The organism is Streptomyces roseochromogenus subsp. oscitans DS 12.976, assembly GCF_000497445.1.
GTDB classification, from domain to species: Bacteria; Actinomycetota; Actinomycetes; order Streptomycetales; family Streptomycetaceae; genus Streptomyces; species Streptomyces oscitans.
The window spans coordinates 8,266,943-8,321,125 of the sequence record NZ_CM002285.1 but is presented as its reverse complement, the minus strand read 5'-3'; the positions used below and the strand labels follow the sequence as shown (position 1 = coordinate 8,321,125).

Annotated in this window: 60 protein-coding genes, 1 pseudogene and 1 riboswitch (1 of these 62 running past the window's edge); of the genes and pseudogenes, 37 read left to right on the top strand and 24 right to left on the bottom strand. The window is 70.7% G+C overall.

What is annotated here, in order from left to right; all coding sequences use genetic code 11:
• Nucleotides 1-833 carry the 5' portion of a hypothetical protein gene (locus M878_RS85705; RefSeq protein WP_023552632.1) on the bottom strand. The gene continues 226 nt to the left of window position 1, outside the view, so the window shows 833 of its 1,059 coding nt (coding positions 1-833); its start codon is at nt 831-833; its stop codon lies beyond the left edge, outside the window.
• A gap of 445 nt (nt 834-1,278) precedes the next feature.
• Between M878_RS85705 and budC the strand changes: the two genes are divergently transcribed.
• The 4 genes and pseudogenes from budC to M878_RS99085 all read left to right on the top strand — a co-directional run bounded on the left by budC (nt 1,279) and on the right by M878_RS99085 (nt 4,512).
• Nucleotides 1,279-2,052: a meso-2,3-butanediol dehydrogenase gene (gene budC, locus M878_RS85700; protein ID WP_023552631.1), complete on the top strand. Its 774-nt coding sequence runs from the start codon at nt 1,279-1,281 to the stop codon at nt 2,050-2,052.
• A gap of 504 nt (nt 2,053-2,556) precedes the next feature.
• Nucleotides 2,557-3,519: an alpha/beta fold hydrolase gene (locus M878_RS85695; RefSeq protein WP_031226804.1), complete on the top strand. Its 963-nt coding sequence runs from the start codon at nt 2,557-2,559 to the stop codon at nt 3,517-3,519.
• 67 nt (nt 3,520-3,586) lie between these two features.
• Nucleotides 3,587-4,051, top strand: a pseudogene (locus M878_RS000000100495) (MarR family winged helix-turn-helix transcriptional regulator); the annotation flags it as partial.
• A 311-nt stretch (nt 4,052-4,362) separates the two neighbouring features.
• Nucleotides 4,363-4,512, top strand: a complete 150-nt coding sequence (locus M878_RS99085; protein ID WP_023552628.1) for a hypothetical protein — start codon at nt 4,363-4,365, stop codon at nt 4,510-4,512.
• Nucleotides 4,513-4,533: 21 nt separating this feature from the next.
• On the opposite strand, the gene M878_RS99080 is transcribed toward M878_RS99085, so the two are convergent.
• Nucleotides 4,534-5,016, bottom strand: coding sequence for a hypothetical protein (locus tag M878_RS99080; protein ID WP_023552627.1), 483 nt, complete (start codon nt 5,014-5,016; stop codon nt 4,534-4,536).
• 93 nt (nt 5,017-5,109) lie between these two features.
• Here M878_RS99080 and M878_RS95290 point away from each other — a divergent pair, with 93 nt between their 5' ends.
• The 3 genes from M878_RS95290 to M878_RS85670 all read left to right on the top strand — a co-directional run bounded on the left by M878_RS95290 (nt 5,110) and on the right by M878_RS85670 (nt 7,118).
• Nucleotides 5,110-5,622 carry an isochorismatase family protein gene (locus tag M878_RS95290; protein WP_342452759.1) on the top strand — a complete coding sequence of 171 codons (513 nt, stop codon included), beginning with the start codon at nt 5,110-5,112 and terminating at the stop codon, nt 5,620-5,622.
• 67 nt (nt 5,623-5,689) lie between these two features.
• A complete protein-coding gene (locus tag M878_RS85675) occupies nt 5,690-6,316 on the top strand; it encodes a DedA family protein (protein WP_023552625.1) in 627 nt (208 codons plus the stop codon).
• Between the two features lie 115 nt (nt 6,317-6,431).
• Complete coding sequence (locus M878_RS85670) at nt 6,432-7,118, top strand: cytosine permease (RefSeq protein ID WP_023552624.1); 687 nt, start codon at nt 6,432-6,434, stop codon at nt 7,116-7,118.
• A 35-nt stretch (nt 7,119-7,153) separates the two neighbouring features.
• On the opposite strand, the gene M878_RS85665 is transcribed toward M878_RS85670, so the two are convergent.
• On the bottom strand, nt 7,154-7,648 hold the full coding sequence (locus M878_RS85665; RefSeq protein ID WP_023552623.1) for a hypothetical protein: 495 nt from the start codon (nt 7,646-7,648) through the stop codon (nt 7,154-7,156).
• A 76-nt stretch (nt 7,649-7,724) separates the two neighbouring features.
• On the opposite strand from M878_RS85665, the gene M878_RS85660 reads away from it, so the two are divergent.
• From M878_RS85660 to M878_RS85650, 3 genes are all read left to right on the top strand, one after another.
• Nucleotides 7,725-8,072, top strand: a complete 348-nt coding sequence (locus tag M878_RS85660) for a VOC family protein (protein WP_023552622.1) — start codon at nt 7,725-7,727, stop codon at nt 8,070-8,072.
• Between the two features lie 106 nt (nt 8,073-8,178).
• Complete coding sequence (locus M878_RS85655; RefSeq protein ID WP_023552621.1) at nt 8,179-8,538, top strand: DUF779 domain-containing protein; 360 nt, start codon at nt 8,179-8,181, stop codon at nt 8,536-8,538.
• 150 nt (nt 8,539-8,688) lie between these two features.
• Nucleotides 8,689-9,861, top strand: a complete 1,173-nt coding sequence (locus M878_RS85650) for a phosphodiester glycosidase family protein (protein ID WP_023552620.1) — start codon at nt 8,689-8,691, stop codon at nt 9,859-9,861.
• A 2-nt stretch (nt 9,862-9,863) separates the two neighbouring features.
• On the opposite strand, the gene M878_RS85645 is transcribed toward M878_RS85650, so the two are convergent.
• The 6 genes from M878_RS85645 to M878_RS85620 all read right to left on the bottom strand — a co-directional run bounded on the left by M878_RS85645 (nt 9,864) and on the right by M878_RS85620 (nt 15,082).
• Nucleotides 9,864-10,058 (bottom strand): hypothetical protein, encoded by a 195-nt coding sequence (locus tag M878_RS85645; RefSeq protein ID WP_023552619.1) that lies wholly within the window; start codon nt 10,056-10,058, stop codon nt 9,864-9,866.
• 102 nt (nt 10,059-10,160) lie between these two features.
• Nucleotides 10,161-11,024, bottom strand: coding sequence for a phosphatidylinositol-specific phospholipase C/glycerophosphodiester phosphodiesterase family protein (locus M878_RS85640; RefSeq protein WP_023552618.1), 864 nt, complete (start codon nt 11,022-11,024; stop codon nt 10,161-10,163).
• Nucleotides 11,025-11,186: 162 nt separating this feature from the next.
• Nucleotides 11,187-12,260: an acyl-CoA dehydrogenase family protein gene (locus M878_RS85635; RefSeq protein ID WP_023552617.1), complete on the bottom strand. Its 1,074-nt coding sequence runs from the start codon at nt 12,258-12,260 to the stop codon at nt 11,187-11,189.
• Nucleotides 12,257-13,438 carry an acyl-CoA dehydrogenase family protein gene (locus M878_RS85630; protein ID WP_023552616.1) on the bottom strand — a complete coding sequence of 394 codons (1,182 nt, stop codon included), beginning with the start codon at nt 13,436-13,438 and terminating at the stop codon, nt 12,257-12,259. Before M878_RS85630 ends, M878_RS85635 begins: the two co-directional genes overlap by 4 nt.
• Entirely contained in the window at nt 13,435-14,400 is a 966-nt protein-coding gene (locus tag M878_RS85625) for an NADPH:quinone oxidoreductase family protein (RefSeq protein WP_023552615.1), read from the bottom strand. The genes M878_RS85630 and M878_RS85625 overlap by 4 nt, the downstream gene beginning before the upstream one ends.
• A gap of 106 nt (nt 14,401-14,506) precedes the next feature.
• Complete coding sequence (locus tag M878_RS85620; protein ID WP_023552614.1) at nt 14,507-15,082, bottom strand: helix-turn-helix domain-containing protein; 576 nt, start codon at nt 15,080-15,082, stop codon at nt 14,507-14,509.
• Nucleotides 15,083-15,147: 65 nt separating this feature from the next.
• Here M878_RS85620 and M878_RS85615 point away from each other — a divergent pair, with 65 nt between their 5' ends.
• The 5 genes from M878_RS85615 (at nt 15,148) to M878_RS85595 (ending at nt 19,951) form a co-directional block, all read left to right on the top strand.
• Nucleotides 15,148-16,176, top strand: coding sequence for an NAD(P)/FAD-dependent oxidoreductase (locus tag M878_RS85615; RefSeq protein ID WP_023552613.1), 1,029 nt, complete (start codon nt 15,148-15,150; stop codon nt 16,174-16,176).
• A gap of 46 nt (nt 16,177-16,222) precedes the next feature.
• The gene (locus M878_RS85610) at nt 16,223-17,761 is read left to right on the top strand and encodes an ATP-dependent DNA ligase (protein WP_023552612.1); all 1,539 of its coding nucleotides are present in this window, start codon (nt 16,223-16,225) and stop codon (nt 17,759-17,761) included.
• Complete coding sequence (locus tag M878_RS85605; protein WP_031226795.1) at nt 17,758-18,231, top strand: NUDIX hydrolase; 474 nt, start codon at nt 17,758-17,760, stop codon at nt 18,229-18,231. The genes M878_RS85610 and M878_RS85605 overlap by 4 nt, the downstream gene beginning before the upstream one ends.
• 75 nt (nt 18,232-18,306) lie before the next feature.
• Nucleotides 18,307-19,692 (top strand): NADP-dependent succinic semialdehyde dehydrogenase, encoded by a 1,386-nt coding sequence (locus tag M878_RS85600; RefSeq protein WP_023552610.1) that lies wholly within the window; start codon nt 18,307-18,309, stop codon nt 19,690-19,692.
• Nucleotides 19,693-19,717: 25 nt separating this feature from the next.
• Nucleotides 19,718-19,951: a DUF6213 family protein gene (locus M878_RS85595; protein ID WP_023552609.1), complete on the top strand. Its 234-nt coding sequence runs from the start codon at nt 19,718-19,720 to the stop codon at nt 19,949-19,951.
• A 14-nt stretch (nt 19,952-19,965) separates the two neighbouring features.
• Here M878_RS85595 and M878_RS85590 read toward each other — a convergent pair whose 3' ends face one another.
• Nucleotides 19,966-20,613 carry a TenA family protein gene (locus M878_RS85590; RefSeq protein ID WP_023552608.1) on the bottom strand — a complete coding sequence of 216 codons (648 nt, stop codon included), beginning with the start codon at nt 20,611-20,613 and terminating at the stop codon, nt 19,966-19,968.
• 184 nt (nt 20,614-20,797) lie between these two features.
• On the opposite strand from M878_RS85590, the gene M878_RS85585 reads away from it, so the two are divergent.
• Genes M878_RS85585 through M878_RS85575 form a run of 3 tightly spaced genes read left to right on the top strand, consistent with a single transcriptional unit; the run spans nt 20,798 to nt 23,613 of the window.
• Complete coding sequence (locus M878_RS85585; RefSeq protein ID WP_031226794.1) at nt 20,798-21,862, top strand: type III polyketide synthase; 1,065 nt, start codon at nt 20,798-20,800, stop codon at nt 21,860-21,862.
• Nucleotides 21,863-21,869: 7 nt separating this feature from the next.
• Nucleotides 21,870-23,084 carry a cytochrome P450 gene (locus tag M878_RS85580; RefSeq protein WP_023552606.1) on the top strand — a complete coding sequence of 405 codons (1,215 nt, stop codon included), beginning with the start codon at nt 21,870-21,872 and terminating at the stop codon, nt 23,082-23,084.
• A gap of 7 nt (nt 23,085-23,091) precedes the next feature.
• Nucleotides 23,092-23,613, top strand: a complete 522-nt coding sequence (locus M878_RS85575; RefSeq protein ID WP_023552605.1) for a cupin domain-containing protein — start codon at nt 23,092-23,094, stop codon at nt 23,611-23,613.
• Between the two features lie 85 nt (nt 23,614-23,698).
• Here M878_RS85575 and M878_RS85570 read toward each other — a convergent pair whose 3' ends face one another.
• The gene (locus M878_RS85570) at nt 23,699-24,925 is read right to left on the bottom strand and encodes an acyl-CoA dehydrogenase family protein (protein ID WP_023552604.1); all 1,227 of its coding nucleotides are present in this window, start codon (nt 24,923-24,925) and stop codon (nt 23,699-23,701) included.
• A gap of 169 nt (nt 24,926-25,094) precedes the next feature.
• Between M878_RS85570 and M878_RS85565 the strand changes: the two genes are divergently transcribed.
• Complete coding sequence (locus M878_RS85565; protein ID WP_023552603.1) at nt 25,095-25,739, top strand: TetR/AcrR family transcriptional regulator; 645 nt, start codon at nt 25,095-25,097, stop codon at nt 25,737-25,739.
• 56 nt (nt 25,740-25,795) lie between these two features.
• On the opposite strand, the gene def is transcribed toward M878_RS85565, so the two are convergent.
• Complete coding sequence (def, locus tag M878_RS85560) at nt 25,796-26,350, bottom strand: peptide deformylase (RefSeq protein WP_023552602.1); 555 nt, start codon at nt 26,348-26,350, stop codon at nt 25,796-25,798.
• 152 nt (nt 26,351-26,502) lie between these two features.
• Between def and M878_RS85555 the strand changes: the two genes are divergently transcribed.
• The 10 genes from M878_RS85555 to M878_RS85510 all read left to right on the top strand — a co-directional run bounded on the left by M878_RS85555 (nt 26,503) and on the right by M878_RS85510 (nt 37,677).
• Nucleotides 26,503-27,741 carry a MurT ligase domain-containing protein gene (locus M878_RS85555; RefSeq protein WP_023552601.1) on the top strand — a complete coding sequence of 413 codons (1,239 nt, stop codon included), beginning with the start codon at nt 26,503-26,505 and terminating at the stop codon, nt 27,739-27,741.
• A gap of 29 nt (nt 27,742-27,770) precedes the next feature.
• Nucleotides 27,771-28,499 carry a type 1 glutamine amidotransferase gene (locus tag M878_RS85550; protein ID WP_023552600.1) on the top strand — a complete coding sequence of 243 codons (729 nt, stop codon included), beginning with the start codon at nt 27,771-27,773 and terminating at the stop codon, nt 28,497-28,499.
• A gap of 201 nt (nt 28,500-28,700) precedes the next feature.
• A complete protein-coding gene (locus M878_RS85545; protein ID WP_023552599.1) occupies nt 28,701-29,726 on the top strand; it encodes a 6-phosphofructokinase in 1,026 nt (341 codons plus the stop codon).
• Nucleotides 29,727-29,848: 122 nt separating this feature from the next.
• Nucleotides 29,849-30,799, top strand: a complete 951-nt coding sequence (locus M878_RS85540) for a cytochrome c oxidase assembly protein (protein WP_023552598.1) — start codon at nt 29,849-29,851, stop codon at nt 30,797-30,799.
• Nucleotides 30,800-30,915: 116 nt separating this feature from the next.
• Nucleotides 30,916-31,083 carry a hypothetical protein gene (locus M878_RS96895; protein WP_023552597.1) on the top strand — a complete coding sequence of 56 codons (168 nt, stop codon included), beginning with the start codon at nt 30,916-30,918 and terminating at the stop codon, nt 31,081-31,083.
• 37 nt (nt 31,084-31,120) lie between these two features.
• Complete coding sequence (locus tag M878_RS85530) at nt 31,121-31,606, top strand: Lrp/AsnC family transcriptional regulator (RefSeq protein ID WP_023552596.1); 486 nt, start codon at nt 31,121-31,123, stop codon at nt 31,604-31,606.
• 153 nt (nt 31,607-31,759) lie between these two features.
• The gene (ddaH, locus tag M878_RS85525; protein ID WP_023552595.1) at nt 31,760-32,569 is read left to right on the top strand and encodes a dimethylargininase; all 810 of its coding nucleotides are present in this window, start codon (nt 31,760-31,762) and stop codon (nt 32,567-32,569) included.
• Nucleotides 32,569-33,789, top strand: coding sequence for an ornithine--oxo-acid transaminase (gene rocD / locus M878_RS85520; RefSeq protein WP_023552594.1), 1,221 nt, complete (start codon nt 32,569-32,571; stop codon nt 33,787-33,789). The genes ddaH and rocD overlap by 1 nt, the downstream gene beginning before the upstream one ends.
• 120 nt (nt 33,790-33,909) lie before the next feature.
• Nucleotides 33,910-36,378 (top strand): SpoIIE family protein phosphatase, encoded by a 2,469-nt coding sequence (locus M878_RS85515; protein ID WP_023552593.1) that lies wholly within the window; start codon nt 33,910-33,912, stop codon nt 36,376-36,378.
• Between the two features lie 69 nt (nt 36,379-36,447).
• Nucleotides 36,448-37,677 carry a PP2C family protein-serine/threonine phosphatase gene (locus M878_RS85510; RefSeq protein WP_023552592.1) on the top strand — a complete coding sequence of 410 codons (1,230 nt, stop codon included), beginning with the start codon at nt 36,448-36,450 and terminating at the stop codon, nt 37,675-37,677.
• Between the two features lie 57 nt (nt 37,678-37,734).
• Here the strand turns inward: M878_RS85510 and M878_RS85505 are convergent, their stop codons facing one another.
• Nucleotides 37,735-38,412, bottom strand: coding sequence for a DUF305 domain-containing protein (locus M878_RS85505; protein WP_023552591.1), 678 nt, complete (start codon nt 38,410-38,412; stop codon nt 37,735-37,737).
• Nucleotides 38,413-38,508: 96 nt separating this feature from the next.
• Nucleotides 38,509-38,925 carry a DUF6153 family protein gene (locus tag M878_RS49715; protein WP_051430333.1) on the bottom strand — a complete coding sequence of 139 codons (417 nt, stop codon included), beginning with the start codon at nt 38,923-38,925 and terminating at the stop codon, nt 38,509-38,511.
• 252 nt (nt 38,926-39,177) lie between these two features.
• Here M878_RS49715 and M878_RS85500 point away from each other — a divergent pair, with 252 nt between their 5' ends.
• The 3 genes from M878_RS85500 (at nt 39,178) to M878_RS85490 (ending at nt 42,816) form a co-directional block, all read left to right on the top strand.
• Nucleotides 39,178-40,797: a B12-binding domain-containing radical SAM protein gene (locus M878_RS85500; protein ID WP_023552587.1), complete on the top strand. Its 1,620-nt coding sequence runs from the start codon at nt 39,178-39,180 to the stop codon at nt 40,795-40,797.
• A gap of 206 nt (nt 40,798-41,003) precedes the next feature.
• Nucleotides 41,004-41,729 (top strand): lysophospholipid acyltransferase family protein, encoded by a 726-nt coding sequence (locus M878_RS85495; RefSeq protein WP_023552585.1) that lies wholly within the window; start codon nt 41,004-41,006, stop codon nt 41,727-41,729.
• 61 nt (nt 41,730-41,790) lie between these two features.
• A complete protein-coding gene (locus M878_RS85490) occupies nt 41,791-42,816 on the top strand; it encodes an NAD-dependent epimerase/dehydratase family protein (protein WP_245238276.1) in 1,026 nt (341 codons plus the stop codon).
• A gap of 51 nt (nt 42,817-42,867) precedes the next feature.
• On the opposite strand, the gene M878_RS85485 is transcribed toward M878_RS85490, so the two are convergent.
• The 8 genes from M878_RS85485 to M878_RS85450 all read right to left on the bottom strand — a co-directional run bounded on the left by M878_RS85485 (nt 42,868) and on the right by M878_RS85450 (nt 49,768).
• Complete coding sequence (locus M878_RS85485) at nt 42,868-44,469, bottom strand: alpha/beta hydrolase (RefSeq protein WP_023552582.1); 1,602 nt, start codon at nt 44,467-44,469, stop codon at nt 42,868-42,870.
• A gap of 188 nt (nt 44,470-44,657) precedes the next feature.
• Nucleotides 44,658-45,425 (bottom strand): urease accessory protein UreD, encoded by a 768-nt coding sequence (locus tag M878_RS85480; protein WP_023552579.1) that lies wholly within the window; start codon nt 45,423-45,425, stop codon nt 44,658-44,660.
• Nucleotides 45,413-46,090: an urease accessory protein UreG gene (ureG, locus tag M878_RS85475; RefSeq protein ID WP_023552577.1), complete on the bottom strand. Its 678-nt coding sequence runs from the start codon at nt 46,088-46,090 to the stop codon at nt 45,413-45,415. Before ureG ends, M878_RS85480 begins: the two co-directional genes overlap by 13 nt.
• A gap of 92 nt (nt 46,091-46,182) precedes the next feature.
• Nucleotides 46,183-46,857: an urease accessory protein UreF gene (locus tag M878_RS85470; protein WP_023552575.1), complete on the bottom strand. Its 675-nt coding sequence runs from the start codon at nt 46,855-46,857 to the stop codon at nt 46,183-46,185.
• Nucleotides 46,858-46,869: 12 nt separating this feature from the next.
• Entirely contained in the window at nt 46,870-48,591 is a 1,722-nt protein-coding gene (locus M878_RS85465) for an urease subunit alpha (protein WP_023552574.1), read from the bottom strand.
• A complete protein-coding gene (locus M878_RS85460) occupies nt 48,584-48,895 on the bottom strand; it encodes an urease subunit beta (RefSeq protein ID WP_023552572.1) in 312 nt (103 codons plus the stop codon). Before M878_RS85460 ends, M878_RS85465 begins: the two co-directional genes overlap by 8 nt.
• 11 nt (nt 48,896-48,906) lie before the next feature.
• Entirely contained in the window at nt 48,907-49,209 is a 303-nt protein-coding gene (locus tag M878_RS85455) for an urease subunit gamma (protein WP_023552570.1), read from the bottom strand.
• Between the two features lie 226 nt (nt 49,210-49,435).
• Entirely contained in the window at nt 49,436-49,768 is a 333-nt protein-coding gene (locus M878_RS85450; protein ID WP_023552568.1) for a type II toxin-antitoxin system Phd/YefM family antitoxin, read from the bottom strand.
• Nucleotides 49,769-49,855: 87 nt separating this feature from the next.
• Here M878_RS85450 and M878_RS85445 point away from each other — a divergent pair, with 87 nt between their 5' ends.
• From M878_RS85445 to M878_RS85435, 3 genes are all read left to right on the top strand, one after another.
• Nucleotides 49,856-50,491 carry an ATP-dependent Clp protease proteolytic subunit gene (locus M878_RS85445; RefSeq protein ID WP_023552566.1) on the top strand — a complete coding sequence of 212 codons (636 nt, stop codon included), beginning with the start codon at nt 49,856-49,858 and terminating at the stop codon, nt 50,489-50,491.
• A gap of 7 nt (nt 50,492-50,498) precedes the next feature.
• Nucleotides 50,499-50,804 carry a hypothetical protein gene (locus M878_RS85440; protein ID WP_023552564.1) on the top strand — a complete coding sequence of 102 codons (306 nt, stop codon included), beginning with the start codon at nt 50,499-50,501 and terminating at the stop codon, nt 50,802-50,804.
• Nucleotides 50,805-51,239: 435 nt separating this feature from the next.
• A riboswitch (cyclic di-AMP (ydaO/yuaA leader) is annotated at nt 51,240-51,377 on the top strand.
• 3 nt (nt 51,378-51,380) lie between these two features.
• Entirely contained in the window at nt 51,381-51,854 is a 474-nt protein-coding gene (locus tag M878_RS85435; protein ID WP_031226790.1) for a C40 family peptidase, read from the top strand.
• A gap of 233 nt (nt 51,855-52,087) precedes the next feature.
• Here M878_RS85435 and M878_RS85430 read toward each other — a convergent pair whose 3' ends face one another.
• Nucleotides 52,088-52,525 (bottom strand): ATP-binding protein, encoded by a 438-nt coding sequence (locus tag M878_RS85430; protein ID WP_023552561.1) that lies wholly within the window; start codon nt 52,523-52,525, stop codon nt 52,088-52,090.
• A 213-nt stretch (nt 52,526-52,738) separates the two neighbouring features.
• Here M878_RS85430 and M878_RS85425 point away from each other — a divergent pair, with 213 nt between their 5' ends.
• Nucleotides 52,739-53,599 carry a helix-turn-helix domain-containing protein gene (locus M878_RS85425; protein ID WP_023552559.1) on the top strand — a complete coding sequence of 287 codons (861 nt, stop codon included), beginning with the start codon at nt 52,739-52,741 and terminating at the stop codon, nt 53,597-53,599.
• Nucleotides 53,600-53,608: 9 nt separating this feature from the next.
• A complete protein-coding gene (locus M878_RS85420; protein ID WP_023552558.1) occupies nt 53,609-53,830 on the top strand; it encodes a DUF397 domain-containing protein in 222 nt (73 codons plus the stop codon).
• A gap of 84 nt (nt 53,831-53,914) precedes the next feature.
• Here M878_RS85420 and M878_RS49710 read toward each other — a convergent pair.
• Nucleotides 53,915-54,183 (bottom strand): aminotransferase class I/II-fold pyridoxal phosphate-dependent enzyme (locus M878_RS49710; RefSeq protein WP_245238274.1); only part of this gene is annotated, 269 nt, incomplete at its 5' end.

Below are 54,183 nucleotides of genomic sequence, written 5' to 3'. Positions count from 1 at the left end.
ACCGGTTCGGGGTAGTACAAGGCGACCCACCCACCGAAGGTGACAGGAAATTCGTAGCCGAACCTCCTGATCTGACGTCGCGTCGTGGCCAGCACGTCCACCCGACTGCTGACTTTCACACTGATCGCTGACGTGTGCTTCCAGGAAGTGGTCAGCGAACCGCTGACCGAAGCGGTGACCCCGAGCATCAGCTGTGCCGACAATTCACCAGTCCCCGTGGCCGAACCCGTGGCCGTCGTCGTACTTGTCGATTGCGACTGGGACTCGTTGTCGACGCCCTGATTGTCCTTGCTGTTCTTCAGGGTGGTCTTCTGGGACTGGTTCACCGCCATGCTCTTCTGCAGCTGCTGCTGTAACGACACGGACGATTTCGCCCCGAACGTGAGTTGCACCTGCCCCTGGAGCGACCAGCTGATCGTGTTCGAGATCGAGAACTCGACCGTGTCCGTCGCGGTGACTTCGACAGGGTCGGTTCCATTGATGTACGTCTGCTTGGAGAACATGTCGGGGGGAGGCTGCTCGATGTCGCTCTGCTCTTCGATGAGGGGCACGCCCAAGTTCATGTAGGCCCGCCACCCGCGCTGATGCGCCGTATCCTCCTCTTGCGGAAATCCCCCGTAACGCACCTGGTTCAAGGAAAAACCGACAGGGCTGATCGGCTTTCCCCCGCCCTCAGGGACCCTCTTCAGTGCGTTCGGCTGGCGACTCAGGATGGAATCAGCCTTGGCGGCGATGTCGAGCTCCTCCTGGTTTCGCGTCGTCAGTGGGTGGCGCATAAACACATCGCCAAGATAGGCCCGGCCTACAGGGTTCTTCACGCTGGTGCTGGACATGGATGTCAGGCCTCCTTGCGTCGTACGGACTCCCTCTCGCCCTTCGGTGAATGTCTTTCAGAAGAAGCGACACCGTAATCGCACGAGACATAGGTGCGAACAGAAACAGCCTGGATCGGCGGCGTGCAGAACGGCTGGAAGTCGGCCGAGTATGCGGGCGTCGTGCGGCGGCACTTACTCGACCCAGCCCGGTGGGACTCCCGGACCGGATCCGCGTTGATGTGCGGGGACAGTGGCCGAGAACTACCAGACCGGGGCGTTCGTCACCGAGGGGGACCTGGCCGGGAGTGCCGCACCGACTCCGCAACGCAACCCCGACGGCCCCGGCCGGACCAGGTCCTGTGTCTGTATGTTTCCGCTCGCAGGCGGCGCTCTTGCGCCGTCTCTCGCTGTCGGTTTACCTGACACCGGTGACTGACCGGTTGGCGTGCGATGAGGAGTGACTGTGGACGGGAAGCGGTTCACCGGCAAGGTCGTGATCGTCACCGGCGGCGGGTCCGGCATCGGCGCCGCCACCGCGTACCGTCTCGGGCGCGAAGGCGCCACGGTGATCGCCGTAGGGCGGACCGAGGACCGGCTCAAGGCGGCCGCCGCCGAGGCCCCGGCCGGTTCGACGATCGTCCCACGCGTCGCGGACGTCTCCGACGAGTCGGCGGTCACCGCAGTGATCGACGGAGTGGCGCAGGAATACGGCCGACTGGACGTGCTGGTCAACAACGCCGCCATCGCCGCGCCCGGAACCGTCGAGCACACCGACACCCCCACCTGGCGCCAGATCTTCGCGGTCGATGTCGACGGCGTCTTCTTCGCGTCCCGGGCCGCGCTGCCTCATCTGCGGCGCAACGGCGGCTGCATCGTCAACGTCGGCTCCGTGTCCGGGCTCGGCGGGGACTGGGGCCTCGCCGCCTACAACGCCGCCAAGGGAGCACTGGTCAACCTGACCAACGCCATGGCCCTCGATCACGGCCACGAAGGCGTGCGGGTCAACGCCGTACACCCGAGTCTCACCCGCACCGCGGTGGTCGCGCCCATCGTCGAGAACGAGGAGACGCTCGCCGCGTTCCGGCAGCGCATCCCCATGCGGCGCCCCGCCGAACCGGCTGAAGTCGCCGATGTCATCGCCTTCCTGGCCAGCTCCGACGCCCGTTTCGTCAACGGCGCCCACATCCCCGTCGACGGCGGTCTCGGCGCCTCCAACGGTCAGCCTCCTTTGTTCTGAACAACCAGTGTTCTGCGCGTCCAGCGTGGCGAACGTCCCGCGCGGCGTCAGCCGATGCTTCCGTCGCCAAGACGTCGTCTCCCCCTGGGACGCCGACGTGCCCTCGCCCGACCCTGACGGGGCCAGGACCGTGGCCGCCAAGTGCTCTGCCGCGACCCGGGGCTGCCACGGCGACGGCACCGGACCCCGGCACGGACCGCCCTCGCGGGTCGTACGCCGCGCCGCCGCGAGACGGGGACGAGTCGGGTCCCCATCGTCGAGTTCCGCTCCTGTCGGGGTACGGTCGAACTCGGCTAGGCGCCGCAGGGTGGCACCGACATCACCTGGTCCGGGACCGTCGAGCCGAAGTTGCGCTTCTCGGGCCCGTTCTGACGGCGGCACCTGAACCGCTGCCTGCGGCGGCTGGCGGACGACCTGACAGCGCACGCCGGTACGGCGACGGACGGCCGCGGAGCGGCAGTTCAAAGCGCCGCACCGAAGATCACTTCACGTACGCTCGGGTGCATGGTTGAGCATCGAATGATTGACGTGAACGGCATTCGGCTGCACATCGCCGAGCAGGGCGACGGCCCCCTGGTGGTGCTCCTGCACGGCTTCCCCGAGTCATGGCACTCCTGGCACCACCAGTTCGGCCCGCTGGCCGAGGCGGGCTTCCGCGTGGTCGCCCCCGACCAGCGTGGATACGGACGCAGCGACCGTCCCGAGGACGTCGGCGCGTACTCCATCCTCCACCTCGTCGGTGACGTCGTCGGGCTGGTGCAGGCCCTGGGCGAGGAGCAGGCGTACGTCGTCGGGCACGACTGGGGCGCACCGGTCGCCTGGCACACCGCGCTGCTGCGGCCCGACCTGGTGCGCGCGGTGGCCGGGCTCAGCGTGCCGCCGCCGTTCCGGGGGACACAGGCCCCGCTGGCCGCCATGGACAAGATGTTCGGCGGCCGCTTCTACTGGAACTACTTCAACCGGCCGGGTGTCGCCGACGCCGAGTTCGCAAAGGACACGCGCACCACTCTGCGGAAGTTCTTCTACTGGGGTTCCGGCGACGCACCGCACGCCGGCGACGGCCAACAGCCACTTGTCGACCCCGAGCGCGGCTGGCTCGCGGACATGCAGGACCCCGACGTACTGCCGGAGTGGTTCACCGAGGACGACCTCGACGCGCTCACCGAGAGTTTCTCCAAGGGCTTCACCGGCGCTCTCAACTGGTACCGCAACCTCGACCGCAACTGGGAACTGACCGCTCCGTGGCACGGCGCCCGCGTCACCCGGCCCGCCCTCTACATCTACGGCGACCGCGATGTCGTCCCCGCGTTCCCGGGTACGCCCGAGCTCATCGCGAAACTCCCCGGCCTCATGCCCAATCTGTGGCGCGAGCCCCTCGAACTGTCGGGCTGCGGACACTGGACCCAGCAGGAGCGCCCGGACGAGGTGAACACGGCGCTCATCGAATTCCTCAGGGCCCACGCCTGAGCCCCACCCCCGCCGAGCTCGCCAAGCAACTTGGCAGACCTGCTTGTCGAGTTCTTGGGCTGCGGTCATGAACACGAACCCCAGGCCGCAGCAGTCCACCGCGACCGCGCAGCGCCTCCACGACGCGATGAAACGGCTCCGCGCACGCCTGCGCGGAGTCGGGGCAGCATGCGACCGGTCTGACACCCACACAGCTCGGCTTGCCGGCGAGCGTGGTGCGGGAGGGCCCGGTCACCGCGGCGCGGCTCGCCACGTGGAGCACGCCGGCCCGCAGTCCATCGCGCAGAGCCTGGCGGTACTCAAGGCCGCCGGCCTGACCCACAGCGAGCCGGACCCGCAGGACGGCCGCCGGCAGCTGATGAGTCCCTCTCCGTCCGCGACCGAGCTGGTCCACAAGCTGTTCGCCGGCCGCGCCTCCTTCCTGGCGTGCGCCATCGACCAGGTCGTCGCGCCGGACGAGCTCAAGGTCCTGGAGAACGCCATCGAGCTGCTGGAGCGGCTCGCCGGGGCCGATCTGAGCGACAGCGCGATGTCCGGCGACGGCGACGGCGCCCCAGGACGACCGGCACCGGGCAGGCCGAGGCCCCGGCCGGCGATCTCGCCCGCGAGCCCTTCGCGTGGAGGTTCACCACCCCGCTCTACGTGGGCTCCAGCCTCAACTCCGTCAACAGCTCCTTCATCGGGACCGCCCTGGTGCCCATCGCCCCTGGTGCCCATCGCCACCGAGCTGCACGTCTCCGTGGGCGGCACCGCCGTACCGGTCTCCTCGCTCTATCCGGCCAGCGCCGTCCCACAGGAGAAGCTCCGCCAGGCGGGGCGCTCGGCGGAGTCGCGATCGCGGACATGGCCACCACCGCCGTCGGACCGCCGATCGGCGGGCTGCTGGCGGGCGCCGCGGGCTGGCGCTGGGCCGTCCTGATCAACATCCCGGTCACCGCGATCGCGATGGCGATGGCGATGGCTGCCCGAGGATCCGCCGCTCGACCGCCGTGACAGCCGCCGGCGCCAGGTCGCCTACCGGATCGACCTGCCCGGCACCCTCGGCTTCGCGGTGTCGATGAGCGCGCTGGTCATCTTCCTGATGCGGCTGCCGCAGCTCGCATGGGCCGCGCCAGCCGTCTTCGTCCTGGTGGCCGTGCCCAGGCACTCACCCTGGATGGAGGCCGCACACGGGATGTCCGCCGTGGCGGCCGGACTTCTGCTGCTGCCGATGGGCGCCGTCTCCGCGCTGCCCTCGCGGCCGCTCGCCAGCCGCAACCTGGTACGCGGACCGCTGATCGCCTCGGCGGTGACCATGCTGCTCGGCTCGGTCGGCATCATGCGGCTCACCTCGCGCAGCCCGGCGATCGCCATCGTGCCGGTCTCCCTGGTCTTCGGCGTCACCTCGGCCGCCGCCGCCACGGTCGGCAACCAGACCGCGTTCTGCCTGGACGTGCCACAGGACCAGATCAGCACCGCCTCCGGACTGTTCCGGACCTTCGGATACCTCGGAACCATCGCCTCCGCCGTGATCGGCGGCCTCGTCTTCCACGACGGCGCGAGCGACCCTCGACCGACGGCTGATGCGCCGCGAGCCCGGCCGACGGGCCGATACCCCGCACGGCCCGGGAAACCGGGAAAACCGGCAAACCCCCCACCAGGAGAACCCTTCGTGAGCCCCCCTCCCCGCACCACGAGGACCCGGTCACGCAGATCGACGAACGGATCGTGCCCGCGGGCGGCGACATCGCCGTACGCGAGATCCGCTACGGCTCGGCCTCCACGACCGACCTCCACCAGCAGCTGAGCGACCGCGGCATCGGCACCCTGGTGCTCGCCGGAATCAGCACCAGGGGCGTCGTCCTGTCCCCCTCATCGAGGCCGCCGATCGCGGCCACCGCGTCCTCGTCCTGTCCGACGGCGTCGCCGACCCCGGCCCTGAGACGCAGCCGGTGCTCGTCGGCAAGGTCTTCCCGTCCCGGGCCCATGCCATGGACACCACCGTGCTGCGCGAACTGCTCCGGTCCGCCTGACCCGACGCCCGGCGGGGCCCCGGTGACTCGCGACCCGTCGCCCGGCGCCGCTCGGTGTCGCGGCCGGTCTCCCGGAACGGTCCGGTCATGACGCGGGCGGTTTCGGGATGCGCGGGCGATGCTGGTGAGCGAGTACCCCTGCGAGGAGGCTCGGCCAGGTGACAGCCGTCAACCCGATGAACAGCGCCTCGGTGCTGGCCGCCTTCGGCGCGCTCGGCGTCCTGGTGGTGATCTTCGCCGAGTCCGGTCTGCTGGTGGTCGGCTTCTTCCTGCCCGGCGACACGCTGCTGTTCCCCGCCGGTGTCCTGTGCGCCGGCACCGCTCACCAGCCGCCCCGGCTCGCGCTGTGGCAGGTGCTGCTGTGCGCGGCCGTCGGGGCGGTGGCCGGCGGACAGGCCGGGTATCTGATCGGCCGGCACGGCGGCCGGGCCCTGCTGGCCCGCACCTCCAGCCGGCGGGTCAAGACGGCGGCCGCGCGGGCCGAGGAACTGCTCGCGCGGTACGGCTACGGGAAGGCGCTGGTCATCGGCCGGTTCGTGCCGTTCCTGCGGACGGTTCTGCATCCGGTGGCCGGCGCGCTCGGGGTGCCCGTGCGGACGCTCACGCTGTGGCAGAGCGTCGGCGGTGTGGTGTGGTCGCAGGCGCTCGTCCTCGCGGGGTACAGCCTGGGGGCGTCCGTTCCGCACCTCGACGACTATCTGCTGCCGCTGGTGGCCGTGGTGGTCGTCGTGTCGATGCTGCCGCTGCTGATCGAAGCGTGGCGGGGACGGCGCGAACGCCGTTGAGAGTGCCGCGCTGTGCCATCGGTGGTCTGCGGCGCCGTCCTGGCTGGTCGCGCCCACGCGGCGCATGTCGATACCGCCCCGCGCCCCTGGAGGGCGCTCGGACCCCTGTCTCTCGATGCGTGATCCGGCCACCGCGCCCGCCCGGGCAGCGGCCGGCTGGACGGTGTTCGGCGGCTTCCTGGCGGGCATCCTGGTCTGCGGCACCGGCGCGCTCGCCGCGACCGCCGTTGACATGAACGACCCGGAGTTCGCGCTGCAGCCGCTGCTGCCGGGCTGGTTCCGCCCCCTGTTCCTGCTCGCGCCGGTCCTCGGCACCGTCGCCCTCAACGCCCTGACCGCCTACAGCGCCGGTCTCGCACGGCAGGCCATCGGCCTACGCATCCGGCGCTCGCGGAGCGTCCTCGTCGACGGCACCGTCTCCGTCACGCCGACCCTGTACGCGCTGCTCGTCTCGAACTTCTTCGACACCGTCGGCACCGTGCCGCAGCTGACCGTGGTCCTGCTCGGCCCGAGCACGGCCGTCCACGCCACCGGCATCCTGCTGCGCCGCAACCGCTACGACGGCGTCGCCCTCGGCGACGAGTCCCGCACCGGGCCCTTCTGGTACACCTGCGGGTTCAACCTGGCCGGAGTGCCGGCCCTCGGGGCCGGTGCGGCCGCCTCCGCACTGCGCGTCGACACCGTCTGCAGCGGACCCGTGGCCGCCGCCCTGGGCGGTGTCGACCTGGCCCTGCCGGCGGGCCTGCTGGCGTCCTCGGCGGCGTACGCGCTGCTGATGCGCCGGGTCGGCGCCACTGTCTGAGGACGCCTGGGGCCGGGCGTGGGCGGCCGGGCAGGTCAGCGGAGCCTGCGGTCCTTGGGGCGCTTGCGGTGGGGGCGGCGAGGCCGGTGGATCGTGTCCAGTTCGCCCACCGCCGCGCGGACATGGGCCGGGTCGCCGTGGCGGGAGCCGCCCGCGCACCACCAGGACGGCCGTCCGTCGGTGTCGCGCGGGTGCATGCCGAGGTCATGGACCGTGCAGAGCGGCCACGCCCGCCACAGCCGCTCCGTCACCGTCTCCTGGGCGGCGTCGGCGACGGCCATCAGGGCTTCGGCGGCGGACTGCGCCTCCGCCGGTATCAGGGAGTTGCCGTGCGCTTCGCCGTTGGAGAGGGCGACGAAGACCTGCTCGTCCAGGTCCGCGGAATCCGCGTAGGCGATCAGGCGCAGGGGACGCTGGTCGGGGAGGGTCGCCGCCAGGTCCCGGTTGACGACCGCCAGCGCCTCGTCCCACAGCGGATAATCGCCGGTGAGCACGAGGCGCGGCTCGGGCCGGCTGAAGAAGGCGCACATGCCCGCATCCTCTCAGGCGCATGGCTCACTACTCTGGCCACCGTCCACGACAGCCCACCGCCCGAGGAGCCGCGAGATGCCTGTCCGCCGCGTCATGCCCAACATCCACTCGGCCGCACCGCGGCAGAGCGCCGAGTTCTACGGAGAGCTGGGGCTGGAGGAGGTCATGAACCACGGCTGGATCGTGACGCTGGCCTCCCCCGGGAGCCCGGCCGTACAGCTCAGCGTGATGACCGAGGACCGCACCGCGCCCGTCGCCCCGGACCTGAGCATCGAGGTGGAGGATGTCGACGCGGCCTACGCGACGATGGTCAAGCGCGGCGCGGAGATCGTGCACCCACTCACGGACGAGGAGTGGGGCGTACGGCGGTTCTTCGTGCGGGACCCCGACGGGCGGGTCGTCAACGTGCTCAGCCACCGCTGAACGCGTCCGCCGCAGGGCAACGTACGCCTTCTGGACGGGCCTGTGACGATCCGTGAGACTGGATCGGATCCGCGCCCTTGCCCCCGGCTCTTCAGGACGGTGACCCATGGATGGGGAAACCCCGCGCGTCGAACTCACCCCTCAGGCCGCCGACCTGGTGCGGCGGCTGCGCGCCGAGCACGGTCCGCTGATGTTCCACCAGTCCGGCGGCTGCTGCGACGGCAGCGCGCCCATGTGCTACCCGGACGGCGAGTTCCGCACCGGCGGCTCGGACGTGCTGCTGGCGGAGCTGACCGTGGACGGTGTGGCCGAGCCCGTGACCTTCTGGATGTCCCGGAGTCAGTACGCGGCGTGGAGCCACACCCGGCTGATCGTCGACGTCGTCCCCGGACGGGGGAGCGGATTCTCGCTGGAAGCACCCGAGGGGGTGCGTTTTCTCACCCGTTCTCGCGTAGTCGACGTCTAGTCGGCCCGGCGGTCGCCGCGCTCTGGTCCACTGCCCCTTGACACTCGTACGACAGGGACAGTTGACGAGACTTCAGGGGGCACGGTGACCAGACGTCGCAGGCGTTCGGCAGCGGGCAGAACGGTTCTCACAGTTGTCACGGCGTTCGGAATGCTGGCCGGTGCGGCCCTCGCGGGGGCGGCACCGGCCGGCGCCGTTCCGGACGGCAAGCGGATCGCGCCGGGCGTCACGTACCGGCAGTTCGACGTCGACGCGAGCGCGGGCCCGGCCCACGCCCATCTGCTCACGGTCGACCTGGCCAATCCGCACGTCCGGGTCGACCTGCTCCACCCGGGCGCGGTGGCGGCCCGGGCCACCGTCTCGGCGATGGCGGACTCGGCCGGGGCGGTCGCGGGCGTCAACGGTGACTTCTTCAACATCACCGAGACCCAGCACCCGGGCGTGGAGGCCACCGGCGCGAGCGTCGGACCGGCGATCGCGGACGGGCAGGTGCTCAAGGCGGCGGTGCCGAACGGCCAGCGGTTCGGGCCCTCGCTGCCGCCGGGCACGACCACCGAGGACGTCTTCGGGGTGGGCACCGACCGACGGGCCCGGCTGGACCGGCTGTCCCTCGTCGGCAGTGTCGACACACCGGAGGGCACGGTCACACTGAAGGGCCTCAACCAGTACGCGCTCCCGGAGAACTCCGTCGGCGCCTTCACCTACCGGTGGGGCAGCGCCTCCCGGATGCGCTCCGTGTGCGGCACCGACACCCAGCGGTCGGCGCCGTGCAGCACGGACACGTACGAGGTGAAGGTGCGGGGCGGCCGGGTGGTCTCCACCGCCGGCACCCCGGGCAGCGGCTCGATCCCGGCGGACACCACGGTCCTCGTGGGCCGCGAGGAGGGCGCACAGCAGCTGCGCAAGCTCTCGGCCGGTGACGCGGTGAGCGTGACGCACCGTCTGGTGGCCGCGTCGGCGGCGGTGCCCTACACGTTCGCCATCGGCGGCTTCCCGGTCCTGGAGGACGGGGAGGCGCACTCCGGCCTCGACAACGTCACCTCGGCGGTGCGCACGGTCGTGGGCTTCAAGGACGACGGACGGCAACTGCTGATCCTGGCCTTGGACGGCGGCGCCGATTACCGGACCGGTATGACGGTCGCCGAGGAGGCCGGCACCATGCGCTCGCTGGGCGCGTCCGACGCGTTCAACCTCGACGGGGGTGGCTCCTCGGAGCTGGTCACCCGCGACGCGGGCGCGAGCACCGTCACGGTCCGCAACCATCCCAGCAGTGGCGCCGAGCGTCCTGTGGCGAATGGCATCGGCGTGTTCTCCGCCGGCTGATCTCAGGGGCGCAAGCTGCTCACCAGGTCGGCGGTCGTGGTGAGTCCGCTGTGGATGGTGGGTGCCATGCTCGTGCCGGCCAGATAGAAGCCGAGCAGCACGCAGACCAGCGCATGGGAGATCTTCAGCGCGCCGTTACGCATGAAGATCACGGCCAGGATCAGCAGCAACAGCACCGCAGAGATGGAAATGGCCATCGGGAACCTCCTCCGCCACGCCCCTTGTGCGGCGTTCGGCCGTAAGTGTGGCGTAGCGGAGGGTTCGTCCGGGCGGCTGACGTGTCCCCCGAACGTGTGGTGTCACGCGGTGGGATGAGAGTCGAGGAAGGCCTCCAGGCCTGCCAGGTCATCGGTGTTGAGGTAGTCGACGCCGGCGGCGAGCAGCTCCGTCCACAGGGCGTCGCGGGCCGGTCCCGCGGCGTCCGGCGTGGCCCAGAACCGCACCTGCTGCCCCTGCACGTGTGCGGCGGCGGTGATGCCGTACAGCTTCCGCCGTTCGGCGGCGGGGAATGTGCCGTCACCCGACCAGGTGAAGACCTGCGTCCAGTTGTCGCTGATCAGTGAGATGAAGGAGGCGGGGGCGGTGCTGCCGAGGTCGGTGAGCCGGCCGTCGTAGAAGGCGAGCCGCTCGTGCTGTGCCTCCATGGGGATACGGGCGGCGCGGTCGCCGGAGATGACGGCGGTGACGGGTCCGCGGTGGATACGGCCGTGGTCGTACCGGGTGAACAGGTGCGGACAGCGGCGCAGATGGCGGTCGAGTTCGAGGTACGTCGAGGAGCCCTCGGTCTTGATGTCGACGAGGAGCTGCAGCGGCCGGCGCCACCCCCGGTACACCGAGCCGTGGTTGCCCTGCACGATCGCGGCCAGCGGGTCGAGGTAGAGGGATTCGAGGGTGCGGGTCGGGTCCAGCTCGGAACTGTCGTGACCGATGAGGAGCTGGTCGCCGACGAGGAAGACGTCGGCCTCGACGCTGCCGAAACGGTGGTCGAGCGCGTCGAACAGGGGCCGGGGGTGCTCGTAGTCGTTGTGGGCGTGCGCGTTCCACAGCGGACGCCGACCCCGGTGGGAGCTGCCCGCCCAGGCCTGTGACCCGGGCAGGACGACCGCGCCGGCGAGCGCGGCGCCGAGGGTGGTGAGGGCTCTGCGACGGGTGGTGAGGGCCATGCTCTGCCTCCCTGGAGGTGCCGGATGGGACCGGGGAGAGTATGCGTGGCCTTGCCATCCAAGGGGCGCTGTCTCGCGGGGAGTTGGCGCGTTGTTCACTTCGACGGAGGCAGCCCCGTGAAGAAGCCCGCCCTTGGCGGGGCGGGCTTCACAGGGCCGGGATCAAGGTGCCTGGAGGTCGACCAGTTCGGCCAGCGCTTCCCGGTGCGCTCCCGCCGTGCCGTAGGCGATCGAGTCCGCCTTGGCCCGCTTCAGATACAGGTGGATCGGATGCTCCCAGGTCATACCGATGCCGCCGTGCAGCTGCAGCGCCTCCTCCGCGGCGTGGACGGCGACGGGCGCCGCATACGCCTGCGCGACGGCGGCCGAGATCTCCGCGTCCTCGCCACAGGCGAGCGCGTCGGCGGCGGCGCGGGCGGCCGCCCGGAGACTGACCACCTCCAGCCACAGCTGGGCGAGCCGGTGCTTGAGAGCCTGGAAGCCGCCGACCGGCCGGTTGAACTGCTTGCGCTCCTTCAGATAGCGGACCGTCTCGGTCAACGCCCAGTCGGCGACGCCGAGTTGCTCGGAGGCGAGCAGTCCGGCGGCGGCGCGCAGGGCACGTCGCACGGCGGGTTCCGCGGCGCCGATACGGCGGCCGGGGGCGTCCGCCAGCCGTACCGTCGCCAGCGGCCGGGTCAGGTCCAGGGAGACCTGCGGGGTGACCGTCACGGCGTCCGCGGTCACGGCGTACAGCCCGCCGTCGTCGGCCGGGACGAGCAGGACGTCCGCCACGGCCGCGTCGGCGATGCCGGTCAGCTCCCCGTGCAGCGTGCCGTTTTCGAGTCGTACGGTCGGGACGGCGGCGCCCGGAGCCGCGTGCAGGCCGACGGCGAGGGCGCCGATGGTGCGCCCGGAGGCCAGCCGTCCCAGCAGTTCCTCGTCCTCGCAGGCCAGCAGGGCTTCGGTGGCCACGACCGCGCTGGTGAGGTACGGCACGGGGGCGACCGCGCGGCCCAACTCCTCCAGTACGACGGCCACTTCGCGGGCGGATGCGCCCTGGCCGCCCTGCTCCTCGGGCACCAGGAGCCCGGCGAGGCCCATGCCCTCGGCGAGGGACTTCCACAGGGCGAGGTCGTGCGGGGCGTCGGACTCGCCGCGGGCGATGACGTCCGCCGGCGCGCAGTGGTCCGTGAGCAGATCACGGACGGCGGCGCGCAGCGCCTCTTCCTCCTCGGAGTAGAGAAGATCGGTCATCGGGCCAGGTCCTTCCAGGCGACGTCCTTGTCGGTGCGCGGCTCGGCGGGCAGGCCGAGGACGCGCTCGGCGACGATGTTCAGCAGGACCTCGCTGGTCCCGCCCTCGATGCTGTTGCCCTTGGAGCGCAGATAGCGGTAGCCGGCGTCGCGCCCTGTGAAGTCGACCAGCTCGGGACGGCGCATGGTCCAGTCGTCGTACAACAGGCCCTCCTCGCCGCGGAGTTCGACCTCCAGGCCGCTGATCTCCTGGTTGAGGCGGGCGAAGGCGAGCTTCATGCCGGAGCCCTCGTAGCCGGGCTGGCCGGCGACGAGCTGCTGGCGCAGGCGTTCGGCGGTGAGCCGGGAGACCTCGGCCTCGACCCACAGTTTCAGCAGGCGCTGGTGCAGTTCGTGGGTGCGCAGTTCGGGGCGCTCGCGCCAGGTCTGGGCGACCGGGCCGATCATGCCGCCCTCGCGGGGCAGACGCATGCCGCCGATGGAGACGCGCTCGTTCATCAGCGTGGTCTGGGCGACCCGCCAGCCGTCGCCGACCTCGCCGAGGCGGCGGGCGTCGGGGATGCGGACGTCGGTGAGGAAGACCTCGTTGAACTCGGCCTCGCCGGTGATCTGGCGCAGCGGCCGGACCTCGACGCCCGGGTCGCTCATGTCGCAGATGAAGTAGGTGATGCCCGCGTGCTTGGGCACGTCCGGGTCGGTGCGGGCGATGAGGATGGCCCAGCGGGCGAGGTGGGCGCTGGAGGTCCACACCTTCTGCCCGTTGACGACCCAGTCCTCGCCTGCCCGTACGGCCCGGGTGCCGAGCGCGGCCAGGTCGGAGCCGGCGCCGGGCTCGCTGAACAGCTGGCACCAGACCTCCTCTCCCGTCCACAACGGCCGCAGATACCGCCGCTTCTGCTCCTCGGTGCCGTACGTGAGGATGGTCGGCGCGGCCATGCCGAGGCCGATGCCGATGCGCCGGGGGTCGTTGTCGGGGGCTCCCGCGGCCTCCAGTTCGGTGTCCACGACGCCCTGCAGGGAGCGCGGGGCGCCCAGTCCGCCGAGGCCCTCCGGGTAGTGCACCCAAGCGAGGCCGGCGTCGAAGCGGGCGCGCAGGAAGTCCAGGCGGTCCGTGCTCGCCGGGGGATGCTCGGCGAGCAACTCCCGTGTGCGGCGGACCAGTTCGTCGGCGTCCGTCATGCTGCTCCCTCCATCACCACGGCGATCCGGCCGGTGGACCGGCCGTCCGCCACCTTCTGCACGGCCACGGCGGCCTCGCCGAGCGGCACCCGCTCGCTGACCAGCGGCTTGATCGCGCCCCGGGCGGCCAGTTCGGTCAGTTCCTCGTGGCAGCGCAGGATGAGCTTGGGGTTCTTGGTGTTGTACAGACCCCAGTGCAGGCCGAGGATCGCGTAGTTCTTCACCAGCGCGTGGTTGAGGGCCGGGCTGGGAATGGTGCCGCTGGCGAAGCCGACGACGATGATGCGGCCCTCGAAGGCGACGAGCTTGGCGGACTGGGCGTAGGCCTCGCCGCCGACGGGATCGTAGATCACATCGGCACCCCGGCCGCCGGTGGCCTCCTTCACGGCAGCGATCACGTCCTCGCCGTGGCGGTCGACCACCACGTCACAGCCCAGCTCGCGGGCCACGGCGGCCTTGTCCGCGCCGCCCACGACACCGATCACCCGGGCCCCGGCCGCCTTGCCGAGCTGGACGGCGGCGCTGCCGACGCCACCGGCGGCGGCGTGCACCAGCAGGGTCTCCCCCGCCTCCAGGCGGGCCCGGCGGTGCAGGCCGAACCAGCCGGTCTGGTAGCCGATGTGCAGCGCGGCGGCCTCGGCGTCGTCCAGCGACTCGGGCGCGGGCAGCAGGGCGCGGGCGTCGGCGAGCGCGTACTCGGCGAAACCGCCGTAGGGCAGGGCCGGGTTGGCGATCACCCGGCGGCCGTCCTCGGTCTCGCCGCAGATCTCCACGCCGGGCGTGAACGGCAGCGGCGGGCGCACCTGGTACTGGCCCCGGCACAGCAGCGCGTCCGGGAAGTTGACGTTGGCGGCACGTACGCGGAGCAGCACCTGTCCGTCACCGGGTGTGGGCCGCTCCACCTCAGCCAGGCGCATCACCTCGCTGGGCTCGCCGTTCTCGTGCACTTGCCATGCCTGCATGCGGGGCCTCCACGGGACTGCTTCGTCTGACCGGGTCCGACGCATACTAAGCGGTCGCTTGCCCATCAGGGAACAGCCGGACCCACCCCGGCGCGCGTCGTGTCGGTCACTTCCGGGACGTCGGCCGCGCCCGGACGTGCATCCGTTCCCCCTGCGGCCCGAACAGGCTGAGGAACTCCACCGGCCCCTCGCCCGTCGACCCGAACCAGTGCGGCACGCGCGTGTCGAACTCGGCCGCCTCTCCCGCCGACAGCACCACGTCGTGCTCGCCGAGGACCAGCCGCAGCCGCCCCGACAGCACGTACAGCCACTCGTACCCCTCGTGGGTGCGCGGTTCCGGCTCCTGCTTCCGCTGCGGCTCCAGCACCTTGAAGGCCTGGAGGCCGCCGGGCTGGCGGGTCAGCGGCCAGTGGGTGCGCCCGCCGCGCACGATCGGCTTGGACCGCACCCGTGGGTCCCCCACCGGCGGAGCGCCGACCAGTTCGTCCAGCGGCACCTGATGGGCCTGGGCGATCGGCAGCAGCAGTTCGAGGCTGGGCTTGCGCAGGCCCGACTCCAGCCGGGAGAGGGTGCTCACGGAGATCCCGGTCGCCTCGGACAGCGCGGCCAGGGTCACCTCCCGCTCCTTGCGGATGCGCCGCAGCCGGGGGCCGACTTCCGCCAGTACGTCGTCCGTGCTCATGGCCCCTATTGCAGGATCGGCAAATCGGTTTGTCAATCGCGCGAGGATCGAGCGACCGTCACGTCATGACCGAGAACAACAGGTACGAAGCAGTCGTGGTCGGCGGCGGGGCCGCCGGGCTGTCCGCCGCGCTGGTCCTCGGCCGGGCCCGGCGCCACACGCTGGTGGTCGACGCGGGCGAGCCGCGCAACGCGCCGTCCGCGCACATGCAGGGCTATCTGTCCCGCGACGGCATGTCACCGGCCGAGTTCCTGGCGGTCGGGCGCGAGGAGATCGCCCGGTACGGGGTGGAGCTGGTCCGGGACCGGGTGGTGGACGCGGGCAAGGACGCCGGGGGCTTCACGGCGACGCTCGCCGGCGGCCGGACGGTACGGGCCCGGCAGCTGGTGATCGCCACGGGCCTGAAGGACGAGCTGCCCGAGGTGCCGGGGCTGGCCGAGCGGTTCGGCCGGGACGTGGTGCACTGCCCGTACTGCCACGGCTGGGAGGTCCGCGACCTGCCGACCGGGGTGCTCGCGACCTCGCCGCTGAGCGTGCACCAGGCGCTGATGGTGACCCAGTGGACGAAGGACGTGCGGTTCTTCCTGCACGAGATGAGCGAGTCCGAGCTGACGGACGACGACCTGCGCCGGCTCGCCGCCGCCGGGGTCGCGGTCGTACCCGGGAAGGTCGCAGAACTCGTCGTCACCGACGACCGGCTCACCGGGGTCCGGCTCACTGGGGGTACCCCCTCCGGGGAAGACACGGTCCACGACCGCGAGGTCCTGTACGTCGCCCCGCGCGCCGTACCGAACAACGACCTGCTGGTGCGGCTGGGCGCCGAGCTCCGCGAGACGCCGTTCGGCAGCTACCCGGTGATCGACGAGCGGGGCCTGACGAGCGTGCCCGGGTTGTGGGCGGCGGGCAACGCGAGCGGCTTCGCGGAGCAGGTGATCAACGCGGCGAGCCGGGGGTACCGGGCAGGGGCGGCGCTCAACGCGGAGCTGCTCTTCGCCGACCTGGACGCAAGCGCCCCCCAAAGGGGCGCGGGGAACTGCGCGACCAGCCTCAACGGCGCCGCAGCCGGCAACGCACCTCACCAGGCAGACGAATAGCCGAAGGCACCGCGCACCCAGCGGAGCGCTGAGGCACGATGGCTGCATGTTGCTGGCCCGGCTCGCCCAGGTGTCCCAGGAGGTCGCCGCGACGGCGGCACGGTCCCGCAAGACGGCGCTGCTCGCGGAGTTGTTCCGGGAGGCGGACGCGGACGACGTGCCGGTCGTCATCCCGTATCTGGCCGGCCGGCTGCCGCAGGGCCGGCTCGGCGTCGGCTGGAAGGTGCTGAGCCGCCCGGTGCCGCCGGCCGCCGAGCCCACCCTCACGGTCCGGGAGGTCGACGCGCTGCTCAGCGAGCTGGGCAAGGTGTCCGGGCCGGGCTCGCAGGCGGAGCGGGCCCGGCTCGTCGGCGAGCTGATGGGCGCGGCCACCGAGGACGAGCAGCGTTTCCTGCGCGGTCTGCTCACCGGCGAGGTACGGCAGGGCGCACTGGACGCGGTCGCCGTGGAGGGCCTCGCCCGGGCGACCGGCGCGGACCCGGCCGCCGTGCGCCGGGCGGTGATGCTCGCCGGGTCGCTGCAGACGGTCGCCCAGGCCCTGCTCGCCGAGGGCCCCGGGGCGCTGGACCGCTTCCGGCTCACGGTCGGCCGGCCCGTGCTGCCGATGCTCGCCCACACCGCGTCCTCGGTCGCCGAGGCGGTGGAGAAGCTGGGCGCGTGCGCGGTGGAGGAGAAGCTGGACGGGATCCGGGTGCAGGTTCACCGGGACGGCGACACGGTCCGGGTGCACACCCGCACCCTGGACGACATCACCGACCGGCTGCCCGAAGTGACCGCCGCCGCACGGGAGTTGCGGGGCGAGCGGTTCATCCTGGACGGCGAGGTGATCTCCTTCGACGCGGCCGGACGGCCCCGCTCCTTCCAGGAGACGGCGGGCCGGGTCGGCTCCCGGACGGACGTGGCGAAGGCGGCCGGTCAGGTCCCGGTCTGCCCTGTGTTCTTCGACGCCCTGTCGGTCGACGGCGCCGATCTGCTGGACCTGCCGTTCGCCGAGCGGCACGCGCAGCTGGCCCGGCTGGTGCCCGAGCCGATGCGGGTGCGCCGTACGGTCGCCTCCGGACCCGGGGACATCACGGAGGCGGAACGGTTCCTCGCCGAGACCCTGGCCCGTGGTCACGAGGGCGTGGTGGTCAAGGCGCTGGACGCGCCCTACAGCGCGGGCCGGCGCGGCGCCTCCTGGCTGAAGGTCAAGCCCGTCCACACCCTCGACCTGGTCGTGCTGGCCGCCGAGTGGGGCCACGGCCGCCGCACGGGCAAGCTCTCCAACCTCCACCTCGGCGCTCGCAACCCGGACGGCACCTTCGCCATGCTCGGCAAGACCTTCAAGGGCATGACCGACGCGATGCTCGCCTGGCAGACCGAGAAGCTCCAGGAGCTGGCCGTCGAGGACAACGGCTGGGTGGTCCGGGTCCGCCCCGAACTCGTCGTGGAGATCGCCTACGACGGCCTCCAGCGCTCCTCCCGCTACCCGGCCGGCGTCACTCTCCGCTTCGCCCGCGTGGTCCGCTACCGCGAGGACAAACGCCCCGAGGAGGCCGATACGGTGGAGACCCTGCTGGCGGCCCACTCGGAGGTCACACCGTGACGGTGCGTGCGACGAAGCGCAGTGCGGGACTACTGGTGTTCCGGCACACCGATGACGGCCTGGAGGTATTGCTCGGCCATATGGGCGGCCCGCTCTGGGCGAAGAAGGACGCCGGCGCGTGGACGGTCCCCAAGGGCGAGTACGAGCCCGACGAGCCCGCCTGGGAGGCCGCCCGGCGCGAGTTCCGCGAGGAGCTGGGGCTGGCGCCGCCCGACGGGACGGCCGTACCGCTGGGCGAGGTCGTGCAGAAGAACGGCAAGATCGTCACGGCGTGGGCCGTCGAGGCGGACCCGGACCTGAGCGCCTTCAGCCCCGGCACCTTCACCATGGAGTGGCCGCCGAGGTCCGGCCGGCAGCAGGAGTTCCCCGAGCTGGACCGGGTGGAGTGGCTCGGCCTGGACCGGGCCCGGGAGCTGATCATCACGGCCCAGACCGCGTTTCTCGACCGCCTGGCCGAGCACTCGGACTGAACCGGACGCCACGCGTTGCGGACGGCACGCCCGCGCGCGAAGGTCGAGTCAAGCCCGCTCCCAGGGAGGTCAGCCATGCCCATCGCGACGGTGAACCCGGCGAACGGCGAGACGCTCAAGACGTACGAGCCCATGGGCGAGGAAGAGCTGGAACGCCGGCTCCAGCTCGCCGAGGCCACGTTCCGCACGTACCGGACCACTTCGTTCGCCGAACGGGCCCGCCTGATGAACGAGGCCGCCGATCTGCTGGACGAGGACCAGCCGGAGATCGCCCGGACCATGACCCTGGAGATGGGCAAGCCGGTCAAGCAGGCACGTGCGGAGGCCGCGAAGTGCGCGAAGGCGATGCGCTGGTACGCCGAGCGCGCCGAGGCGCTGCTGGCGGACGAGGAGCCCGCCGAGTCGGACGTGAGGGACTCCGGGGCGTCCCGGGTCCGGGTGCGCTACCGGCCGCTCGGGCCGGTGCTCGCGGTCATGCCGTGGAACTTCCCGCTGTGGCAGGTCGTCCGGTTCGCCGCGCCCGCACTGATGGCCGGCAACGTGGGCCTGCTCAAGCACTCCTCCAACGTCCCGCAGACGGCCCTGTACCTGGAGGACCTGTTCCACCGGGCGGGCTTCACGGAGGGCTGTTTCCAGACGCTGCTGATCGGCGCGGGCGCGGTGGACGAGATCCTGCGCGACGAGCGGGTGAAGGCGGCGACGCTGACGGGCAGCGAGCCCGCGGGCCGGGCGGTCGCCTCCACCGCCGGCGAGATGGTCAAGAAGACGGTGCTGGAGCTGGGCGGCAGCGACCCGTACGTCGTCATGCCGTCCGCCGACCTGGACCGGGCGGCCCGGGTGGCGGTCACCGCGCGCGTGCAGAACAACGGGCAGTCCTGCATCGCCGCGAAGCGGTTCATCGTGCACCGGGACGTCTACGACACCTTCGCCGAGAAGTTCGTCGCCGGGATGCGGGCACTCAAGATCGGCGACCCCCTGGAGGAGGACACCGAGGTCGGGCCGCTCTCCAGCGAGCAGGGGCGTGCCGACCTGGAGGAACTGGTCGACGACGCGAAGCGCAGCGGCGCCGAGGTGCTGTGCGGCGGCGAGCGGCCGGGCGGGCCGGGCTGGTACTACCCGCCGACCGTGCTCGCCGGGATCACCCGGGAGATGCGCATCCACCGGGAGGAGGCGTTCGGGCCCGTGGCCACGCTGTACCGGGCCGGTGACCTGGACGAGGCGCTGCTCATCGCCAACGACTCGCCGTTCGGGCTGAGTTCCAATGTGTGGACGCGTGACGACGGCGAGGTGGCGCGCTTCACGCGTGATCTGGAGGCCGGATCCGTGTACGTCAACGGGATGACCGCCTCCCACCCGGCCTTCCCGTTCGGCGGCGTCAAGCGGTCCGGGTACGGGCGTGAGCTGTCCGGGCACGGAATCCGCGAGTTCTGCAACATCACCACGGTTTGGCAGGGTGCGTGAGCGCTGCGCGGCTAGCATCCGGTCTGTGAACGGCGAAGTGACTCTGCCTCTGATCGTGGACGACCGTGGGACCTTGCAGGTGGCCGCGGCCGATGTGAGTAAGTTGCTGCGGACCGTGGGGGCTCGGTGGCTGCGACTTGTCGAGGGCGGGGAGCAGAGGCTGGACGAGGATACGGTTGCGGCATTGACCATTGAGCTGGCCAAGCTCGCGGATCGTATCGACGTGGCTTGCATCGCGCACAGCAGCGGGGCGCCGTAGGCCGTTCGGCTCGGTCAGCTCAGTGTTGCCCAGAACATGCTCTCGTACCTCTGGAGCAGGGTTCCGTACGTGTGTGCGCTGTTTGCGTTCAGGGTGCCCGTGTCCAGGCCTGCCTGTACCGCTGCCGTCCCCTGATCGTCCAGATCCGGGGACGGTTCGGCGAAGAAGTCGAAGAACGCGCAGGACTCGTCCGTGAAGCCGTAGTGCGTGCGCAGTCCCTCGGCGATGCGGGCGCAGTAGCCGCCCCAGGCGGAGAAGTTCGCCGTGAGGGCCAGGACGGCGTCCGCCGGGGCGGCGTTGAGGGCCAGCCAGGAGACGTAGGCGGGGTAGGCCTGGCAGCCCGCCAGGGGGACGTAGGCGCGGGAGCGGTCCTCCGTCACGCCACAGGCCCGGGCGAACGCCTCCAGGTGTGCCTCCGCCAGCTCCTCGCCGGTCGCGAGGGTGGTGAAGAAGGCCGCGGCGGCGGGGTCGGCGCGCTGGGCCAGGTGCGCGAAGGAGCGGCGGTCGGCCGGGATCACCCACCGCTGTTCCAGGGCGAGGCTCGCCAGCGTCCGAATGGGTGCCTCGCCGCGTTCCACGAGTGGGACGACGGGGTTGGCCGTCGGGTCCGGGGCGAGCGCTCCGATGGTCGTGCGCAGCAGGTCCCCGGCCGTTGCCGTCATGTTTTTCTCCCTCGCGCGGACGTGCGGCTTCTCGTCCGAGCCTGACACGGTGTCCCCGGTCTGGAGTAGTCCGGCGAGAGAACGTCGCCGGTCCGAGTGATCGTGGGTGAACCACCTCCTTGGGGTGAACGACCTCTGACCGGCGGGCAAAGGCCTTCCGGAAGGCTGAAAGCAGGCACGGTTCATGGCGACTTTGTGCAGACCCTCGGTGTCGGTTCCGGAGCACGTGATCACGATGGAGGAGACGCTGGAGTTGGCGCGCTCCCGTCACGCGGATCACCCGCAACTGCCGCTCGCACTGCGGCTGATCGAGAACACGGGCGTCAGGACCCGGCACATCGTGCAGCCCATCGAGGAGACCCTCAAGCACCCCGGCTTCGAGGAGCGCAACAAGCTCTACGAGGCCGAGGCCAAGGCCCGCGTCCCCGCGGTGATACAGCGGGCGCTCGACGACGCGGAACTCCTCACCACCGACATCGACATGATCATCTACGTCTCGTGCACGGGCTTCATGATGCCCTCGCTCACGGCGTGGCTGATCAACGAGATGGACTTCGATCCCACGACCCGACAGTTCCCCATAGCCCAGCTGGGCTGTGCGGCCGGCGGCGCGGCGATCAACCGCGCGCACGACTTCTGCACGGCCTACCCCGAGGCCAACGCACTGATCGTGGCCTGTGAGTTCTGCTCGCTGTGCTACCAGCCCACCGACCTAGGTGTCGGCTCGCTGCTCTCCAACGGCCTGTTCGGTGACGGCATAGCCGCGGCCGTGGTCCGCGGCATCGGCGGCACCGGCATCGAGCTGGAACGCAACGGCTCGTATCTGATCCCGAAGACCGAGGAGTGGATCATGTACGACGTCCGGGCGACAGGCTTCCACTTCCTGCTCGACAAGCGGGTGCCGGCCACCATGGAACCGCTGGCCCCGGCCCTCCAAGACCTCGCGGGGACGCACGGCTGGGACGCGTCCGACCTGGACTTCTACATCGTCCACGCCGGCGGGCCTCGCATCCTCGACGACCTGAGCAAGTTCCTCCAGGTCGACCCGCACGCGTTCCGGTTCAGCCGGGCCACCCTCACCGAGTACGGCAACATCGCCTCCGGCGTCGTGCTGGACGCGCTGCGCCGGATGTTCGACGAGGGCGGCGCCGAGCACCGGGCGCGCGGGCTCCTCGCCGGGTTCGGACCCGGCATCACCGCGGAAATGGCGCTGGGCCGCTGGCGCAGCCCTGACCGAGAAACGGCATGAGTACGGCATGACCGACGAGACGCTCACCGAGACCCTGCCCCCGATCCGGCACTGGCCGGCGCTCGACCTGACCGGGACGGACTTCGACCCGGTGCTGAGAGAGCTGATGCGCGAAGGACCGGTCACCCGCATCCAGCTGCCCAACGGCGAGGGCTGGGCCTGGCTGGTGACCCGGATGGACGACGTCCGCATGGTGACCAACGACCCCCGATTCAGCCGCGAGGAGGTCATGAAGAAGCCGGTCACCCGGCTGGCCCCGCACTTCATCCCCGACCCGGGCGCGGTCGGCTTCCTCGACCCGCCCGACCACACCCGACTGCGCCGCTCGGTGGCGGCCGCGTTCACCGCGAAGGGCGTGGAGCGGGTGCGCGAGAAGGCGCGCGCCATGCTGGACGAACTGGTCGACGAACTCCTCCAGGACGGCCCGCCCGCCGATCTCACGGCCACGATCCTCAGCCCGTTCCCGATCGCGGTGATCTGCGAGATGATGGGTGTCCCGGCCGCCGACCGGCACACCATGCACACCTGGACCCAGCTCATCCTGTCCTCCTCGAACGGCAAGGAGGTCAGCGAGAAGGCCAAGCGGGAGATGGCCGCCTACTTCTCGGACCTGATCGGGCTGCGCGAGAACAGCACGGCCGAGGACGTCGCCTCGCTGCTCGGCGCCGCGGTGGGCCGGGGCGAAGTCACCCTGGAGGAGGCCGTCGGACTGGCCGGTCTCCTCCAGATCGGCGGCGAGGCGGTCACCAACAACAGCGGGCAGATGTTCTATCTGCTGCTGACCCGCCCCGACCTGGTGGAGCGGCTGCGCACGGAACCGGAGATCCGCCCCAAGGCGATCGACGAGCTCCTGCGCTGGATCCCGCACCGCAGCGCGGTCGGCCTGTCGCGGATCGCCCTGGAGGACGTGGAGATCCGGGGTGTGCGGATCCGCGCGGGCGACGCGGTGTACAACTCCTACCTGGCCGCCAACCGCGACCCGGAGGTCTTCGCCGACCCGGAGACCATCGACTTCTCCCGCAGCCCCAACCCCCATGTCTCCTTCGGCTTCGGCCCGCACTTCTGCCCCGGCAACATGCTGGCCCGACTGGAGGAGGAACTCATGGTGGACGCCCTCCTGGACCGGGTGCCGGGCCTGAAGCTGGCCGTACCGCCGGAGAAGGTGCCCTTCAAGAAGGGCGCGCTGATCCGGGGTCCCGAGGCCCTGCCGGTGACCTGGTGAGCGCCATATGACCTGGAGCGAGGGACTGCTCGTGCCGCCGGGCCACGGCCGTGTGGTGGAGACACCGGCCCAGCGGGTGACGTTCAAGGTCACCGGCACGCACTCGCGGATGGCCTCCACCTTCGAGGTGGAGGTCCCGCCGGGCTTCGACGTGGGCGCCCATGTGCACACCCGCAGCGAGGAGTTGTTCTACGTCCTGGAGGGCGAACTGGACGTCCTCGCCTTCGAGCCACGCGTCCGCACCCCCGACAACTGGCAGAAGTGGGAGTCGAGTTCGGGCAACAGGGTGGTCCGGGCCACTCCGGGCACGCTGATCGTCGTACCCCCGGGCTGCCCGCACGCGTTCACGAACCCGACGGACACACCGGCGAAGATGTTCTTCCAGGCATCCCCGCCACCCGACCACGAGCGCTATTTCGAGGAGCTGCTGGAGATCTTGGGCAACGGCGGCCCCCCGGACCAGGAGGCGATCGAGGCGCTACGGACCAAGTACGACATCGAGCAACTCACACCTTTGAGACACAGGTGAGCGTGCCGGCCTGAGGGGGCGCGGGGCGCTGCGCGACCGGCCACGACGGACCGGCACTCCGCAGCGCACCCGCACCCCGACGGCGCTACCGAATGGGCATTCCAGCCAACGTACGCGCGATAACAAGCCGCTGAATCTCGCTCGTACCCTCGAAGATCGTGTAGATGGCACTGTCCCGGTGCATCCGCTCGACCGGGTACTCACGCGTGTACCCGTTCCCGCCCAGGATCTGGATGGCCTGCGCGGTCACCTTCTTCGCGGTCTCGCTGGCGAAGAGCTTCGACATGGACCCTTCGGCGGCAGTGAACGGCTTGCCGTTGACTGCCATCCACGAGGCACGCCAGACCAGCAGCCGGGCCGCGTCGATCTGCGTCCGCATGTCCGCGAGCTGGAACGCCACACCCTGGTTGTCGATGATCGCCCGTCCGAACTGCTCACGGGTCTTGGCGTAGTCGAGGGCAACCTCGTACGCGGCCCGGGCGGTACCGACAGCCATGGCCCCCACGGCGGGGCGGGACGCCTCGAACGTGGCCATCGCCGCGTTCTTGACGCGCTCGCCGTCCTTGCGGGCCTTTTCCCGCGCCCGGGCCAGCCGCTCGTCCAGCTTCTCCTTGCCGCCGAGGAGGCAGGAGCCGGGGACACGGACGTGGTCGAGGATGACCTCGGCGGTGTGCGAGGCACGAATCCCGTGCTTCTTGAACTTCTGGCCCTGGGCGAGGCCCTCCGTACCCGGCGGGATGATGAAGGACGCGTGGCCCTTGGAGCCCAGCTCCGGGTCGACGCTGGCGACGACGACGTGGACGTTGGCGATGCCGCCGTTGGTCGCCCAGGTCTTCGTGCCGTTGATCACCCACTCGTCCTTCGCCTCGTCGTACACGGCTCGCGTGCGCAGGGAGGCGACGTCGGAGCCGGCGTCGGGCTCGGAGGAGCAGAACGCGGCGACCTTGACGTCGTTCTGGTCGCCGTACATCTGCGGTATCCAGGTGCCGATCTGTTCCTCGGTGCCGTTGGCGAGAACACCGACGGCGGCCAGACCGGTGCCCACGATGGAGAGGGCGATGCCCGCGTCCCCCCAGAACAGCTCCTCCATGGCCATCGGGATACCCAGGCCGGTGGGGTCGAAGTACTGCTGCGCGTAGAAGTCGAGGGAGTAGATGCCGACCTTCGCGGCCTCCTGGATGACCGGCCAGGGAGTCTCCTCGCGCTCGTCCCACTCGGCGGCCGCCGGGCGGATCACATCGGCGGCGAAGCCATGGAGCCAGTCCCGGACTTCCCTCTGTTCGTCGTTCAGCTCCATGGTGAACTCGGCCATGTCCCCTCCAGCGGCGGCGATACGGTGTTACTAGCGGTAACCCAAGTTTGTTACTGACGGGTAGAAAAAGTCAACCGCCGATGACGCCTCGTATCCCGTTCGATGTCAGGGGCACAGTCAGTGTTAGTTTGCGCAGGCGTCACCGAATCAGCACGGGTGGGGAGAGCACATGGACACCACACAGCGGACCGAGCAGCAGCGGTCCGCCGACCGCCGACGGCGCGAGCTGCTGGAGGCCGCCGACCGGGTGGTGCTGCGCGACGGCCCACAGGCGTCGATGAACGCGATCGCGGCGGAGGCGGGGATCACGAAACCGATTCTGTACCGCCACTTCGGCGACAAGGGCGGGCTTTACGCCGCGCTTGCCAAGCGGCACACGGACGCGCTGCTCGATTCGCTGCGGGCGGCGCTCGACGCTCCGGCGGACCGGCGGGAGCGGGTCGAGTCCACGCTGGACACATATCTCGCCGCGATCGAGGCACGGCCTCAGGTGTACCGGTTCCTGATGCATCCGGCGGAGGGGAGTCAGGGAGGCGACCAGGGCTTCGACGTAGGCAAGCATTCGGCACCGCTGCTCCGGCGCATGGGCGAGGAACTGGCTCAGGTCATCGAGGAGCGGGTGGATCTCGGGCCGGAGAGTCAGCAGCTGGCGCGGGTATGGGGGCATGGGATCGTCGGGATGATGCATGCGGCCGGGGACTGGTGGCTGGGGGAACGGCCTTGTTCCCGCGCTGAGTTGGTGCGGTCTCTCGCCGATCTGCTGTGGGGGCGTCTCGCTGCTGCGGGGGACAGAATGGGAGGTCCGGGGTTCTGACCGCCGTTCCCCAGGTGCGGGTGCGTGGGGGCTTGTCGCGCAGTTCCCCGCGCCCCTTAAGCCGGACCACTTGCCCGGTGCCATGAAGCGCGCGTGATCTGCCTGGTCAGTCTGCGCTTCCGCCAACCCGTGAGGTGATCGGCGTAAACCCGGCCTTCCACGTGGTCGTACTCGTGCTGCAAGCATCTGGCGAAGAACCCCGTGCCATGGACGGTGACCGGCTCCCCCGTCACCGTCAGTCCCTCGATGACCGCGTGGTCGTATCGTGCCGTCCCCGCCTCCAGGCCCGGCAGGGACAGGCAGCCCTCCGGGCCGCGGATCACCACGCCGTCGGTCTCGACCAGGCGGGGGTTCACCACATGTCCGAGATGGCGCACATCGTCGTCATCCGGACAGTCGTAGACGAAAACGCGCAGCGGCACCCCGATCTGATTCGCCGCCAGCCCCACCCCCTGCGCGGCGTACATGGTCGCGAACAAGTCCTCCACGAGGGCGGCCACTTCGGGGCCGAAGCCGGTGACCTCGCGGCAGGGCTCGTGCAGAGCGCTGTCGCCGAGCAGGGAAAGTGGCCGGACGCGCCCGTGGGCGCCCGGGATCGTGCCGTGTCGCATAGCGGCAAGGGTACGGTTCCTTCAGCTCATGCTCGCCGCGTATGGCGTGGGCCGGGATTCGGGTGTGCGAATGGATCTCGATAGGCTGAGGGCCCCACCACGTTGCCGGATGGCCCCAGGCGCGGCGCGTACGCAAGGAGGATCGAGAACTGATGGCAGGCAACTCGGACCCGCTCACGCCGCGGGCCAAGCTGGCCGTGACCGCCGGCAAGGCGGTCGCTGCGGCATCTCGCGCCGCGGGGCGCGGCAGCGGGTCGGTGATCGGTGGCCGGGTCGCGCTGAAACTCGACCCCGCCCTACTCGCCCGGCTCGCGCAGAACCTGGACGTCGTCCTGGTGTCGGCGACCAACGGCAAGACCACGACCACCCGGCTGATCGCGGAGGCGCTGCGCGCCGCGGGCCCGGTCGTGTCGAACGCGCTCGGCGCCAACATGCCGGCCGGTATCACCTCCGCACTCGCAGGTGGGTCGGACGCCAAGTTCGGTGTCATCGAGGTCGACGAGAAGTACCTGGCCGGTGTGGCACGGGACACGGCTCCCAAGTGCATCGCGCTCCTCAACCTCTCCCGTGACCAGCTGGACCGCGCCGCCGAGACCCGGATGCTGGCCGAGAACTGGCGCGAGGGCCTGGCCGGCTCCAAGGCCGTCGTCGTCGCCAACTGCGACGACCCGCTGGTGGTGTGGGCCGCCTCCTCCTCGCCGAACGTGATCTGGGTCGCGGCCGGGCAGATGTGGAAGGACGACGCCTGGTCCTGCCCGTCCTGCGGTGGCGTGATGCAGCGCCCCGGCGACGACTGGTTCTGCGGCGAGTGCGGCTTCCGGCGGCCCCAGCCGTCCTGGGCGCTGTCCGGGGACCACGTGCTCGACCCGCATGGCTCCGCCTGGCCCATCCATCTGCAGCTGCCGGGCCGCGCCAACAAGGCGAACGCCGCCTCGTCCGCGGCCGTCGCCGCCGTCTTCGGGGTGCCGCCGCAGGTCGCTCTGGAGCGGATGTACCAGGTACAGGCCGTGGCCGGCCGGTACGACGTCGTGCAGTTCCTCAACCGTGATCTGCGGCTGCTGCTGGCCAAGAACCCGGCCGGCTGGCTGGAGACCTTCTCCCTGATCGACCCGCCGCCCGCCCCGGTGATCCTGTCCGTGAACGCGCGCGGTGCCGACGGCACCGACACCTCCTGGTTGTGGGACGTCGACTACACCCGGCTGACCGGCCACCCGATCTTCGTGATCGGCGACCGCAAGCTGGACCTCGCCGTCCGTCTGGAGGTCGCGAACCAGCACTTCCAGGTCTGCGAGGACCTCGACCAGGCCGTGCAGTTGTGCCCGCCCGGCCGGATCGAGGTCATCGCGAACTACACCGCGTTCCAGGACCTGCGCCGCCGCGTCGGCAACTGATCTTCTGATCTTCGAAGGGCGATCACCTCATGAGCGACAACCAACTGCGGCTGGTGTGGATCTACCCGGACCTGCTGAGCACCTACGGCGACCAGGGCAACGCCCTCGTCGTGGAGCGGCGGGCCCGGCAGCGCGGCCTGGACGTGGCCCGGCTCGACGTGCGCAGCGACCAGCCGATCCCGACCTCCGGCGACATCTATCTGATCGGCGGCGGCGAGGACCGGCCGCAGCGGCTCGCGGCCGAGCGGCTGCGCCGGGACGGGCATCTGCAGCGCGCGGTGCAGAACGGCGCAATCGTCTTCTCCGTCTGCGCCGGCTACCAGATCCTCGGCCACGAATTCATCAACGACCTCGGCCAGCGCGAGCCGGGTCTCGGCCTGCTCGACGTGGTCTCGGTGCGCGGCGAGGACGGGCGGTGCGTCGGCGACGTCCTCGCCGACATCGACCCGCAGCTCGGACTGCCCCAGCTGAGCGGCTTCGAGAACCACCAGGGCGTCACCCACCTCGGACCGACCGCCCGCCCCTTCGCCCGGGTGAAGATCGGCAAGGGCAACGGCACCGGGGACGGCACGGAGGGCGCGTACAGCGGGACCGTGTTCGGCACGTACATGCACGGCCCGGTCCTCGCCCGTAACCCGCAGATCGCCGATCTGCTGCTGAAGCTGGCGCTCGACGTCAACGCGCTGCCGCCGGTCGACGACCGCTGGTACGAGGCACTCCGCGACGAGCGGATCGCCGCTGCTCAGCAGCCCGCGTAAGCCCCGCTGCACCGGTTTTCCAGCGTGCTCCGGCAGTCTCTTGGTGGGCCCGCCTGACAGACCGTCCGCTCACATGTGCGGGCGCGTCCAGCAGGCGGACGCCCGCTACGGAGCGACCCCCTCACGCCGGTAGGGTGGCCGGGAATCCGCCGGACAACGTGGTCCGGTTACCCGGCCCACGTTGAGAAGGTATTTCGGGCTATGCGCATTGGTGTCCTCACGTCCGGCGGCGACTGCCCCGGCCTGAACGCCGTCATCCGGTCCGTCGTGCACCGCGCCGTCGCCGACCACGGCGACGAGGTCATCGGTTTCCGGGACGGCTGGAAGGGCCTCCTGGAGTGCGACTACCTCAAGCTCGACCTGGACGCCGTGGGCGGCATCCTGGCGCGCGGCGGCACCATCCTCGGCTCCTCCCGGGTCCGCCCGGAACATCTGCGGGACGGTGTCGAGCGGGCCAGGGGCCATGTCGCGGAACTCGGCCTGGACGCGATCATCCCGATCGGCGGTGAGGGCACGCTGAAGGCGGCCCAGCTGCTGTCGGCGGGCGGGCTGCCGATCGTAGGCGTGCCCAAGACCATCGACAACGACATCGCTGTCACGGATGTCACCTTCGGCTTCGACACGGCCGTCACCGTGGCGACGGAGGCCCTGGACCGGCTGAAGACCACCGCCGAGTCGCACCAGCGCGTGCTGATCGTGGAGGTCATGGGCCGGCACACCGGCTGGATCGCGCTGCACTCCGGCATGGCGGCCGGCGCCCACGCCATCGTCGTGCCTGAACGACCCTTCGACATCGAGGAGTTGGCGACGAAGGTCGGCGAGCGGTTCGAAGCCGGCAAGCGGTTCGCGATCGTCGTCGCGGCGGAGGGGGCCAAGCCCAGGCCCGGCTCCATGGACTTCGACGAGGGCGGCAAGGACATCTACGGCCACGAGCGCTTCGCCGGCATCGCCCGGCAGCTGTCCGTCGAGCTGGAGCAGCGGCTCGGCAAGGAGGCGCGGCCGGTGATCCTGGGCCATGTGCAGCGGGGCGGGACGCCGACGGCGTACGACCGGGTGCTCGCCACGAGGTTCGGCTGGCATGCGGTGGAGGCCGTGCATCGCGGCGAGTTCGGGAAGATGACGGCTCTGCGGGGGACCGACATCGTGATGGTGTCGCTGGCGGAGGCCGTCGAGACCCTGAAGACCGTGCCGGTGGAGCGGTACGACGAGGCGGAGTGCGTCCTGTAGTTCACCCGGGAGTCCTGTGGTTCACCCGAGAACAACCCGCCCCCGGTCACGGTCGTGGCCGGGGGCGGTTCTAGTCTTGGGGCGGACAACTCGTACAACCCCCACGAATCAGGAGCCGCCGGATGGATCACAGCGGGCACGGCATGATGATGGATCTGCCGCCGTTCACGCTGGGACGGGGGCTTCAGTGGTCCACTGACCCGTTCTTCCTCGTCGTCTGCCTGCTCGGGCTCGGTCTGTACGGCTGGGGTGTCGTACGGCTGCGGCGGCGCGGGGACGCGTGGCCCGTGTCCCGCACGGTGTCGTACGTCGTCGGTGTGCTGACCATCGCCCTGGTGATGTGCACCAAGCTGAACGACTACGGCATGGTCATGTTCAGCGTGCACATGGTGCAGCACATGATCATCAGCATGCTGTCGCCGATCCTGATCCTGCTCGGCGCGCCGGTCACGCTCGCACTGCGGGCGCTGCCGACCGCCGGCCGGGGGCGCAAGGGCCCGCGCGAGCTGCTGCTGGCGCTGCTGCACAGCCGGTACATGCGGATCATCACCCACCCGGCGTTCACGATCCCGCTGTTCATCGCGAGCCTGTACGCGCTGTACTTCACCCCGCTCTTCGACCTCCTGATGGGTTCCAGGGCCGGGCACATCGCGATGATGGTGCACTTCCTCGCGGTCGGCGTGGTGTTCTTCTGGCCGATCATCGGCGTCGACCCGGGCCCGCACCGGCCGGGGTATCTGATGCGGATGCTGGAGCTGTTCGCGGGCATGCCGTTCCACGCGTTTTTCGGTATCGCGCTGATGATGGCGTCGACGCCGATGGTGGAAACTTTCAAGCATCCGCCGGCCTCGCTCGGCATCGACGCGCTGTCCGACCAGAACGCGGCCGGCGGGATCGCCTGGGCGTTCAGCGAGATCCCCTCCGTGCTGGTGCTGATCGCGCTGCTGTTCCAGTGGTACGGCTCCGAGCAGCGGCAGGCCAAGCGCAAGGACCGAGCCGCCGACCGGGACGGCGACAAGGAGCTGGAGGCGTACAACGCCTATCTGGCCTCGCTGAACGCACGCGAGGGCTAGGGCCCGGCCGGCGGGTCAGGCCGCAGGAGATCAACGGCACCGCTGGGCGGAGCCGTCCCCTCCGGGCGGAATCCGGGGCACCATGGTCGAGGACGGACCATGAGGAGGGTGTCGCGATGCCCGGTTCCACGAACGGTTCCACCAAGGCGATGGGGGCTCTCACGGTCGGCGGACTCGTCGTCGTGACCGCCTACACGGTCGCGATCGGCAGTAACGGCTGGCTGTGGTTCGGCTGGGTCGTCCTGGGCCTGCTGACCCTCGCCATGGTCGTCACCCAGTCCTAGGTCCCCCGCGGCGGGCTTGGCTGATTACAGTGCCCGCATGAACAGCAGGACCGCTTCCTTCGACGATCTGGACCGGAAGATCATCACCGCCCTGATGGCGAACGCCAGGACCAGCTTCGCCGAGATCGGCGCGACGATCGGGCTGTCGTCCACCGCGGTCAAACGGCGTGTGGACCGGCTGCGCGAGACCGGGGTGATCACCGGGTTCACGGCCACGGTGCAGCCGTCGGCGCTGGGCTGGCGCACGGAGGCGTACGTCGAGGTGTACTGCGAGGGCGCGGCCCCGCCCCGGCGGCTCGCGGAGGTCGTCCGGAACCATCCGGAGATCACGGCGGCCATGACGGTGACCGGCGGCGCGGACGCGCTGCTGCACGTCCGGGCTCGGGACGTGGGGCACTTCGAGGAAGTGCTGGAGCGGATCCGCACCGAGCCGTTCATCAGGAAGACGATCAGCGTGATGGTCCTGTCCCATCTGCTCCCGGAAAGCCCCGAAGCGGGCGCCACGCAGCCGGCCCCGGAATGACGCGGACCATGCGCAGCACTCGTGCGTGGGTCGCGCTCAGAACGCAGTGATGCTGCGTATGTGCGCAACTTTTCACGCTTGTCGGTTGCCGATCTCCGTTTCTACCGTTGTGGCACCCCTCAGTGACACACAGGAAACCGGAGGAAACCCTCTGTGTCCGAAAGCCGTGTGCTGCGCCCTCGGCGCTTCCTCGTCTGTGAACCCAGACACTTCGCCGTTCAGTACGCGATCAACCCCTGGATGCACCCCGACAAACCCGTCGACGTGGATCTCGCCCAGGAGCAGTGGCAGAGGCTGATCCGCGCCTACCGCGCCCATGGGCACACCGTCGAGTCGGTCGAGCCGGTGGCCGGCCTGCCGGACATGGTGTTCGCCGCGAACGCCGCGTTCGTGGTCGGTGGCCGGGTCTTCGGCTCGCTGTTCCACGCGCCGGAGCGCCGCGCGGAGTCGGTGCACTACGACACCTGGTTCAAGACGGCCGGCTACGACGTGTACCGCCCGGAGTCCGTGACCGAGGGCGAGGGCGACCTGGTGTGGACCGGCCGGTATGTACTGGCCGGCACCGGGTTCCGCACCACCCGGGAGGCGCACCGGGAGGCCCAGGAGTTCCTCGGCCATCCGGTGATCGGCCTGACCCTGGTGGATCCGTACTTCTACCACCTGGACACGGCGCTGTTCGTCCTCGACGACGACAACATCTGCTACTACCCGGAGGCGTTCTCGGCGGGCAGCCGCGAGGTGCTGCGCCGGCTGTACCCGGACGCGGTCCTCGCCACCCGTGAGGACGCGCTGGCGTTCGGCCTGAACTCCGTGTCCGACGGCCGCAACGTCTTCATCGCGCCGCAGGCCGAGGCGCTGGCCGAGAACCTCGCCGGCCACGGTTACGTCCCCGTCCCCGTCGACCTGTCCGAGTTCCACAAGGCCGGCGGTGGCATCAAGTGCTGCACCCAGGAGATCCGCTGATGACCGCACCCGCGCGCACGCGTACGTCCGCCGACCTGATCCGTGCGGAGGAGCCGGTCCTCGCACACAACTACCACCCGCTGCCCGTGGTCGTCTCCCGCGCCGAGGGCACCTGGGTGGAGGACGTCGAGGGGCGCCGCTACCTCGACATGCTGGCCGGCTACTCGGCGCTGAACTTCGGCCACCGGCACCCGGCGCTGATCGAGGCCGCGCACCGCCAGCTCGACCAGCTCACGCTGACCTCGCGCGCCTTCCACAACGACCGCCTCGCGGAGTTCGCCGAGCGGCTCGCAGAGCTGACCGGCCTGGACATGGTGCTGCCGATGAACACCGGAGCCGAGGCGGTGGAGAGCGGCATCAAAGTGGCCCGCAAGTGGGCGTACGACGTGAAGGGCGTCCCCGCCGACCGGGCGACGATCGTGGTCGCGGCGGAGAACTTCCACGGCCGTACGACGACGATCGTCAGCTTCTCCACGGACGAGACGGCCCGGTCGGGCTTCGGCCCCTTCACGCCCGGCTTCAAGATCGTGCCGTACGACGACCTGGCCGCACTGGAGGAGGCCGTCGACGAGACGACGGCGGCCGTGCTGATCGAGCCGATCCAGGGCGAGGCCGGCGTGATCATCCCGAAGGCCGGCTATCTCGCCGGGGTGCGCGAGCTGACCCGCCGCAAGGGCTGTCTGTTCATCGCCGACGAGATCCAGTCGGGCCTCGGCCGCACCGGCCGTACCCTCGCCGTCGAGCACGAGGATGTCGTGCCGGACGTGCTGCTGCTCGGCAAGGCTCTCGGCGGCGGGATCGTGCCGGTGTCGGCGGTGGTGGCCCGGCGTGAGGTGCTGGGGGTGCTGCACCCGGGTGAGCACGGCTCGACGTTCGGCGGCAACCCGCTCGCGGCGGCGGTCGGCACGGCCGTGGTCGAGCTGCTGGAGGCCGGTGAGTTCCAGCTGCGGGCGGCCGAGCTGGGCACGGTCCTGCGGGACGGGCTGGCCGCGCTGGTCGGCCGGGGCGTGATCGGCTTCCGGGCGCGCGGGCTGTGGGCGGGCGTCGACATCGACCCGGCGATCGGCAGCGGCCGTGAGATCAGCGAACGGCTGATGCGCGAGGGGATCCTGGTGAAGGACACCCACGGGTCCACCATCCGGCTGGCGCCCCCGCTGACCATCGCCGCGGAGGAACTGCGTTCCGCGCTGGCGGCACTGGAGAAGGTGCTGGGTTCGTGACCGGAGCGGGGAGCGGCCGCGCGCCGCTCCCCGCTCGTCCGTACTCCTCCACCCGATGGCCGAAGAGTGACGATTGAGCCAAGAGGGGGTAGACCACTCTCAGCTACAGAGAGGTCGACCGTGGGCACTCACGAGGAGCAGGACGTTGCCCGGCAGCGGTTCGACGTGGCCGACGCCGCGCCCCTGCTGGTCGACGCGCAGGGCGTGGTGACGGGCTGGACGCCCAACGCCGAGCGGCTGCTGGCGTACCCGGCTGCCCAGGTGGTGGGCACCCGCGCGGTCGGTCTGTTGTCCGCCGAGGACGCCGTGCGGGCGCCCGAGCTGGCCGAGCGGTGCCGCAGGGACGGCGGCTGGGCGGGGCTGCTGACCGCTCGGCGCAGGGACGGGCGGCCGGTCCGGCTGATGGTGCGGATCACTTCGGCGGTGGATTCCGGCGGGGCGCCGCAGTGGCTGGTTCTGCTCTCCGAGGTCTCCGGGGCACGCGGCTGGGACATGAGCCGTGCGGTGCTGGAGCAGATGGTGACCGACTCCCCCGTCGGCATAGCGATCGTGGACCGCGATCTGCGGTGCGTGTGGTCGAACGCGGCGCTGGAACGTTACGGCGGCGGCTCCCCACGGGAGCGGCTGGGGCGGCGGCTGGCGGAGATCCAGCCGGGCATCGACTCCGCGGACATCGAGACGCAGATGCGGCGGGTGCTGGAGTCCGGCCGGCCGGTGGTCGGGTACGAGCATGTGGGCCAGGTGCGGTCCGCGCCGCACCGCGAGACGGCGCACATGATGTCGTTCACCCGCCTCGAGGACGACCTGGGTCACCCGATGGGCGTGTACTACACCGTGGTCGACGTCACCGAGCGGCACCGCGCCCGGCAGCGGCTGGCCCTGCTCGACCGGGCCGGCGAGCAGATCGGGCGCACCCTGGACATCTGGCGGACCGCGCAGGAACTGGCCGACGTGGCCGTGCAGGGCTTCGCCGACTTCGTCGGTGTGGACCTGCTGGATTCGGTGCTGCGCGGCGCCGAGCCCGAGCCGCCGAGCGAGACGGATCAGGTGCCGCTGCGCCGGGCCGGGCACCAGTCGGTGAACCCCGGGATCCCGGAGGCCGTCGTAGAGATCGGTGAAGTGGCCACCTATCTCGCCGGATCGCCCCTGATCCGCTGTCTGACCACGGGCCGGTCCTGGCGCGAGGAGCGGCTCGACCCGCTGGCCAGGGAGTGGGCCACGGACATCCCGGCGGGCCGGGCGGCGGCCTTCCTGGACCTGGGCATGCACAGCGTGATGATCGTGCCGATCCGGGCGCGGGGCGTCACGATGGGCGTCACCACGTTCTTCCGGCGCCGTCGGCAGGAGCCGTTCGACGAGGACGACCTGAGTCTCGCCGAGGATCTGGTGTCCCGGGCGGCGGTCTGCGTGGACAACGCCCGCCGCTACACCCGCGAGCGGGACGCGGCCCTGGTCCTGCAGCGCAGCCTGCTGCCGCACCGGCTGCCCGAGCAGGGGGCGGTGGAGGCGGCCGCCTGCTACCGGCCGGCCGACGAGCTGACCGGCCTCGGCGGCGACTGGTACGACCTCATCCCGCTGTCCGGCGCGCGCGTGGCCCTGGTCGTGGGCGAGGTGCCGGGGCACGGCATCGACGCCGCCGCGGCCATGGGGCGGCTGCGCACCGCCGTACGCACCCTCGCGGCGCTCGATCTGCCGCCCGAGGAGATCCTCGCGCATCTCGACGACCTGGTGGCACGGACGGCCGACGAGGAGGGCCTGCCGGAGCTCCCGGAGGACGCCGACGCCCAGGCGCTGGGCTCCGGGTGTGTGTACGTCGTCTACGACCCGGTCGACGGGCGATGCACCATGGCCGCCGCGGGCCATCCCGCGCCCGCCGTCGTCCGGCCCGACGGCACCGCCGCCTTCGTCGACCTCCCGCAGGGGCCGCCGCTCGGTGCGGGCGGTCCACCCTACGAGGCGGTCGAGCTGGCCCTGGCCGAGGGCAGCACGCTGGCCCTGCACACCGATGGGCTGCTGGCTCACGCGGGCGACGGGGCCGACGAGGCCGACGAGGGCATCGACGCGGACCGCGAGCGGCTGCGCCGCGCGCTGGAGCGGCGCAGCTCCTCGCTCGACCAGCGCTGCCGGTCCGTGATCGAGGCGCTGGTCCCTTCCCGGCCGCACGACGACGTGGCCCTGCTGATGGCCCGGACCAGGCTGCTCGGCGCCGGGCAGGTCGCCGACTGGGACCTGGCCACCGACCCGGCCGTGGTCGCCGACGCCCGCAAGGAGGCCGCCCGGCAGCTGGCCGAGTGGGATCTGGAGGAGCTGGCGTTCACCACCGAACTGGTCGTGAGCGAGCTGGTCACCAACGCCATCCGGCATGCGGAGGGCCCCATCCGGCTTCGGCTGATCAGGGAACGGACCCTGATCTGCGAGGTGTCCGACGGGGGCGCCACCGCGCCGCATCTGCGCCATCCGCGCGCCCTGGACGAGGGCGGCCGCGGACTGCTGCTGGTCTCCCAGTTCACCCAGCGGTGGGGAACCCGCTTCGTACCCGAGGGGAAGGTCATCTGGGCGGAGCAGTCCCTGACGGAGCCGCCGGCCTGACCCCCTCGACACGGTCATACATCGCATGACATGGGAAAATGGCGTGATTCCGGCGGATGGGCGGCAGCCATGAACGACACGGCCATCGACTACGCGAGGGTGTTCCAGGCGCTGCCGGGCATGGTGGCCCTGCTGACGCCCGACCTGGTCTACGCGGACGTCAACGAGGAGTTCCTGCGGCTGGCCGGGCGCACCCGCGAGCAGATGATCGGGCGCTACCTCTTCGACGTCTTCCCGGACAACCCGAACGACCCCGGCGCATCGGGCATGCGCAATCTGGCCGCCTCGCTGACCCGGGTCGCGGCTACCGGCGAGCGCGATTCCATGGCCCTGCAGCGCTACGACGTCGAGAACCCCGAGCGGCCCGGCGAGTGGGAGGAGCGCTACTGGAGCCCGGTCAACGCGCCGGTGTGCGACGCGGACGGGAAGGTGGTGCTGCTGGTGCACCGGGTCGAGGAGGTCACCGAGCTGATCCGGCTCCGCGGCGGCCCCGCCGGCGGCCGGGCCCGCGTCCTGGAGGCCGAGCTGTACACGCGCGCCCGTGAGCTGCAGGAGCTCAACGAACGGCTGCGCCAGGCGCACGCCCGCGAGCGCGAGGTGGCCCTCGCCCTGCAGGAGGCGATGCTGCCCGCCCGCCGGCAGCTGGGCCGCCATCACGCGGCCGTGCGCTACCGGCCCGCGGTGGGCGCGCTGAACGTGTGCGGGGACTGGTACGACATCGTCGACCTGGTGGGCGGCCACCGCATGGGCGTGGCCGTGGGTGACGTGGTCGGGCACGGCCTGGAGGCCGCCGGGGTGATGGGCCAGCTGCGCAGCGCGCTGAGCGCCGCCTCGCGGGTAGCCGCGGGGCCGGCCGAGGCCCTGAACGTCCTGGGGCGGTACGCACACGTCGTCGACGGCGCCGAATCGGCCACCGCCGTCACGACGTTCATCGACTTCGACCACCACACGATCACCTACAGCAGCGCCGGCCATCCGCCGCCCGCGCTCGTCCAGCCGGACGGCCGCGTGGAGTTCCTCGACCAGGCCACCGACCCGCCGCTCGACGCCCGCCCCGACCCGATCCCCAGACCTCAGGCCGGTACGGACTACGCCGAGGGCGCCACCCTCGTCCTCTACACAGACGGCCTGATCGAGCGCCGCGGCGAGGACATCGACACGGGGCTGGCCCGCCTCGCCGAGTCCCTCGACCGCCATCGCGACGAGGACCCCGAGCGCCTCGCGGACGCGGTCCTGCTGGAACTGCTGCCTCCCGGGGGCGCAACCGACGACACGGCGCTGGTCATCGTGCGGCTGTGACGTGTGGGTGGGGGCGGGGGCCGGTGCCGATGACAGGGCCCCCGGCCCCGCAGTACGTCAGCCCATGCCATTCATGCCGTTCATGCCGCTGGAGCCGCTCGTGCCGCTCGAACCGAGGAGCGTCTTCATCTCCTTGATCTCGGCGTTCTGAGCGGTGACGATGGCGCCCGCCAGGGCTTTCGCGGGCCCGTACGCGCCCTTGGCCTTCTCCGTGCCGGCCATCTCCACGGCGCCCTGGTGGTGCTCGACCATCATGGACAGGAACTTCGTGTCGAAGTCCTTGCCCTCGGCCTTCTTCAGCGCGGCCATGTCGGCGTCGCTCATCATCCCGGACATACCGGAGTGGCCCGAGTGGTCCATGCCAGCCATGGGCACCTGCTCGCCCCAGGACTTGAGCCAGCCGGTCATGGTGCGGATCTCGGGGTCCTGCGCCTTCTCGATGCGGCTGACCAGGTCCTTCACCTGCGCCGAGGAGGCCCGGTCGGCGGCGAGCCGCGCCATCTCCAGAGCCTGCTGGTGATGCGGGATCATGGCCTGCGCGAAGGCGACGTCCTGGGCGTTGTGGGCGGTGCTGGCCGTCGCGCCGGTCGCGCCCGGGGAGGCGGAGGCGCCGTGCGCGGCGTGACCGCCACCGTCACCCCTGCCACCGCTGCCACCACAGGCGGCGAGGACGAGGCCGGCGGTCGCGGCGACCGCTGCCAGGGTGGCACGGCGGGTGAGAGTACGGGTGGTCATACGGGAACTCCTGTGGTTCTCAAGGGATGCAGGGCAGGCGTGAGCACGACCGCGGGCCCGCCGTGCGGAGGCGGGCGGTGCGGCCGGCGGGGCCCTCTAGATCCGCAGGAGTTGGAGTTCGGCAAGGGAGGGCGAGGCGCGGGCGCCTTCCGGTCCGGCGGCCGCACGGGAACCCGGACAACGGTCCGGCGCGGCGATGGCCGTGCGGTCAGGGACCAGCGCGGGCAGCTCCGGGCCGCCGTTCACCGCACCCGAGGCACAGGCGGGATCGGCATGATGCAGCCGCCCCCCACCGCAGTGCCCGTCGGCGTCCGCACAATCGTCCTGCGCGACGACGGCGACGGTGCTCGCGGCGACCATGTGCCGCCCCGCGTCCCCGTGCTCCGCATGCCCCACACCCCCGACGGGCCCGAGCGCATGCATCCCCAACAGCCCCACCAACAGCGACAGCACCAGCAGCCCACACCGCCGCCGCTGGGGCGGGCACGAGGCGTGGGGTCCGGCGCTGTGCATGGGCGCCATCGTAAGGGCGTGGGGGCGAGCGACCGGCCACGGCTCGCGGGCCCATTGCCTGTGAGCAAGGCGTTTGCACCACCGCCGGGCAATCACCGTGCCGAGAGGCGCGGCAAATCCAAAACCCTCGCTGACGCCCTGTCACGCTTACGCTGGGAGAGCCTTCAAGCGCGGTCGCGTCCGCCTCACTCCCGCGAATCGCCGTAGTCGTATGAGATTGCTATCTCCAGTAGCTTCTTCCCGGCCACGGCGGTGCTTGCCGCCTTCCTCGAGGAGAACGATCGCCTGATCGATGCGCAAGGACGGCACTGCTTCGGTACGGATCGCTACGGCGCCGACAGCAAGTCCGCCTACGCGATGGAGCTGATCGCTCGCCCGTTCAGCCTGGATCCGGGCGCGGAAGTGCTGCGCGCAGTGCGCACGGACCGGCATCCACTGGACGCTTTCGAGCGGTTCTACGTGAACTCGGGGATCACCGAGCGGATTTCCGCGGGAACCTCGCTGATCGGTATATCCGTGCCCATGGGGCCGCAGCTGGAGCCTTCCCTCATGCTGGCTGCCCTGCTGAAGAAGAGCCACCCCGAGACCTCGATCGTGCTGGGCGGGCCGACGTTCAGCTTGATGGAACCGGATGACCTGTCGACCAGGCTCCGGCACCATCCCGCGGTCGACTGTGTGGTGCGTTTCGGCGGCGAGTACCCGCTGCTGACCCTGGCCCAGCGCGCTGTAGCCGGCAGCTTCTCGCCCGCCGGGATTCCCGGCGTCTCGTACCAGGAAGGAGACGATGTGGTCCACGCGGCCCCGGCCCCGGGACCGAACATCAACAAGTTGCCTGCTCCCGCATATCCCGCGGATGCGCTCGACCGGCTGGCGGATCCGACTTTGGCCATCACCCAAGCCCGTGGCTGCTACTGGGGGAAGTGCGACTACTGCGACTTCATCGAGCTGTACGACGGCAGCCCCCCGTTCCGCGGCCGACAGCCGAACAATTTCGTGGACGAGATCCAGGAATTGGTTGAGAAGTTTGGCGTACAGCGGTTCAAGTTCATCACGGAATCCATTCCGCCGGCCTTCGCCCGGCGGATGAGCCAGGCGATCACCGACCGTGGCCTGAACATCAGCTGGAACTCCTTCGCAATGGTCGATCGGCGTTTCGACAAGGAAGTTCTCGGGCTGATGGTGGAGTCCGGGTGCGAGTTCCTGATCAACCCCCAACGTTTCGGTCTGGTGAGGACCGCCTCCACCGAGGTGAGCGCCCAGGCGCAGTACGCCCTGAACCACTTCCACAGTGTCGATCCGGCGATGACTCCGGAGGAACTTGCCGAAGCCGTCCGGTTGTACAGGGCGTTCGCCGACGAAGTGTCCCGCCGGCAGATCATCGACGTCAGCGGTCCCGATGTGGCGGGGGCTCTTCGCATACCCGTCGAAGACATCGACTTCCTCGACAGGGACGGGCACCTGCTGTGCACCCACATCGGGAACCGGGAGCGCGCCCGGATCCCGGCGCAGGCTGCCGAGTTCCTCGAGCCCTACCTCACCGGAGAGTCGTTCACCATGACGGACCTGCGGCCCCTCGCCGGGCGCGAGGTGCGGGAACCGCGGATCAGGGGGCCGAGGAACGGCGGGAGGTTGGGAAAGAGGATGCCATTGTCCGGCTGCGGCATCTTCACCACCGACGAACCCCTCGGTGTTTCCGGTCAGTTTGCTGGCGTCGAGCTGTGTGTGCTGCAAGGACCCGAGCCCCAGCCGGGTAATGGAGCCTCCTCCGCCAAGCCGGCCGACGCAAGAGTCACACGTCCGCCAGCTATCAACCGCGATTGCGCCAGGTTCCTTGATCGGGTTGTCGCCTACCGGCGAGTAGCAGCAGTGTGATCCCGCGACCTTCCCCAACCCGCACGAGAACCACCCAACCGCTGACCTGATTACCCGTCAGTTACGTCGGCAATGGGTCAGCATTGATACGACCGGACCCGGTTCCACGCGACTACACCTGCACATACACTGACGCCCCATAACACGCCGGTTGACCAGCGAGAACGCGGCGGTTGAGCCGATCCGCCAGAGTGAGGAGCGACCCCTTGTTCTATTACCTGCTCAAGTACGTACTGCTGGGCCCCCTGCTGAGGCTGGTCTTCCGGCCCCGGATCGAGGGCCTGGAGAACGTGCCGGCCTCCGGGCCCGCGATCGTCGCCGGGAACCATCTGTCGTTCTCCGACCATTTCCTGATGCCGGCGATGCTCAAGCGCAGGATCACGTTCCTCGCGAAGGCCGAGTATTTCACCGGCCCGGGGCTCAGGGGCCGGCTCACCGCGTTCTTCTTCCGCAGCGCCGGGCAGATCCCGGTGGACCGCTCGGGCAAGGAGGCCGGACAGGCCGCGATCCGCGAGGGCCTCAAGGTGCTGAGCAGAGACGAATTGCTCGGCATCTATCCCGAGGGCACCCGTTCGCACGACGGCCGGCTCTACAAGGGGAAGGTCGGCGTCGCCGTGATGGCGCTGAGGGCCGGGGTGCCCGTCGTACCGTGCGCGATGATCGGCACCTTCGAGGCCCAGCCGCCCGGGAAGGTCGTCCCGAACATCCACCCCGTCACCATCCGCTTCGGCAAGGCCCTCGACTTCTCCCGCTATGCGGGCATGGAGCACGAGAAGGCGATCCTGCGGGCCGTCACCGACGAGATCATGTACGCGATCCTGACCCTGTCCGAGCAGGAGTACGTCGACGAGTACGCGGCCGTCGTCAAGGAGCGGCAGGCCGCCGAGAAGGGCGCGAGGGAACGCAGGTTCCCACGGGCGCCGCTGAGCTGACCTCCTCTGCCGACGGCAGAAGTTCCGTGGCCCCGACGCTCCATTCCCCTAGGCTCGCCGTATGAAGAGGGCTGTGGTGATCGGGGCGAGCGGACAGATCGGCCGGCCGACCGTGGACGCGCTGGCGCGGGACGGCTGGGAGGTGACGGCCGCCTCGCGGGGCGGCGGCCGGGACGAGGGGTGGGACGACACGGTACGGACGGTCCGGCTGGACCGCTCCGACGACGCGGCCCTGGCCGCGCTGGTCGGCGACGGCTGCGACCTGCTGGTCGACATGGTCGCCTACGACGCCGTACACGCCCGGCAGTTGACGTCCCTGGCGGGCCGGATCGGCTCGGCGGTGGTGATCTCCAGCGTGGCCGTGTACGACGACGGCTCGGGCCGGAACTTCGACACGCTGCGGGAACCGGGCGGCTTCCCCGCCTACCCGGTGCCGATCCCCGAGACGCATCCGACGGTTCCTCCGGGCGAGGCGTCGTACAGCACCCGGAAGGTGGATCTGGAGCGGGAACTCCTCGCGGCCGCCGACATGTTGCCGGTCACGGTGCTGCGGCCGGGCGCGGTGCACGGGCCGTACAGCCCGCTCCCCAGGGAGCTGTACTTCGTGAAACGGAATCTGGACGGCAGGCGCAGGCGCGTGCTGTCGTATCGGGGCGAGAGCCGGTTCCATCCGGCCAGTGCCCGGAACATCGCCGAGCTGGTCCGGCTGTCGGCGGCCCGGCCCGGTGTCCGGGTGCTGAACGCCTGTGACGGCCAGGCGCCGACGGTCGCCGAGATCGGGGCAGCGGTCGACGCGGTGATGGGTGTGGAGACGGAGACGACACTCCTCGACGGTCCGCCCGAGGGCTCCGTCGGCCGGACTCCGTGGTCGACGCCGCTGCCGGTCGTCGCCGACATGTCCGCCGCGGAGCGGGAGCTGGGCCACCGGCCGGTGGTGTCGTACGCGGGGAGCCTGCCGGAGACCGTCGTGTGGCTGACCGATGTGCTGGCCGCCGGGCGGGACTGGCGGGAGTGCTTCCCGTTCCTCGCCCAGGTGTATCCGGACCTGTTCGACTACGCGGCCGAGGACGCCTGGTACGCGGCATGAACGAGGGGCGGCCGGAGAGTCCGGCCGCCCCTCGTCACCGTACGGGACGGGTTACGGCTTGGGCGTGGCGTGCGGGCCGCAGGTCACGTCCGCACCGTCCAGCTTGCCGTCGATCAGGTAGGCGTCGACGCGCTGGTTGATGCAGGGATTGACCAGGCCGGTCACCCCATGGGAGCCCGCGTCCTTCTCGGTGATCAGACGCGAGCCCTGGAAACGCTTGTGCAGTTCGACGGCGCCCTCGTACGGGGTGGCGGCGTCCCGGGTGGACTGCACGATCAGCACCTGCGGCAGGCCCTTGCCGGTCCGCACCTCGACCGGGGTCCGCTGCTGCACGGGCCAGGTGGCGCAGGGCAGGTTCATCCAGGCGTTCGCCCAGGTCATGAACGGGTAGTCCTGGTTGAGCCGGGTGTTGTCCCGGTTCCACTTCTGCCAGCTGGTGGGCCACTTGGCGTCGGTGCACTCGACGGCCGTGTAGACGGCGTTGCCGTTCTCGGCGCTGATGTTGCCGGCCGTGTTCGACAGGTTCGGGCCGGCGGCGTCGACGAGCGCCTTGGTGTCACCGGCGAAGTACTTGCTGAACACCGTGGCGACCGGCACCCACGACGAGTCGTAGTACGGCGCGCTCTGGAAGAAGGAGATCAGCTCGGCCGGGCCGACGACCCCGCCGATCGGGCTCTTCTTGGCGGTGGCGCGCAGCTCGAGCCACTTGGCCTGGACGGCGGCGCGGGTGGTGCCGAGGTGGAAGGCGGCGTCGTTCGCGGCGACCCAGTCCTCCCAGTCCTTCCAGCGGCCCTCGAAGGCGATGTCCTGGTTCAGGTTGGCCTGGTACCAGATGTTCTCGCGGGCGGGGTTGACCACGCTGTCGACGATCATGCGGCGCAGATGGCCCGGGAACAGGGTCCCGTAGACGGCGCCGAGGTAGGTGCCGTAGGAGACGCCCAGGTAGTTGAGCTTCTTCTCGCCCAGGGCCGCGCGGATGACGTCCAGGTCACGGGCGGTGTTCGGGGTGGTCATCTGCTGGAGCATCGCGCGGCCGGTGCGCTCCAGGCAGCCGTCCGCGTACTCACGGGCCAGCTTGCGCTGAGCCGTCTTGTCCGCCTCGGTGTCCGGCACCGGGTCCATCTTCGGCGCCTTCACGAACTCCTGCGGGTCCTCACAGGAGATGGGCGCGGAGTGGCCGACGCCGCGCGGGTCGAAGCCGACGAAGTCGTAGGCCTTGGCGACATTGGCCCACACGGGGTTCTTGGTGGTGACCCGGCGCGGGAACCTCAGGCCCGAGCCGCCGGGGCCGCCGGGGTTGTAGACGAGCGCGCCCTGGCGCTCCTGCGGGGTGCCCGTGTTGCCGATGCGGTCGACGGCGAGCTTGATCTGCTTGCCGTACGGGTGGGCGTAGTCGACGGGCACGCTGACCCAGCCGCACTGGATGGGCTTCTCCAGCCCCCAGTCGGCCGGGCAGTCCTGCCAGTCGATGCCGGCCTTGGCGGCGCGGGCGGCGGCGATCGCCGCACCCTTGGCCTCCCGGTCCGGGCCGGGCCGGCCGGCGGCGGCGCTGGCCGCGGGTGCCGAGACGGCACCCGCGATCAGGGTGGCGGTGACGAGCGCTCCGGCCGAACCGAGCGCCAGCAGGCGGCTCTTCGGTCTGTTGTCCCTCAAGTGGGCCTCCCCCTACATCAGGATCGCTGCGAGTGGTCAGCGAGGATCCTCGCGACTGTGAGCCGCCTGAGAACAGGGGTAGCCACCCATCTTTACCAATCCGATAACCGGATGATCATGTCCTGTCGAGCGAGACGCAAAGCAGCGAGAAGCCACGTGGGGCCGCGACAGGGAGCGATCAGCTCGCCTCAGCGGAGCATGGTCAGTGCCTCGTCCAGGAGCCGCCGTAGTCGCAGTGCGTCGGCGGCCACCGCGCTGACCAGGGCGGCGGGGCCGGCCAGTGGTATCAGGGCGGCGCACTCCCCCAGGGCCTGCGCCTGGACCGGGTGTTCCATGAACTCGGGGCGTACGACGACGAGTTGACCCACCGCGCGGTGTCCGGCCAGGACCGCCGGGCCGTCCCAGCCGCCTGGTGCGCCGGGGCCGCAGGACAGTTCCTGGTCCAGTACCGCCCGGCCCGCGACCCGTACGGTCAGCCGGCTGGTGAGCCGCCCGGGGTCCTCGCCCGCCCGCCCGAGCACCTGTTCCTCGCGCAGCACGAGCCGGGCTCCGGCGGCGAGTTCGGCCCGCGTGGTGACGTACAGGTCGCTGCCGCGGGCCGAGATCAACTGCTCGGGCAGCCAGTGCAGTTCGGCGCCGTCGGCCACGTCGAGCCGTACGTCGTAGCGGGCCTCTCCCTTGGCCTGGCCCGGCAGCGCGAGGGTGGCGGCGGCCGAGCCGATGTGCAGCCGGGCGCCCTCCGCCACGCTCGCCGTGAGCGAGAAGCGGTCGCCGCCGAGCGGGCCGCTCATCGCGCCGACCAGCATGACCTTCGCCTCGGAGCCGTCGGACCGGGTGCGGCGCAGGGCCAGCGGGCCGTCGCCGTCCAGCACGGGCAGCACGGTGCCGCCACGACCGTCGGCACGGGCGACGATCCGGGCGTCCGCCCGGATCCCGGTGGCGGTCACGCCGTCCATGCGGTGAGCCGCCCGCGCACCCAGGAGGCCACGTCGGCGACACCGGTGCCGCCGCGCAACGACTGGAAGACCACGGGGAGTTCGGCGCGCTGAGCCTTGGCGTCGGCGGCCATCCGGGCGAGGTCTGAGCCGACGTACGGCGCGAGGTCGGTCTTGTTGACGACGAGCAGGTCGGCCGTGGTGACGCCGGGCCCGCCCTTGCGCGGGATGTCGTCGCCGCCGGCCACGTCGATCACGAAGATCTGCGCGTCCACGAGCCCCTTGGAGAAGGTCGCGGTGAGGTTGTCGCCGCCGGACTCGACGAGGATCAGATCCAGCGGGCCGACCGCGTCCTCCAGGTCCTCCACGGCTTCGAGGTTGGCCGAGATGTCGTCGCGGATCGCGGTGTGCGGACAGGCGCCCGTCTCCACGGCGGTGATCCGCTCGGGCGGCAGCACGGCCTCCCGGAGCAGGAACTCGGCGTCCTCACGGGTGTAGATGTCGTTGGTGACGACGGCCAGCGACAGCTCGTCGCGCAGGGCCCGGCAGAGCGCGGCTACGGTCGCGGTCTTCCCTGACCCGACGGGGCCACCGATGCCGATGCGCAGGGCGCGGCGGGCTCCGTCGGGACGGTGCGCGTCCGCGCTGACGGCGGCGGGGCCGGGGTGGGTGTGGTCGAGGTGCATGTACGGCTCCTATGGGTCCAGGTGCAGAGCCCCTGGCGGGGTCAAAAGGGGCGGAGCCCCTGGGGGACAGTCAGGGGCGGCGGGGGCGGCCTCTACGACGCGAACAGCCGCGCAGACCAGGCCGCATGCCACTCCGCACCGACCTCCAGCAAGGGCCCCGACGCGGCCGGCAGTGCGTCGACACCCTCGTCGAGCACCCTCCGCGCCGCCGCCACCGCTGAATCCGCGACGCGGTCCAGCTCCGGCGCCAGCCGCGCCAGCACACCGGTCGCGTCGAACGGGTCCAGGCTCAGCAGTCGTACCGTGGCCGTCGCCGGCCCGCTCACGCTCTCGTACGCCGCGCAGTACGCCGCGTCGTCCGGGCCCAGTCCGGCCGCCCGTGCGGCCAGACCGAGCACCACCGGCTGATGGGCTCCCTTGGGGAACTCCCGTGCCAGCGCGTCGAGTTCAGCCGAAGGCCAGCCGGCCCGTACCGCCCGCAGCAGCTGCCGCCCGAGCCGGCGCGCCGCGATCCGCAGGGCGGGAGACGGCGTACGGGCGTCCGCCGCCGCGTCCAGCTCCCCCGGATCCACGCCGAGTACGGCGGCCGCCGCCACCGCTCCCGCGACCAGCCCCGCGGTCTGCAGCCGTCCCCGGCAGAAGTCCTCCAGGCTCGCGGCGGAGGTGATGCGCCCGGCCTTGACGGCGGCCTCCGCCCCGCCGGAGTGGGCGTGCCCTCCGGCGGGGAAGCGGCCGTCGGCCAGGACGAGAAGTGCTGCCCGTGCCATCACAACGCCCTCTCAGAAGAGGAAGTAGCGCTGGGCCATGGGCAGTTCGACGGCCGGTGCGGCCTCGACCAGTTCGCCGTCGATGTGCACGGCGAAGCTGTCGGGGTCGATCCGGACGTCGGGCCGGGCGTCGTTCTCGCGCATGTCGGCCTTGGTCACCGCGCGCGTGGACTCGATCGCCACGAACCGCTTGCCGAGCCCCAGACGCTCCGGCAACCCGTCCTCTATCGCCAACTGGGCGGCGAAGTTGACCGAGTTGGCGGCCGGGGCGCGGCCGATCGCGCCGTACATCGGGCGGGGCAGGATCGGCTGCGGGGTGGGGATGGAGGCGTTGGCATCGCCCATCTGCGCGTAGGCGATCTGGCCGCCCTTGAGCACGAGGAGCGGCTTGACCCCGAAGAACGCCGGCTCCCACAGCACGAGGTCGGCGAGCTTGCCGGTCTCGACGGAGCCGATCTCGGCGGCGAGGCCCTGGGCGAGCGCGGGATTGATCGTGTACTTGGCGACGTACCGCCGTACCCGCCGATTGTCGGCGCGCCCGTCGCCCGGCAGCGCGCCGCGCCGCCGCTTCATGACATGAGCCGTCTGCCAGGTCCGCAGGATCACCTCGCCCACCCGTCCCATCGCCTGGGAGTCGGAGGAGATGATCGAGATCGCGCCGAGGTCGTGGAGGATGTCCTCGGCTCCTATGGTCGACGGCCGGATACGGGACTCGGCGAACGCCAGGTCCTCGGGGACGGTGGGGTTGAGGTGGTGGCACACCATCAGCATGTCGAGGTGTTCCTCGGCGGTGTTGACGGTGTACGGCCGGGTCGGGTTGGTGGAGCTGGGCAGCACGTTGGGCTGCGAGACCACGGTCATGATGTCTGGCGCGTGCCCGCCGCCGGCGCCTTCGGTGTGGTACGAGTGGATGCCCCGGCCCGCGATCGCGGCGAGGGTGTCGCCGACGAAGCCTGCCTCGTTGAGGGTGTCCGTGTGGATGGCGACCTGGATGCCGGTGCGGTCGGCGACGGTCAGCGCGGCGTCGATGACGGCCGGGGTGGAGCCCCAGTCCTCGTGCAGCTTCAGGCCGGCCGCGCCGCCACGGATCTGGGAGAGCATCGCCTCGTGGGAGACGGTGTTGCCCTTGCCGAGGAAGCCGACGTTGACCGGGTAAGCCTCCATCGCCTCGAACATCCGGGCGAGATGCCAGGGGCCGGGCGTGACCGTGGTGGCCTTGGAGCCCTCCGCGGGGCCGGTGCCTCCGCCGACCAGGGTGGTGATGCCGGAGGCCAGCGCCTCGTCGGCGATCTGCGGGCAGATGAAGTGGACGTGCGCGTCGATGGCGCCGGCGGTGAGGATCCGCCCGTTGCCCGCGATGATCTCGGTCTCGGGGCCGATGACCAGGTCGGGATGGACGCCGTCCATGGTGTCCGGGTTGCCGGCCTTGCCGATCGCGGCGATCCGGCCGTCGCGGATGCCGACATCGGCCTTGACGACGCCCCAGTGGTCGATGACGACGGCGCCGGTGATCACGGTGTCGGGGGTGCCGTCGGCGCGGGTGGCGCGGGACTGGCCCATGGACTCGCGGATGACCTTGCCGCCGCCGAAGACCGCCTCGTCCCCGGAGGCGCCGGGGCCGCCGGAGCGGTCCTCCTCGATCTCGATCAGCAGGTCGGTGTCGGCGAGCCGGATGCGGTCCCCGGTGGTGGGTCCGAAGAGGTCGGCGTAGGCGCCGCGGGAGATCTCAGGCATCGAGGGCACCTCCGGTCTCGCCGCGCAGGCCCGGCACGATCCGGGCACCGGCGAGGGGCACGAGTTCGACGTCGACGGGGATGCCGGGCTCGAAGCGCACGGCGGTACCGGCGGCGACGTTCAGCCGCTTGCCGCGGGCCGCGGCGCGGTCGAACTCCAGGCCGGGGTTGGCCTCGGCGAAGTGGTAGTGGGAGCCGACCTGGACCGGCCGGTCGGCGGCGTTGAGCACGGTCAGCCGGGTGATCTCACGGCCGGCGTTGACGTGGACAGGGTCGTCCGCGAACAGGATCTCTCCGGGAATCATCGCGGCCCCCTTCAGATGATCGGCTCGTGGACGGTGACGAGCTTGGTGCCGTCCGGGAAGGTGGCCTCGACCTGGACGTCGTGGATCATCTCCGGGACCCCGCCCATGACGTCGTCCCTGGTGAGGAGCTTGCGGCCGGAGGACATCAGCTCGGAGACGGTACGGCCGTCACGGGCTCCTTCGAGGATGTGCGACGTGATGAGGGCGACCGCTTCCGGGTGGTTGAGCCTCAGCCCGCGGGCCCGGCGCTTCTCGGCGACGTCGGCCGCCACATGGATGAGCAGCCTCTCTTGCTCATGCGGGGTCAGTTGCACGTCCCACCTCACAGTCCTTGCTCCGGACCGTGCGGGGTCCGGTTGCCGCTGCCATCACGACGGGGATAGGTGTAACACACAGACAAATCCCCGGATCGTCCTCAATCCGGGCACAAAAACCCCTGATGGCGTGGATGGGCAGGCTAAGCCGCCGGAGTTTCAGCGACGTTAACCAGACTTTGATCCACGGATGACCGGGCGATGGGAGCGCCGATACCCGCCTGGGTCATGACACGCCGGGGCCGCGATGCTCGGCGGCCACGCCCGGACCGCGGTGTTCGGCCGCGACACCGTGACCGCGATGCTCCGCGGCGATCCCGAACCGCTGCTGTTCGCGCGGGGCGGAACCGATCTCACGGACCCCCGAGACCGAGCTGACGACCTGCTCCCCGGCCGGCTCGTCGAGGGCGTCCAGCCGCTCCAGATCGGCGGCCGAGACCAGCGCGACCAGCGGCTTGCCATGCCGTGTCACGACGACGCGCTCACCGCCGTACACCACCCGGTTGATCAGGTCGGCGAGCTCAGCCCTGGCTTGCGTCACCGGAATTTCGTAGGCCATGCCCCCATTCTAACGTCACGTACATCCTGTACATTTTTTACAGATGCCGAGCCCACCGGAGGCCGTGCGATGAGAAGGGGTGCGCCCATGTCCCATGCTTTCGCCCGTCATGTCCTGCCCGAGTTCACCGAGCGCACCAGCAGCGGCGTGCGCACGCTCGACCCCTACGGCAAGCTCTTCGAGGACCGGATCGTCTTCCTCGGCACCGCGCTCGACGACGCGGCCGCGAACGACGTGATGGCCCAGTTCATGTACCTCGAACACGCGGCCCCGGAGCGGGACATCACGCTGTACGTCAACTCCCCCGGCGGTACGTTCAGCGCGCTGACGGCCGTCTACGACACGATGCGTTACGTCAGTTGCGATGTGTCGACGTACTGCCTGGGCCAGGCCGCGTCCCACGCCGCGCTGCTGCTCGCGGCCGGCACGCCGGGCAAGCGGTTCACCCTGCCCGGCGCGCGCATGGTGATCGAGCAACCGCGACTCCCCGAGCCGGTGGAGGGCCAGCCCAGCGACCTGCTCATCGAGGCCGAGGAGCTGGCCCGGGTGCGCGCACTGACGGAGGACATACTCGTACGGCACACCGGGCGCGCGGCGGAGGAGGTACACCGGGATCTGGAGCGGGACTTGGTCCTGAACGCCTCCGCGGCGGTGGCCTACGGCCTGGTGGACGGCATCGTGCCCGGCCGGCGGAGCATGCCCGGCGCACCGGGCGCGAAGTGAGCCGCCGATGCTGCCGGACCTGCCACCGCTGCCCGCACTGACGCGTGCCGAGGGCGATCTGATCGACCGTTACCTGGAGGCGGCCGACCTGCTGGGCCGTATCAATCCCGCGCACGGCGGAGACACCTATCGCGGGCTGCGCGCGGCCCAGGCCCTGGTGCGCAAGGCCGCAGAGCTGCGTGACGCCCTCGCGTTGATGCACCAGCGGGGCGAGACGGAGCTGCACCGGGACACAATGGCACGGGCCTTGCGGGTCCTGGACGGAGAACGTCGTACCGCGCGCGTCGCGCTCCCGCCCGACGGTGTCCGCTGATCCGGACGCCCGAGAGGCCGGGCGTGATCCGCATGTCGACGGGCGCCGCGCGGAACGGACGTGAAACGGCCCGAACGGCGTACCGCCGACCGGGGTATATCCAGGACGTTCATCGGATCTCCCGACTTGCGCACCGCGCGGGTCTGCGGCATGGAACGAGATGCTCCGCCCCAGGTCCGGGGCTACGACCGGGAGCTGACGATGCCTCGAACACCCTGCTGTCCACCCGAATGGGCGAGTGGTGAGTAACACCACAAATCCCCGATTCCGTTGGGATTTTCAGACCGCTGTAGGTGAAGATCCCTGTCTGACGACAAGCCCCCGCCACCGCGGCGGGGCGGTCCGGGCGGACGCCGAGTCCTGCCGCCGTCCGGATGACCGGTCGACAGGAGTGGATCGGCAGGAGTGGAGGACCCAAGCAAGACGGGTCGCCGGAACGGAAGTTCGTCTGGTCGTCGCAGACGGGCGGGGGTTCCGAGCGGCCCTTGGGGTGAAGCCGTGGCAACGCGGCCGGGCAACTTCGCCAGCCCGAATCCGACAGGTCATCCTTCACAGGCGGCTGACGAAGGGTTGCGCATGACTGCGCTCAATCGTGTCCCGTCGCTCATGGCCCGGGCCGGTACGGCCTCGGCACTCACCCTCGCCGCCGTCGGCGGCTCGATCACGGTCCCCGGTCTCGCCCAGGACGCCTCGGCCGCGACCCTCGAGTCGAAAGCACTGCAGGTCGCGGCCTCCAAGGAGGGGTCGCCGTACCAATGGGGGGCCACCGGGCCGCACAGGTTCGACTGCTCGGGGCTGACGCTCTACTCGTTCAAGAAGGCGGGCAAGAGCCTGCCGCGCACCGCCGCCGCGCAGTACAACAAGTCACACCACATCTCCGCCGGCAGCCGCAGGGCCGGTGACCTGGTGTTCTTCCACTCGGGCTCGTACGTCTACCACGTCGGTATCTACGCCGGCCACGGGAAGATCTGGCACGCGCCGAAGACCGGGGACGTGGTGCGGCTCCAGAAGATCTGGACCTCGAGCGTCTGGTACGGCCGGATCAACTGACCCTGCGTCATATCAGGAGCGGCTCCAGCAGCAGGGACGCTCCCAGCACCGTCAGCGCCGGTCCCGGTGCCCGCCCGGAGCCCACGGGCGGCCCGGGGCCGGCGCAACCATCTGCCCAGCCGGTGCACGAGCGGCACGACCATGTGTACGCGCTCGTCAGCGCCGGCCTCGGGGTGGCCGTCGTACCGGAGAGGGTCGAGCCGGGCGATAGCGCTGCTGGAGTGCCCCGACGTCTACGGCACCGTCTCCGCCGGAGACGTCCACGGGAGTTCGATCGACACCGTCTTGCCGCCCTCGCGGGTGGGGCGGACGCGGAGTTTGCCGCCGCACTCGGCGGTGAGAAAGCGGATGATGACCATGCCGCGGCCGTTGTCCTGCTGGACGGCGGCGGGCAGTCTCTTCGGAAAGCGCGGGTGACTGTCCGTGACACCGATGCGCAGATGTTCGTCACGGTCCAGCGCGATGTCGACCGTGAAGGTGGGTGACTGCCCGAGGGTGTGCTGTACGGCGTTCGTGGCGAGTTCGGAGACGATGAGCCGCACGGTGTCGGCCACGTCGGTGTCCGACGGCAGGCCCCACTCCGCGAGCGTGCCGACGACGTAGGAACGGGCGGCGGAGACCGAGGCTGGATCGCTCGGCAGAGTGACGGATGCTTCCAGGTGGTCTGCCATGGCGACGTCGTCCCTTTCCCACGGGACCGCAGTCCGACACGGAGCGGAGGGTTCGAGTACGGTCCCGGACTGGTGCTTGCTCGTCAGCCTGCCATCACCGGGCCGGTCACGGGGAGCGATCCACCAAGATATGCATATATCTGTCGCCCGAAGCGGTGAACTCTACGACGCGAGACCGTATTTGGGCGGCTCGGAAGGAGTAAGGAGGAGCCCATGCAGAACGGGCCGGCGGTGCGGCGCCGCAAACTGGGTGCCGAATTGCGCACGCTGCGTACCGGTGCTGGGCTCACGAGCGGTGAGGCGGCCCGGCTGGTCGGCTGGCACCAGTCGAAGGTGAGCCGTATCGAGACGGGTGCCAGCGGCGCGAAACCAGCCGACGTGCGGTTACTCCTGGACGCCTACGGGGTGCGGGACGCGCAGCTGCGCGAGCTGCTGCTGATGCTGGCGGGCTCCGAGGAAGCGGGCGACCGGCACCGCTGGTGGCACGCCTACCGCGGGGTGCTGCCGCCCACCTACCGGGACTTCATCAGCCTGGAGTCGCAGGCCAGCGCGATGCGCACCCTGGAGACCACGGTCGTACCCGGACTGCTCCAGACGCCCGAGTACGCCCGCGCGGTGACCCGGGCGGCCGTGACGGATCTGGACGACGAACGCCTGGACACGCTGGTGGAGGTACGGCTGGCCCGGCAGGACGTGCTGCGCACCGAACGGCCGCTCAGGCTGAGCGCGGTGCTGGACGAGGCGGTGCTGCGGCGCGAGATCGGCGGCCCCGAGGTGATGGGCCGGCAGCTGGAACGGCTGATGGACGCGGCCCGGCTGCCCCAAGTCCGGCTGCAGATCCTGCCGTTCGGCGCCGGAGCGCATGTCGGCCTCACCGGACCTTTCGTTATCTTCTCATTTCCGAGCACTTCTGATCTGGACGTGGTTGTTCTCGACCAGTTGACGAGTAGCCTCTACCTGGAGCGGAAAGAAGACCTCATGGCCTACTCAGAGGCCTTCGACACCCTTCGGATGCACGCCCTTTCACCCGAGGAATCGTTGGATTACATCGCCGGGATAGGTGACGGCGCGTAAGGAGGCACCATGTCAGCACTGCCTCGGAACGTCCCTGCCAGTACCGATCTGCACGACGTGCGCTGGCTGCGCAGCAGCTACAGCACGGGAGCCAACAACTGCGTCGAGACGGCCCGGCCGCACTCCGGCCCCTGGGCCGGACTGCTCGCCGTGCGCGACTCCAAGAGCCCCGCCGGACCCGCGGTGCTCTTCTCCGCCCGGAGCTGGGCGGGGTTCCTCACCGCGCTCTGATCAGAATCGATCACAGGCAATCAGTCACAGGTAAACAATCACCGGTAATCACTCATAGGTGAAGCACGGCCGTGTCACGCCGACTCATGGTCGCGTTTCTCCGATCACCCGTACAGCGCGTTCGATCTCCGCCCCGGACAGGTCCGCCCGGGCGGTCAGCCGCAGCCGTGAGATGCCGTCGGGCACGGAAGGAGGACGGAAACAGCCCACGGCCAGCCCCGCGCCGCGGCAGTCGGCCGCCCAGCGCACCGCCTGCTCCGGGGACGGAGCCCGCACGGAGACCACCGCGGCGTCCGGACGCACCGCTTCCAGACCCGCGGCGGTCAGCCGTGTGTGCAGTTCCGTGGCCACCG

Bases quoted from the DNA above. Each gene is read 5' to 3' on its own strand.
- M878_RS85430 (WP_023552561.1), bottom strand. From the start codon at position 52,525: ATGGCAGACCACCTGGAAGCATCCGTCACTCTGCCGAGCGATCCAGCC.
- M878_RS85450 (WP_023552568.1), bottom strand. From the start codon at position 49,768: ATGGCCTACGAAATTCCGGTGACGCAAGCCAGGGCTGAGCTCGCCGAC.
- M878_RS85665 (WP_023552623.1), bottom strand. From the start codon at position 7,648: ATGTGCGCCTTCTTCAGCCGGCCCGAGCCGCGCCTCGTGCTCACCGGC.
- M878_RS85470 (WP_023552575.1), bottom strand. From the start codon at position 46,857: ATGGCACGGGCAGCACTTCTCGTCCTGGCCGACGGCCGCTTCCCCGCC.
- M878_RS85640 (WP_023552618.1), bottom strand. From the start codon at position 11,024: ATGGCCCTCACCACCCGTCGCAGAGCCCTCACCACCCTCGGCGCCGCG.
- M878_RS85590 (WP_023552608.1), bottom strand. From the start codon at position 20,613: ATGACGGCAACGGCCGGGGACCTGCTGCGCACGACCATCGGAGCGCTC.
- M878_RS85695 (WP_031226804.1), top strand. From the start codon at position 2,557: ATGGTTGAGCATCGAATGATTGACGTGAACGGCATTCGGCTGCACATC.
- M878_RS85625 (WP_023552615.1), bottom strand. From the start codon at position 14,400: ATGCAGGCATGGCAAGTGCACGAGAACGGCGAGCCCAGCGAGGTGATG.
- M878_RS85570 (WP_023552604.1), bottom strand. From the start codon at position 24,925: ATGGCCGAGTTCACCATGGAGCTGAACGACGAACAGAGGGAAGTCCGG.
- M878_RS85650 (WP_023552620.1), top strand. From the start codon at position 8,689: ATGCTGGCCGGTGCGGCCCTCGCGGGGGCGGCACCGGCCGGCGCCGTT.
- M878_RS85580 (WP_023552606.1), top strand. From the start codon at position 21,870: ATGACCGACGAGACGCTCACCGAGACCCTGCCCCCGATCCGGCACTGG.
- M878_RS85630 (WP_023552616.1), bottom strand. From the start codon at position 13,438: ATGACGGACGCCGACGAACTGGTCCGCCGCACACGGGAGTTGCTCGCC.
- M878_RS85435 (WP_031226790.1), top strand. From the start codon at position 51,381: ATGACTGCGCTCAATCGTGTCCCGTCGCTCATGGCCCGGGCCGGTACG.
- M878_RS85510 (WP_023552592.1), top strand. From the start codon at position 36,448: ATGAACGACACGGCCATCGACTACGCGAGGGTGTTCCAGGCGCTGCCG.
- M878_RS85555 (WP_023552601.1), top strand. From the start codon at position 26,503: ATGGCAGGCAACTCGGACCCGCTCACGCCGCGGGCCAAGCTGGCCGTG.
- M878_RS85550 (WP_023552600.1), top strand. From the start codon at position 27,771: ATGAGCGACAACCAACTGCGGCTGGTGTGGATCTACCCGGACCTGCTG.
- M878_RS85610 (WP_023552612.1), top strand. From the start codon at position 16,223: ATGTTGCTGGCCCGGCTCGCCCAGGTGTCCCAGGAGGTCGCCGCGACG.
- M878_RS85645 (WP_023552619.1), bottom strand. From the start codon at position 10,058: ATGGCCATTTCCATCTCTGCGGTGCTGTTGCTGCTGATCCTGGCCGTG.
- M878_RS85420 (WP_023552558.1), top strand. From the start codon at position 53,609: ATGTCAGCACTGCCTCGGAACGTCCCTGCCAGTACCGATCTGCACGAC.
- M878_RS85490 (WP_245238276.1), top strand. From the start codon at position 41,791: ATGAAGAGGGCTGTGGTGATCGGGGCGAGCGGACAGATCGGCCGGCCG.
- def (WP_023552602.1), bottom strand. From the start codon at position 26,350: ATGCGACACGGCACGATCCCGGGCGCCCACGGGCGCGTCCGGCCACTT.
- M878_RS85635 (WP_023552617.1), bottom strand. From the start codon at position 12,260: ATGACCGATCTTCTCTACTCCGAGGAGGAAGAGGCGCTGCGCGCCGCC.
- M878_RS49715 (WP_051430333.1), bottom strand. From the start codon at position 38,925: ATGCACAGCGCCGGACCCCACGCCTCGTGCCCGCCCCAGCGGCGGCGG.
- M878_RS85660 (WP_023552622.1), top strand. From the start codon at position 7,725: ATGCCTGTCCGCCGCGTCATGCCCAACATCCACTCGGCCGCACCGCGG.
- M878_RS85585 (WP_031226794.1), top strand. From the start codon at position 20,798: ATGGCGACTTTGTGCAGACCCTCGGTGTCGGTTCCGGAGCACGTGATC.
- M878_RS85440 (WP_023552564.1), top strand. From the start codon at position 50,499: ATGCTGCCGGACCTGCCACCGCTGCCCGCACTGACGCGTGCCGAGGGC.
- M878_RS85615 (WP_023552613.1), top strand. From the start codon at position 15,148: ATGACCGAGAACAACAGGTACGAAGCAGTCGTGGTCGGCGGCGGGGCC.
- M878_RS85445 (WP_023552566.1), top strand. From the start codon at position 49,856: ATGTCCCATGCTTTCGCCCGTCATGTCCTGCCCGAGTTCACCGAGCGC.
- rocD (WP_023552594.1), top strand. From the start codon at position 32,569: ATGACCGCACCCGCGCGCACGCGTACGTCCGCCGACCTGATCCGTGCG.
- M878_RS85655 (WP_023552621.1), top strand. From the start codon at position 8,179: ATGGATGGGGAAACCCCGCGCGTCGAACTCACCCCTCAGGCCGCCGAC.
- M878_RS99080 (WP_023552627.1), bottom strand. From the start codon at position 5,016: ATGGTTCCGAGGTATCCGAAGGTCCGGAACAGTCCGGAGGCGGTGCTG.
- M878_RS96895 (WP_023552597.1), top strand. From the start codon at position 30,916: ATGCCCGGTTCCACGAACGGTTCCACCAAGGCGATGGGGGCTCTCACG.
- M878_RS85620 (WP_023552614.1), bottom strand. From the start codon at position 15,082: ATGAGCACGGACGACGTACTGGCGGAAGTCGGCCCCCGGCTGCGGCGC.
- M878_RS85545 (WP_023552599.1), top strand. From the start codon at position 28,701: ATGCGCATTGGTGTCCTCACGTCCGGCGGCGACTGCCCCGGCCTGAAC.
- M878_RS85465 (WP_023552574.1), bottom strand. From the start codon at position 48,591: ATGCCTGAGATCTCCCGCGGCGCCTACGCCGACCTCTTCGGACCCACC.
- ureG (WP_023552577.1), bottom strand. From the start codon at position 46,090: ATGCACCTCGACCACACCCACCCCGGCCCCGCCGCCGTCAGCGCGGAC.
- M878_RS85670 (WP_023552624.1), top strand. From the start codon at position 6,432: ATGCGTGATCCGGCCACCGCGCCCGCCCGGGCAGCGGCCGGCTGGACG.
- M878_RS85460 (WP_023552572.1), bottom strand. From the start codon at position 48,895: ATGATTCCCGGAGAGATCCTGTTCGCGGACGACCCTGTCCACGTCAAC.
- M878_RS85540 (WP_023552598.1), top strand. From the start codon at position 29,849: ATGGATCACAGCGGGCACGGCATGATGATGGATCTGCCGCCGTTCACG.
- M878_RS85530 (WP_023552596.1), top strand. From the start codon at position 31,121: ATGAACAGCAGGACCGCTTCCTTCGACGATCTGGACCGGAAGATCATC.
- M878_RS85480 (WP_023552579.1), bottom strand. From the start codon at position 45,425: ATGGACGGCGTGACCGCCACCGGGATCCGGGCGGACGCCCGGATCGTC.
- M878_RS85505 (WP_023552591.1), bottom strand. From the start codon at position 38,412: ATGACCACCCGTACTCTCACCCGCCGTGCCACCCTGGCAGCGGTCGCC.
- M878_RS85565 (WP_023552603.1), top strand. From the start codon at position 25,095: ATGGACACCACACAGCGGACCGAGCAGCAGCGGTCCGCCGACCGCCGA.
- M878_RS85575 (WP_023552605.1), top strand. From the start codon at position 23,092: ATGACCTGGAGCGAGGGACTGCTCGTGCCGCCGGGCCACGGCCGTGTG.
- M878_RS85600 (WP_023552610.1), top strand. From the start codon at position 18,307: ATGCCCATCGCGACGGTGAACCCGGCGAACGGCGAGACGCTCAAGACG.
- M878_RS99085 (WP_023552628.1), top strand. From the start codon at position 4,363: ATGGCCACCACCGCCGTCGGACCGCCGATCGGCGGGCTGCTGGCGGGC.
- M878_RS85425 (WP_023552559.1), top strand. From the start codon at position 52,739: ATGCAGAACGGGCCGGCGGTGCGGCGCCGCAAACTGGGTGCCGAATTG.